General features: G+C 67.9%; 58 protein-coding genes (1 of these 58 only partly in view). 41 read left to right on the top strand and 17 right to left on the bottom strand.

All coding sequences use genetic code 11. The features are described from left to right. Window positions 1-350, top strand: partial view of a lysine--tRNA ligase gene (locus F6X38_RS21010; protein WP_150973272.1) — the 3' end only. Its footprint begins 1297 nt before the window's first position; only the last 350 of its 1647 coding nucleotides appear in the window; the start codon falls outside the window, past its left edge; the stop codon is at window positions 348-350. Between the two features lie 9 nt (window positions 351-359). Here F6X38_RS21010 and F6X38_RS21005 read toward each other — a convergent pair whose 3' ends face one another. Next, window positions 360-1121, bottom strand: a complete 762-nt coding sequence (locus F6X38_RS21005) for a thermonuclease family protein (RefSeq protein ID WP_150973270.1) — start codon at window positions 1119-1121, stop codon at window positions 360-362. 1 nt (window position 1122) lies between these two features. Next, window positions 1123-1791: a LexA family transcriptional regulator gene (locus tag F6X38_RS21000; protein ID WP_150973268.1), complete on the bottom strand. Its 669-nt coding sequence runs from the start codon at window positions 1789-1791 to the stop codon at window positions 1123-1125. Window positions 1792-1980: 189 nt separating this feature from the next. On the opposite strand from F6X38_RS21000, the gene F6X38_RS20995 reads away from it, so the two are divergent. Beyond that, window positions 1981-3030 carry a YihY/virulence factor BrkB family protein gene (locus F6X38_RS20995; RefSeq protein WP_150973265.1) on the top strand — a complete coding sequence of 350 codons (1050 nt, stop codon included), beginning with the start codon at window positions 1981-1983 and terminating at the stop codon, window positions 3028-3030. A gap of 2 nt (window positions 3031-3032) precedes the next feature. Here F6X38_RS20995 and F6X38_RS20990 read toward each other — a convergent pair whose 3' ends face one another. Then, the gene (locus tag F6X38_RS20990; protein WP_150973263.1) at window positions 3033-5231 is read right to left on the bottom strand and encodes an FAD-dependent oxidoreductase; all 2199 of its coding nucleotides are present in this window, start codon (window positions 5229-5231) and stop codon (window positions 3033-3035) included. 146 nt (window positions 5232-5377) lie between these two features. Here F6X38_RS20990 and F6X38_RS20985 point away from each other — a divergent pair, with 146 nt between their 5' ends. Next, window positions 5378-6163, top strand: coding sequence for an EAL domain-containing protein (locus F6X38_RS20985; RefSeq protein ID WP_484573198.1), 786 nt, complete (start codon window positions 5378-5380; stop codon window positions 6161-6163). Window positions 6164-6184: 21 nt separating this feature from the next. Here the strand turns inward: F6X38_RS20985 and F6X38_RS20980 are convergent, their stop codons facing one another. The 4 genes from F6X38_RS20980 to F6X38_RS20965 form a co-directional block, all read right to left on the bottom strand. Continuing rightward, complete coding sequence (locus tag F6X38_RS20980) at window positions 6185-7393, bottom strand: acetyl-CoA C-acetyltransferase (RefSeq protein WP_150973261.1); 1209 nt, start codon at window positions 7391-7393, stop codon at window positions 6185-6187. Beyond that, on the bottom strand, window positions 7390-7830 hold the full coding sequence (locus F6X38_RS20975) for a GFA family protein (protein ID WP_150973259.1): 441 nt from the start codon (window positions 7828-7830) through the stop codon (window positions 7390-7392). Before F6X38_RS20975 ends, F6X38_RS20980 begins: the two co-directional genes overlap by 4 nt. Before the next feature lie 3 nt (window positions 7831-7833). Then, window positions 7834-9630, bottom strand: coding sequence for an acyl-CoA dehydrogenase C-terminal domain-containing protein (locus F6X38_RS20970; RefSeq protein WP_150973257.1), 1797 nt, complete (start codon window positions 9628-9630; stop codon window positions 7834-7836). 160 nt (window positions 9631-9790) lie between these two features. Beyond that, window positions 9791-10267 (bottom strand): MerR family transcriptional regulator, encoded by a 477-nt coding sequence (locus F6X38_RS20965; protein ID WP_150973255.1) that lies wholly within the window; start codon window positions 10265-10267, stop codon window positions 9791-9793. A 325-nt stretch (window positions 10268-10592) separates the two neighbouring features. Here F6X38_RS20965 and F6X38_RS20960 point away from each other — a divergent pair, with 325 nt between their 5' ends. From F6X38_RS20960 to F6X38_RS20945, 4 genes are all read left to right on the top strand, one after another. Further along, on the top strand, window positions 10593-14258 hold the full coding sequence (locus F6X38_RS20960; protein ID WP_150973253.1) for a peptidoglycan-binding protein: 3666 nt from the start codon (window positions 10593-10595) through the stop codon (window positions 14256-14258). 100 nt (window positions 14259-14358) lie between these two features. Next, window positions 14359-15288, top strand: coding sequence for a sulfite exporter TauE/SafE family protein (locus tag F6X38_RS20955; RefSeq protein WP_150973250.1), 930 nt, complete (start codon window positions 14359-14361; stop codon window positions 15286-15288). A 2-nt stretch (window positions 15289-15290) separates the two neighbouring features. Further along, a complete protein-coding gene (locus tag F6X38_RS20950; RefSeq protein ID WP_246191468.1) occupies window positions 15291-16106 on the top strand; it encodes a TIGR02186 family protein in 816 nt (271 codons plus the stop codon). 708 nt (window positions 16107-16814) lie between these two features. After that, a complete protein-coding gene (locus F6X38_RS20945) occupies window positions 16815-18704 on the top strand; it encodes a methyl-accepting chemotaxis protein (RefSeq protein WP_246191467.1) in 1890 nt (629 codons plus the stop codon). A 311-nt stretch (window positions 18705-19015) separates the two neighbouring features. On the opposite strand, the gene F6X38_RS20940 is transcribed toward F6X38_RS20945, so the two are convergent. Then, the gene (locus F6X38_RS20940) at window positions 19016-19618 is read right to left on the bottom strand and encodes a superoxide dismutase (protein ID WP_150973245.1); all 603 of its coding nucleotides are present in this window, start codon (window positions 19616-19618) and stop codon (window positions 19016-19018) included. Between the two features lie 253 nt (window positions 19619-19871). On the opposite strand from F6X38_RS20940, the gene F6X38_RS20935 reads away from it, so the two are divergent. Together F6X38_RS20935 and F6X38_RS20930 are read left to right on the top strand one after the other, a co-directional pair. Next, window positions 19872-20639 (top strand): L,D-transpeptidase, encoded by a 768-nt coding sequence (locus tag F6X38_RS20935; RefSeq protein WP_150973243.1) that lies wholly within the window; start codon window positions 19872-19874, stop codon window positions 20637-20639. Window positions 20640-20724: 85 nt separating this feature from the next. Beyond that, window positions 20725-22287, top strand: coding sequence for an FAD-dependent oxidoreductase (locus tag F6X38_RS20930; protein WP_150973241.1), 1563 nt, complete (start codon window positions 20725-20727; stop codon window positions 22285-22287). Window positions 22288-22297: 10 nt separating this feature from the next. On the opposite strand, the gene F6X38_RS20925 is transcribed toward F6X38_RS20930, so the two are convergent. After that, entirely contained in the window at window positions 22298-22564 is a 267-nt protein-coding gene (locus F6X38_RS20925) for a TM2 domain-containing protein (RefSeq protein WP_150973239.1), read from the bottom strand. A gap of 47 nt (window positions 22565-22611) precedes the next feature. After that, window positions 22612-24312 (bottom strand): helicase HerA-like domain-containing protein, encoded by a 1701-nt coding sequence (locus F6X38_RS20920; RefSeq protein WP_150973237.1) that lies wholly within the window; start codon window positions 24310-24312, stop codon window positions 22612-22614. A 98-nt stretch (window positions 24313-24410) separates the two neighbouring features. Between F6X38_RS20920 and clpS the strand changes: the two genes are divergently transcribed. Beyond that, the gene (gene clpS, locus F6X38_RS20915) at window positions 24411-24755 is read left to right on the top strand and encodes an ATP-dependent Clp protease adapter ClpS (RefSeq protein WP_425482901.1); all 345 of its coding nucleotides are present in this window, start codon (window positions 24411-24413) and stop codon (window positions 24753-24755) included. A gap of 11 nt (window positions 24756-24766) precedes the next feature. Here clpS and F6X38_RS20910 read toward each other — a convergent pair whose 3' ends face one another. Continuing rightward, window positions 24767-25213 (bottom strand): hypothetical protein, encoded by a 447-nt coding sequence (locus tag F6X38_RS20910; protein ID WP_150973233.1) that lies wholly within the window; start codon window positions 25211-25213, stop codon window positions 24767-24769. A gap of 197 nt (window positions 25214-25410) precedes the next feature. On the opposite strand from F6X38_RS20910, the gene F6X38_RS20905 reads away from it, so the two are divergent. Continuing rightward, complete coding sequence (locus tag F6X38_RS20905) at window positions 25411-26787, top strand: NAD(P)-dependent oxidoreductase (protein ID WP_150973231.1); 1377 nt, start codon at window positions 25411-25413, stop codon at window positions 26785-26787. Between the two features lie 40 nt (window positions 26788-26827). Here the strand turns inward: F6X38_RS20905 and F6X38_RS20900 are convergent, their stop codons facing one another. Further along, complete coding sequence (locus F6X38_RS20900; RefSeq protein ID WP_150973229.1) at window positions 26828-27058, bottom strand: type II toxin-antitoxin system HicA family toxin; 231 nt, start codon at window positions 27056-27058, stop codon at window positions 26828-26830. Between the two features lie 3 nt (window positions 27059-27061). Then, complete coding sequence (locus F6X38_RS20895; RefSeq protein ID WP_150973227.1) at window positions 27062-27292, bottom strand: type II toxin-antitoxin system HicB family antitoxin; 231 nt, start codon at window positions 27290-27292, stop codon at window positions 27062-27064. A gap of 92 nt (window positions 27293-27384) precedes the next feature. Between F6X38_RS20895 and preA the strand changes: the two genes are divergently transcribed. Next, window positions 27385-28734 (top strand): NAD-dependent dihydropyrimidine dehydrogenase subunit PreA, encoded by a 1350-nt coding sequence (gene preA / locus F6X38_RS20890; protein WP_150973225.1) that lies wholly within the window; start codon window positions 27385-27387, stop codon window positions 28732-28734. A 71-nt stretch (window positions 28735-28805) separates the two neighbouring features. After that, window positions 28806-29372, top strand: coding sequence for an HPP family protein (locus F6X38_RS20885; protein ID WP_150973223.1), 567 nt, complete (start codon window positions 28806-28808; stop codon window positions 29370-29372). Here the strand turns inward: F6X38_RS20885 and F6X38_RS20880 are convergent. After that, on the bottom strand, window positions 29341-29991 hold the full coding sequence (locus tag F6X38_RS20880) for a TetR family transcriptional regulator C-terminal domain-containing protein (protein WP_150973221.1): 651 nt from the start codon (window positions 29989-29991) through the stop codon (window positions 29341-29343). The genes F6X38_RS20885 and F6X38_RS20880 overlap by 32 nt on opposite strands. A gap of 134 nt (window positions 29992-30125) precedes the next feature. On the opposite strand from F6X38_RS20880, the gene aptA reads away from it, so the two are divergent. From aptA to F6X38_RS20860, 4 genes are all read left to right on the top strand, one after another. Next, a complete protein-coding gene (gene aptA, locus F6X38_RS20875; protein WP_150973304.1) occupies window positions 30126-31460 on the top strand; it encodes an omega-aminotransferase AptA in 1335 nt (444 codons plus the stop codon). A gap of 5 nt (window positions 31461-31465) precedes the next feature. Further along, window positions 31466-32716, top strand: a complete 1251-nt coding sequence (locus F6X38_RS20870) for a Zn-dependent hydrolase (RefSeq protein ID WP_150973302.1) — start codon at window positions 31466-31468, stop codon at window positions 32714-32716. A 24-nt stretch (window positions 32717-32740) separates the two neighbouring features. Then, window positions 32741-32920 (top strand): hypothetical protein, encoded by a 180-nt coding sequence (locus tag F6X38_RS20865; protein ID WP_150973219.1) that lies wholly within the window; start codon window positions 32741-32743, stop codon window positions 32918-32920. 90 nt (window positions 32921-33010) lie between these two features. Continuing rightward, window positions 33011-33508 (top strand): hypothetical protein, encoded by a 498-nt coding sequence (locus tag F6X38_RS20860; protein ID WP_150973217.1) that lies wholly within the window; start codon window positions 33011-33013, stop codon window positions 33506-33508. A gap of 104 nt (window positions 33509-33612) precedes the next feature. On the opposite strand, the gene F6X38_RS24010 is transcribed toward F6X38_RS20860, so the two are convergent. Continuing rightward, on the bottom strand, window positions 33613-33909 hold the full coding sequence (locus F6X38_RS24010) for a class I SAM-dependent methyltransferase (protein ID WP_281353090.1): 297 nt from the start codon (window positions 33907-33909) through the stop codon (window positions 33613-33615). A gap of 265 nt (window positions 33910-34174) precedes the next feature. Between F6X38_RS24010 and hydA the strand changes: the two genes are divergently transcribed. The 6 genes from hydA (at window position 34175) to F6X38_RS20825 (ending at window position 39707) form a co-directional block, all read left to right on the top strand. Then, complete coding sequence (gene hydA / locus F6X38_RS20850) at window positions 34175-35623, top strand: dihydropyrimidinase (protein ID WP_150973213.1); 1449 nt, start codon at window positions 34175-34177, stop codon at window positions 35621-35623. Between the two features lie 5 nt (window positions 35624-35628). Then, on the top strand, window positions 35629-35991 hold the full coding sequence (locus F6X38_RS20845) for a hypothetical protein (protein ID WP_150973209.1): 363 nt from the start codon (window positions 35629-35631) through the stop codon (window positions 35989-35991). Continuing rightward, window positions 35988-36776 carry an ABC transporter ATP-binding protein gene (locus F6X38_RS20840; RefSeq protein WP_150973300.1) on the top strand — a complete coding sequence of 263 codons (789 nt, stop codon included), beginning with the start codon at window positions 35988-35990 and terminating at the stop codon, window positions 36774-36776. Before F6X38_RS20845 ends, F6X38_RS20840 begins: the two co-directional genes overlap by 4 nt. Before the next feature lie 87 nt (window positions 36777-36863). After that, window positions 36864-37727 (top strand): ABC transporter permease, encoded by an 864-nt coding sequence (locus tag F6X38_RS20835; RefSeq protein ID WP_246191472.1) that lies wholly within the window; start codon window positions 36864-36866, stop codon window positions 37725-37727. After that, a complete protein-coding gene (locus tag F6X38_RS20830; protein WP_150973194.1) occupies window positions 37724-38689 on the top strand; it encodes an ABC transporter permease in 966 nt (321 codons plus the stop codon). The genes F6X38_RS20835 and F6X38_RS20830 overlap by 4 nt, the downstream gene beginning before the upstream one ends. Window positions 38690-38720: 31 nt before the next feature. Next, window positions 38721-39707: an ABC transporter substrate-binding protein gene (locus tag F6X38_RS20825; RefSeq protein ID WP_150973191.1), complete on the top strand. Its 987-nt coding sequence runs from the start codon at window positions 38721-38723 to the stop codon at window positions 39705-39707. Between the two features lie 71 nt (window positions 39708-39778). Here F6X38_RS20825 and fliI read toward each other — a convergent pair whose 3' ends face one another. Both fliI and flgF read right to left on the bottom strand, forming a co-directional pair. Next, on the bottom strand, window positions 39779-41113 hold the full coding sequence (gene fliI / locus F6X38_RS20820; protein ID WP_150973189.1) for a flagellar protein export ATPase FliI: 1335 nt from the start codon (window positions 41111-41113) through the stop codon (window positions 39779-39781). A 6-nt stretch (window positions 41114-41119) separates the two neighbouring features. After that, window positions 41120-41845 (bottom strand): flagellar basal-body rod protein FlgF, encoded by a 726-nt coding sequence (gene flgF, locus F6X38_RS20815; RefSeq protein ID WP_150973187.1) that lies wholly within the window; start codon window positions 41843-41845, stop codon window positions 41120-41122. Between the two features lie 239 nt (window positions 41846-42084). Between flgF and motA the strand changes: the two genes are divergently transcribed. From motA to F6X38_RS20725, 18 genes are all read left to right on the top strand, one after another. Further along, on the top strand, window positions 42085-42954 hold the full coding sequence (motA, locus tag F6X38_RS20810) for a flagellar motor stator protein MotA (RefSeq protein ID WP_150973185.1): 870 nt from the start codon (window positions 42085-42087) through the stop codon (window positions 42952-42954). Between the two features lie 19 nt (window positions 42955-42973). Then, a complete protein-coding gene (locus F6X38_RS20805; protein ID WP_150973184.1) occupies window positions 42974-43918 on the top strand; it encodes a FliM/FliN family flagellar motor switch protein in 945 nt (314 codons plus the stop codon). Then, the gene (locus tag F6X38_RS20800) at window positions 43899-44297 is read left to right on the top strand and encodes a hypothetical protein (RefSeq protein WP_150973183.1); all 399 of its coding nucleotides are present in this window, start codon (window positions 43899-43901) and stop codon (window positions 44295-44297) included. The genes F6X38_RS20805 and F6X38_RS20800 overlap by 20 nt, the downstream gene beginning before the upstream one ends. Before the next feature lie 219 nt (window positions 44298-44516). After that, complete coding sequence (gene fliN, locus F6X38_RS20795) at window positions 44517-44849, top strand: flagellar motor switch protein FliN (protein ID WP_425482900.1); 333 nt, start codon at window positions 44517-44519, stop codon at window positions 44847-44849. A 22-nt stretch (window positions 44850-44871) separates the two neighbouring features. Then, window positions 44872-45912, top strand: a complete 1041-nt coding sequence (locus tag F6X38_RS20790; protein ID WP_150973180.1) for a FliG C-terminal domain-containing protein — start codon at window positions 44872-44874, stop codon at window positions 45910-45912. A 55-nt stretch (window positions 45913-45967) separates the two neighbouring features. After that, on the top strand, window positions 45968-47050 hold the full coding sequence (gene flhB / locus F6X38_RS20785; RefSeq protein WP_150973178.1) for a flagellar biosynthesis protein FlhB: 1083 nt from the start codon (window positions 45968-45970) through the stop codon (window positions 47048-47050). A gap of 162 nt (window positions 47051-47212) precedes the next feature. Beyond that, a complete protein-coding gene (locus F6X38_RS20780) occupies window positions 47213-47662 on the top strand; it encodes a hypothetical protein (protein WP_150973176.1) in 450 nt (149 codons plus the stop codon). A gap of 184 nt (window positions 47663-47846) precedes the next feature. Continuing rightward, entirely contained in the window at window positions 47847-48218 is a 372-nt protein-coding gene (locus F6X38_RS20775; protein WP_246191470.1) for a flagellar basal body protein, read from the top strand. Between the two features lie 5 nt (window positions 48219-48223). Beyond that, window positions 48224-48646: a flagellar basal body rod protein FlgC gene (gene flgC / locus F6X38_RS20770; RefSeq protein ID WP_150973172.1), complete on the top strand. Its 423-nt coding sequence runs from the start codon at window positions 48224-48226 to the stop codon at window positions 48644-48646. Further along, on the top strand, window positions 48643-48960 hold the full coding sequence (gene fliE / locus F6X38_RS20765) for a flagellar hook-basal body complex protein FliE (protein WP_150973170.1): 318 nt from the start codon (window positions 48643-48645) through the stop codon (window positions 48958-48960). The genes flgC and fliE overlap by 4 nt, the downstream gene beginning before the upstream one ends. Before the next feature lie 32 nt (window positions 48961-48992). After that, window positions 48993-49778 carry a flagellar basal-body rod protein FlgG gene (gene flgG / locus F6X38_RS20760; RefSeq protein ID WP_150973168.1) on the top strand — a complete coding sequence of 262 codons (786 nt, stop codon included), beginning with the start codon at window positions 48993-48995 and terminating at the stop codon, window positions 49776-49778. A 68-nt stretch (window positions 49779-49846) separates the two neighbouring features. After that, the gene (flgA, locus tag F6X38_RS20755) at window positions 49847-50344 is read left to right on the top strand and encodes a flagellar basal body P-ring formation chaperone FlgA (protein WP_150973166.1); all 498 of its coding nucleotides are present in this window, start codon (window positions 49847-49849) and stop codon (window positions 50342-50344) included. Continuing rightward, window positions 50341-51558, top strand: coding sequence for a flagellar basal body P-ring protein FlgI (gene flgI, locus F6X38_RS20750; protein ID WP_246191465.1), 1218 nt, complete (start codon window positions 50341-50343; stop codon window positions 51556-51558). The genes flgA and flgI overlap by 4 nt, the downstream gene beginning before the upstream one ends. A gap of 1 nt (window position 51559) precedes the next feature. Next, on the top strand, window positions 51560-52156 hold the full coding sequence (locus F6X38_RS20745; RefSeq protein ID WP_150973165.1) for a MotE family protein: 597 nt from the start codon (window positions 51560-51562) through the stop codon (window positions 52154-52156). A gap of 5 nt (window positions 52157-52161) precedes the next feature. Continuing rightward, window positions 52162-52872 carry a flagellar basal body L-ring protein FlgH gene (gene flgH / locus F6X38_RS20740; protein ID WP_150973163.1) on the top strand — a complete coding sequence of 237 codons (711 nt, stop codon included), beginning with the start codon at window positions 52162-52164 and terminating at the stop codon, window positions 52870-52872. A 131-nt stretch (window positions 52873-53003) separates the two neighbouring features. Then, window positions 53004-53546 (top strand): flagellar basal body-associated FliL family protein, encoded by a 543-nt coding sequence (locus F6X38_RS20735; RefSeq protein WP_150973162.1) that lies wholly within the window; start codon window positions 53004-53006, stop codon window positions 53544-53546. Next, on the top strand, window positions 53543-54331 hold the full coding sequence (gene fliP / locus F6X38_RS20730; protein WP_150973160.1) for a flagellar type III secretion system pore protein FliP: 789 nt from the start codon (window positions 53543-53545) through the stop codon (window positions 54329-54331). Before F6X38_RS20735 ends, fliP begins: the two co-directional genes overlap by 4 nt. 182 nt (window positions 54332-54513) lie before the next feature. Then, a partial coding sequence (locus tag F6X38_RS20725) for a flagellin N-terminal helical domain-containing protein (RefSeq protein ID WP_150973159.1) occupies window positions 54514-56337 on the top strand: 1824 nt, incomplete at its 3' end.

Genomic DNA, 56337 nt, shown 5'->3' with positions numbered 1-56337 from the left:
ATTTCGTGGAGCCTTCCAAGCGCTTCCGCGCGCCGGATGATGTGGAGCGCGAAGCGCTTCACGAACTGGATGAGAAGCTGGCGGGACTGCCGGCGGGGGCGGACGCCGAGGCGATCCAGGACGCGATCCTCGACGTGGCGCGGCCGATCGAGCGGTATCAGGATCGCTCGAAGACCGGCCCGAACGGCGGTCCGGGTGTCTCCGGCACCTGGTTCCAGGCGCTGTACCAAACGTTGATCGGGCAGGAGCGGGGACCGCGCTTCGGCTCCTTCGTCTCGCTCTACGGCATCGACGAGACGCGCTCGCTGATCCGTAAGGCGCTGGCGGGGGAACTCGCGCAGGCCGCCTGAAGGCGGGCTTCAGTCCTCCATGCGGTGCTCGGCCCAGATGCCGAGCTTGGCGGCCTTCGCCTTCGCTTCCGCCTGCACGTAGTCGCTGCCGGGCGCGGCTTCGGCGAAGCCGTTCTCGACCAGCCAGCCGCCGATATCCGTGCCGGACAGATCGCACCGGGCCTCGACCTCGCCGGCGTCGTCGCCGAAGCCCTTCGGCACGTTGCAGGAGATCGAGCGCGCGCGCAGCCAGGAGCGGAAACGCGTGCGCGCCTCGACGCCGCAGAACCAGCCGCGCGGTCCCGCCTCGCCGCAGCGCCGCGACAGCGGCGCGGCCTCGATGCCTTCCAGATGCACCTTGCCGCGCCGGATCAGGATCGTCGCGGTGTCGAGCACGACCGGCCGCGCCAGCAGTTCCGCTTCGGCTCCGGCGGGAGGCGTGGCCGCCGGCAGCGGCGCGGGCGCGGCAGGTGGCGCCGCTGGCGCAACAGCGGCGGTCTGGGCGACGTCCGGGGAGCCGCCAGTTTCAGCAGGGGCGGGATTGTCGACCGGGGCGGCGGGCGTTTCGACCGCAGCTTCTGCCGGCGACCGGCCTTCTGCTGCCTCCCGCGCTTCCGCCGCCGTGCGCATCCGCTCCCAGCGCGCGTTCATGGCGGAGGCGATGTCGGCTTGCCGCGGCACGAGATAGACGAACACGAGCGCGATCGCGACGAGGCCGAGCACTGTCGCCGCCGTTCCCTGCAGGCGCTCGCGCGCCGCTTCGAGCCGCGTTCCAACCGGCAGGCCGCCCACCCTACTGGCTGGCCCAGAGGATTCGCGCGATCCATTCGATCTCCTCGATCCGGAAATGCCGGTCCGGGAAATCCTTGTTGATCGAGGCGAGCTCGACCGTCTTCGAGGTCTGCCGCTGCAGAATCTTCGCCATCACTTCCCCATCGCGCGTCTTCACCACGACGCGGTCGCCGCGGCGCACCGTCTCGCCGCGCGACACGATGATGACGTCGCCGTCGCGGTAGAGGGGGAGCATCGAATCGCCGGAAACCTCCAGCGCGTAGGTCGATCCGTCGGCGGCGGGCTGGGGCGGTGCGATCTCGTCCCAGCCCTGGCCGGCCGGAAAGCCGGCATCGTCGAAATAGCCGCCGCCGCCGGCCTGCGCGAAGCCGATCAGCGGGATGGAAATGCTCGGCACGAGGCGTCCGGGAAAGGCGGCGCGCAGCGCCCCGCCGCGCATCAGCGACATGAAGTCGTCGAAGCTCGAATTGGTGGCGTCGATGATCTTCGCGATCGATTCGGTCGAGGGCCAGCGCGGCCGCCCGTCGCCCGCCCGCCGCTTCGACTTGTTGAAGGTCGTCGGGTCGAGCCCCGCGCGCCGCGCCAGGCCGGAAGCCGTCAGCTTGTTGCGTTCGGCCAAGCCGTCGATCGCGGCCCAGATCTGTTCATGCGAGAACGTATCTGCCGCCATGAGTCCGAGCGTCCGAAAAGGAATAAAGTCCTCTTATTCCCTTACGACCGCGGGCTTCGTTTGTCCAGCAAAACGCGCCGTCCGCAAGGGGCCAGCGCTTTCCGGGGGATAGACGCCGCAGGCCGGGAACCGGTGCGCGAAATATGGCATTATCGTGGGGGCCGGCTGCGGGCGACCGGAGGATGTTGCATGAGCTTGCGTTTTGGCGAGAGCACGGCCGACGAGATGCGTCGGCGCGCGAGCGAGCCGGGACGGGGGAGGGATGCGAGCGGGCCGTTCGGCATCCCGTTGAAAGGCTGGCGCGACATCGGGCTCAGGCTCTACCGGTCGTTCTTCGAGGACCGGGTGATGCTGATCGCGGCTGGCGCGACCTTCTACCTCCTCCTGGCGCTGTTCCCGGCCTTCGCCGTCTTCGTCTCGTTCTACGGTTTCGTCGCCGATCCCCACTCCATCGCCGAGCACATCGCCTTCATCGGCCAGTTCCTGCCGCAGGCGGGCACGGAACTCTTGCAGGGGCAGTTGGAGCGGCTGGTCGCGCAGGACACGGGCACGCTCTCGACGACTTTCGTGATCGGCCTGCTCATCGCGCTCTGGAGTGCCAACAACGGCATCAAGACGCTGTTCGAGGCGATGAACATCGCCTATGGCGAGTTCGAGAAGCGCAACTTCTTCGTGCTGAACCTCGTCGCCTTCGGTTTCACCCTCGGCGCGGTGGTGATCGCCATCCTCCTGATCGTGTCGGTGGGCGTGGTGCCGGCCGTGATGGCCGTTCTCGGCCTGTCGAGCGTTTCCGACGGTATCATCGCCGCGATGCGCTGGCCGGTGATGTTCGCGCTCGTCGTCGGCGCGATCGCGATGATCTACCGCTTCGGCCCGAGCCGGAACCCGGCGCGCTGGAGCTGGGTGCTGTTCGGCGCGGTACTGACCTCGGTGGTCTGGATCGTCACCTCGATCGCCTTTTCCTGGTACCTGCAGAACCTCGCCAACTACAACGCCACCTACGGCACGGTCGGCGGCGTGATCGGCTTCATGATCTGGGTGTGGATCTCCTCGATCATCTTCATCATCGGTGCCGAGATCAACGCCGAGATGGAGCACCAGACGGCGCTCGACACGACCGACGAGCCGGCAAAGCCGCTCGGCTCGCGCGGCGCGCGCGTCGCCGACACGATCGGCAAATCCAGCGCCGCCGCCACCGCGAAGGCGAAGGCCACCTTCGCGAAGTTCCGGCACGGGTAGGGTCAGGCGGCCGTCGCTGGCGCGAAGCGACGATAGAACGTGTCGCCCGTCTCCGCCATCTCGCGGAGAAGCGGCGTCGGCTGAAAGCGTTCGCCGTGTTTCGCCGCCAGACCCTCGCAGAGGGTGACGAAGCGCTTCGCGCCCATGCCGTCGATGTAGGAGATGGTGCCGCCGGTATAGGGCGCGTAGCCAAAGCCGAGGATCGAGCCGACATCCGCCTCGCGCGGATCGGTGACGACGCCTTCCTCCATGGTCCGCGCCGCTTCCAGCGCCATGGTCGCGAGGAAGCGGTGCTTCAGCTCGGCGAAATCCACATCGTTGGCCGGCTTCTGCGGGAACAGCGCCTTCAGATCCGGCCACAGATGCTTCTTCGCGGGCTTCGGCGGATAGTCGTAGAAGCCCTTGCCGCTCTTGCGACCGAGCCGCCCGAACTCCTCCACCATCCGGTCGACCAGTTGGAGATGCTTCGGATCGACCGAGCCTTCGCCGGCATCGCGGACGGTCGCCCGCATGATGCGCTGCGACAGGTCGATCGCCACCTCGTCGTTGAGCGCCAACGGCCCGACCGGCATGCCGGCCGCCTTCGCGGCGTTCTCGATCATCGCCGGCGGCACGCCCTCCGCCAGCATTTCGTAGGCCTCGTTGATGTAGCGAAAGACGCAGCGGTTGGCGAAGAAGCCGCGCGTGTCGTTGACGACGATCGGCGTCTTCCGGATCGCCTTGACGAAGTCGAGCGCCGTCGCCAGCGCCCGTTCGCCCGTCCGCTTGCCGAGGATCACTTCGGTCAGCATCATCCGGTCGACCGGCGAGAAGAAATGGATGCCGACGAAGCGCTCGGGGTCCGGGAACGCCTCCGCCAGATCGGTGATCGGGATGGTGGAGGTGTTCGAGGCGAAGATCGCGTCCGGCCGCATCGCGCCGGCGGCCTTGCGCGTCGCCTCCGCCTTCACGTCGCGGTCCTCGAACACCGCCTCGATGACGAGATCGGCATCAGCGAGGCCATCGAACTCGGGCGTGGCCGTGATCAGCGCCAGCAGCGCCTCCGTCTCGTCCGGCTTGGCGCGGCCCTTCGCGACCAGGCCCTCCATCACCTGCCGGCTGTGCGCCTTGCCCTTGTCGGCGGCGGCCTGATCGCGGTCGATCAGCACGACTTCCAGCCCGGCTTTCGCCGCGACGTAGGCGATACCGGCGCCCATGAAGCCCGCGCCGATGACGCCGATCTTGCGGATGCTCGTTGCAGGAACGCTCTGCGGGCGGCGCGCACCCTTGTTCAGGTCCTGCATCGAGACGAACAGCGACCGGATCATCATCGCCGCTTCGGTGGTCTGCAGCACGTTCGCGAACCAGCGCTGCTCGACCTTGAGCCCAAGGTCGATCGGCAGTTGCAGCCCTTCGTAGACGCACTTCACGATGGCGCGCGCGCCGGGATAGTTGTCGTAGGTCTCCTTGCGATAGAGCGAGGCGACCGCCGGCCACACCTGCGCGCCGGCCGCCGAATAGACCGGGCCGAACGGCAGCCTGAAGCCCTTCTGGTCCCACTGTTTCACCGGCGACAGGCCGGCGCGCAGCATCGCCTTCGCTCGTCCGACCAGTTCGTCCGGCTCCACGACCTCGTCGACGAGCTTCATCGCCTTGGCCTTCGCTGGCGACAGCGTCTCGCCCTTCAGCAGCATCTGGAGCGCGCTTTGCGTATCGGTCATGCGCGGCACGCGCTGCGTGCCGCCGGCGCCGGGAAAGATTCCGACCTTCACCTCCGGTAGCGCCAGTTTGGCGGCGGTGGAGACGACGCGGCCGTGGCAGGCGAGCGCGAGTTCGAAGGCGCCGCCCATGCAGACGCCGTTGACCGCCGCGACGAACGGCTTCCCGCAGGTCTCCAGCTTCCGGTAGAGCCAGGACATCCGTCCCGCCCGCTCGAACAGTTCGGCGACCGCGCCCTCGCGGTCCGTAGCGAGCCTCGCCTCGTAGGCGTCGAACAGGCCGCGGATCATCTTCAGGTCCGCGCCGCCCGAAAAGCCGCTCGCCTTGCCGGACGCGATCACCGCGCCCTTGATCGCCGCATCGGCCACCACGGCGTCGACGATCGCGTCGATCTCGTCCATCACCTCCATGGTGAAGACGTTCATCGAGCGTCCCGGCATGTCCCAGGTGACGAGGGCTATGCCGTCGGCGTCGGTTTCGAGAACGAAGTTCACGTATCCCATCACGACCTTCCGGGTTCGAAGCCAGCAAACGAGAAAGCCCGGACGCCCCACACCTTTCCGGCGCGAACGGGGCGGCGGCCTTCAGTGTTTCGAAAAGGTTTCCAGCCACACTCCCGGTAGTTGTTTCTCGTCCGGGAGCGTGAAGAGTGGGGACGCCGTGCGAAGGGTGCCGATCCGGCACCGAACTCGCCTTCGACTTCTCGATGGCGTTCCAGCCGATCGTCGACGTCGCCAGCGGCAAGCCGTGGGGCTACGAGGCCCTGGTTCGCGGGCTGAACGGCGAGGGCGCGGGCGCGATCCTGTCGCAGGTGACGCCCGAGCAGAAGTACCGTTTCGACCAGGCCTGCCGGGTGAAGGCGATCGAGCTCGCTTCCCGGCTCTTCCCGGCGGAGGAGATGCGGCGGCTGTCGATCAACTTCCTGCCGAACGCGGTCTACGAGCCGGCGGCCTGCCTCAGGGCGACGCTGGCCGCGGCCAGGACCCATCGCTTTCCGCTGACCTCGGTCATGTTCGAGTTCACGGAGAACGAGGAGATCGTCGATACCGGGCACCTGAAGAAGATCATTACCGAATACCGCCGCCACGGCTTCGTCACCGCGCTCGACGATTTCGGCGCGGGCTATGCCGGTCTCGCTCTCCTCGCCGATTTCCAGCCCGACCTGATCAAGCTGGATATGCACCTGATCCGCGGCATCGAAGGGAGCCGGCCGCGCCAGATCATCGTCGCCTCGATCGCCGCCGCCGCGCGCGAGATGGGCATCATGGTGCTGGCCGAGGGCGTCGAGACCTGGAACGAGCTGCATGTCCTCCGGGCGGCCGGCATCGCGCTGATGCAGGGCTACTACTTCGCCCGTCCCGAATTCGAGCGCCTGCCGGCGCTGGTCGGCTCGATCGACCTGCCGCAGCCGACCCACCAAGCGGCCTTCGCCTGAGGTTGAGGGCCGCACGGCCGCTCAGACCCGCTCGATCACCGTCGCCGTGCCCATGCCGGCGCCGATGCAGAGCGTGACGAGCGCGACCGTCTTGTCCTGCCGCTCCAGCTCGTCGAGCACGGTGCCGAGGATCATCGCGCCGGTCGCCCCCAGCGGATGGCCCATCGCGATCGCCCCGCCGTTGACGTTGATCCGGTCGGCCGGGATGTCGAACGCCTGCCGGTAGCGCAGCACCACGGCCGCGAAGGCCTCGTTCAGCTCGAAGAGGTCGATGTCGGCGAGGCGCATGCCGGCACGTTCGAGGAGCTTCTTCGTCACGTCCACCGGGCCGGTCAGCATCAGCGCGGGGTCCGAGCCGACGTTGGCGAAGGCGCGGATGCGCGCGCGGGGCTTCCTACCCAGCGTCTCGCCGCCCCGCTTCGAGCCGACCAGCACCGCGCCCGCGCCGTCAACGATGCCGGAGGAGTTGCCGGCGTGGTGGACATGGGCGACCGCCTCGATCTCCGGATGCGCCTGGATCGCCACCGCATCGTAGCCGCCCATCTCGCCGTGCATGGCGAAGGACGGGTTCAGCGCGCCCAGCGCCTGCATGTCCGTTCCGGGCCGCATGTGCTCGTCGCGGTCGAGGATCACGAGGCCGTTCTGGTCGCGCACCGGCACGACGGATTTGGCGAAGCGCCCTTCGCTCCACGCCGCGGCGGCGCGCTGCTGCGATTCCACCGCATAGGCGTCGACGTCGTCGCGCGAGAAACCGTACTTCGTCGCGATGAGATCGGCGGAAACGCCCTGCGGCATGAAGTAGGACGGGATGCCGACCGACGGGTCCATGAACCAGGCGCCGCCGGCCGTTCCCATGCCGACGCGCGACATGGATTCGACCCCGCCCGCGATCACGATGTCGTCGCTGCCATGCGCCACCTTCGCTGCCGCGAGGTTCACCGCGTCGAGGCCGGAGGCACAGAAGCGCGAGATCTGCAGGCCCGGGGCGGCGAAGTCGTAGCCGGCCTCGAAGGCGCTCGCCCGCGGGATCACCGCGCCGGCCTCGCCGACCGGATCGACGCAGCCGAAGATGATGTCGTCGACCTTGGCCGTCGGGATGCCGTTCCGCTCGCGCAGCGCCTCCAGCATGCGCGCGCCGAGCCTGACGGCCGGCACCTCGTGCAGCGCGCCGTCCTGCTTGCCGCGCCCGCGAGGCGTGCGGACGTGGTCGTAGATATATGCCTCGGTCATGGCGTTCCCCCGGGCAGGCGATGCTGGAAATTCTCGGCGCCGTCCGGCATCGGCTCGGACGCTTCGCCCGGCGACGCGACGGCGTCCGCGAACCACGACGCGCGTCCCTCGATGCCGTTGTGGTGGATCGGCCGAATCGCGTCCGGGTCGTCGAGGCTGGCGAGAGTGACGCTGACCGTACTCTTCGGCAGGTGGCGATAGGTGAGGGTGGTTCCGCAATCCGGACAGAAGTCCCGCTCGGCGACGCTCGACGAGCGGAACGGCTTCGGCTGCGCGCCGAGCCAGCGCACCTTGCCCGCGTCGAACTGCGCGAAGCCGGAGACGAGGCCGCCGGATGCCCGCTGGCACATCCGGCATTCGCAGATGTCCGACTGGTTCGGCTCGCCGCTCGCCTCGTAGCGTACCCGGCCGCACTGGCACCCGCCCGTATAGGTCATCGCTCAGAACGCCTCCGCCGGCAGCGCCATCAGCGAATCCGCGCCCGCCGATATGCGGGCGAGATGCGCCGCCGTTTCCGGCATCATCCTGTCCATGTAGAAGCGCGCGGTCGCAAGCTTCGCCTCCATGAATGCCGGATCGCCGTCCGCGCCGTCCGCCAGCTTCTCGTGCGCCGCCTTCGCCATCTGCCCCCACATAGCGCCGATCGCGACGAGGCCGAAGAGATGCATGTAGTCGGTGGAGGCCGCGCCGGCGTTGTCGGGCTTGGCGAGCGCGTTGTTCATCAGCCAAAGAGTGGCTTGCTGAAGATCGTTCAAACCCTTCTTCAACGCCTTCGTGCAGAAGGTCAGCGCTTCGTTGGTGCGGTTCTCCTCGCAGAACGCGCCCACATCGGCGAAGAAGGCCTGCACGGCGCGGCCGCCGTTGAGGGCCAGCTTGCGTCCCACGAGATCCAGCGCCTGGATGCCGTTCGCACCCTCGTAGATCTGCGTGATGCGGGCGTCGCGGACGAACTGCTCCATGCCCCACTCGACGATGTAGCCGTGGCCGCCGAAGACCTGCTGCGCCATGACGGCGTTCTCGAAGCCCTTGTCGGTGAGGACGCCCTTCACCACCGGCGTCATCAGGCCCATCCAGTCGTCCGCCGCCTGCCGCTGGAGTTCGTCCTCGGCCACCTGCGAAAGGTCCCCCATCAGCGCCGTCCGCAGCGCCAGCGCCCGGCCGCCTTCGTTCAGCGCGCGGATCGTCATGAGCATCCGGCGGACGTCGGGATGCACGACGATCGGGTCGGCCGGCCGATCCGGCGCCTTCGCGCCCGACAGCGAGCGGCCCTGCAGGCGGTCGCGGGCGTAGGCGGCGGCGTTCTGGTAGGCGATCTCGGACACCGCGAGTCCCTGGACGCCGACGAAAAGCCGCGCCTCATTCATCATCGTGAACATGGCGCGCAGACCCTTGTCGCGCTCGCCGACGAGCCAGCCGGTCGCGCCGTCGTAGTTCATCACGCAGGTGGCGCTGCCGTGGATGCCCATCTTTTCCTCGATCGCGCCGCAGGACAGGCCGTTGCGCGCGCCGACGCGCCCTTCCGCGTCCGGCAGGAACTTCGGCACGACGAAGAGCGAGATGCCCTTCGTGCCGGCCGCCGCGCCGTCGATGCGCGCCAGCACGAGATGGACGATGTTCTCCGCGAGGTCGTGCTCGCCGGCGGAGATGAAGATCTTCTGGCCGGTGATCCGATACGTGCCGTCCTCATGCGGAGCGGCCCTGGTGCGCAGGAGCCCGAGATCGGTGCCGCAATGCGGCTCCGTCAGGTTCATCGTGCCGGTCCAGCGGCCCTCGATCAGCTTCGGCAGGTAGGTCGCCTTCTGCGCGTCGCTCCCGTGCTGGCGGATCGCCGCGATCGCGCCGGCCGTCAGCGACGGATACATCGCGAGCGACATGTTGGCCGAGGACATGAATTCGCTGACCGCAGCCGACAGGAGATGCGGCAGACCCTGGCCGCCGAAGGCCGGATCGCCCGACAGGCTTCCCCAGCCGCCGTCGCGATAGGCCGCGTAGGCCTCGCGGAACCCGTCCGGCGCCCTCACCGAACCGTCCTCCAGCCGCCGGCAGCCCTGCCGGTCGCCGCTTTGGTTCAAGGGGAGCAGGACTTCTTCCGCGAGCCGTCCGGCTTCCTCGAGAATCGCCCGGACGACATCCGGGCTCGCCTCGGCGAAGACCGGCAGGTTCGCATGGCGCCCGATGTCCAGAACGTTGTTCAGGACGAAGAGCGTATCCTCGACCGGTGCGCGATAAACCGGCATGCCCGACCTCCTGCCGCGAACGGATCGCTTTGACGTTTACGTCAATAGCACATCACTTGGCGCTTCGCGCCGGGAACCGCGATCGGGAAAGCCGGCGGACGTTCGGATGGTAAAGGAGGCGTGGCGCTCGTCGTCGCGCGTCGGCGACCGCCCGGACCTGCTAGACGCTGGGAAGATACTTGCGCAGGAAATCGATCGAAAGGTCCATCGCCTCGAGCGACCTGTCCACTTCGCGCCGCTGCCCGAGCAGCACCTCGCGCTGCTGCGCGAAACGCTCCAGCGCCACCTCGACCTGCCGCCGCTTGCCGTTCGGCTGGCTGTAGATGTCGATCATCTGCCGCGCCTCGGTCAGCGAGAAGCCGAGCGCCTTGCCGAGCAGCACGAGGCGAAGGCGCTTGCGGTCGCGCCGGGAATACAACCTTGTCGTGCCCCGCCTCTGCGGGCTCAGGAGGCCGCGATCCTCGTAGAAACGCAGGGTGCGGAGCGTGACGCCGAATTCCTTCGCGAGATCGCCGATGCGGTAAACGTCCTTGCCGTCGCCGTCGACCGTCTCGATACCGAGCAGATATTCGACCGCAGGTTGCGAGCCACCCTCGTTCTCGGCTTCTTCGAGGTAAGCCACCTTTGCATTGGGCATTTTCTATTTCTCGTTGTCATTCCAAAGCTTAGACGAGTTATGGTCTCGTCCGAACCACCGCAAGGGTATGGCAGAAATTGCGAAGCCGAAAGAACGCGGATTTCGCGAGTCCAGCTTCGGTCAATTCAACCTTTCTATACCATGAACGAACGGTCGTGGGTTTAAATCGGGTTAACCCATCGGCCTGAGGCGAGCGAATGTTCGACCTCCGGAAATCGTCGGCGAAGGGCTCGGTCCCGCCGGCGAAAAGCGGTGAGAGGGTGGGGAGATGGCTGTGTCGGAAGCGCATGCGCGCACTCGGTTCGATGAACAGGACGAGTCGCCGTTGGCTTCGCTGAGCCGCACGCTGGAATCCCTGGAGGCGCGCCTCGCGCGTCTGCCGACCCGTACCGAGCGGAGCACCGCGGCCCCACGCGACGTTCGCCGCGCGCCGGAGCCCGCCAAGCAGCGCGCGGGAGCGCTGGCGGACGCCGTTTCCGAGATCGCGATGCGCCGCCGCATCCTCGATGCCGCGCCGATCGAGCCCGCTCCCTCAGCGCCGGCCGCCGTCGTGTCCGAGCGGCTGGAGCGACGCATCGAGACCATCGCCTCGCAGGCCGAGACGCTGAGCGGCGACGACGCGAGCCTGCGGCTGATGACCGAGGTCGCCTCCGAACTCCAGCGCCTGCGCGGCGAGATGCGCGACGGCGCGAAGCAGGCCTCGTTCGAAGCCCGCTTCGACGAGCTGCGCGCCGCCTTCGAGCAGCTCCGCCAGATGATCGGCGACCGCGCCGGGGCGGAAGCGATCGGCGAGGAACTGCGGCAGATCTCGGCCTCGCTCGCCCGGCTGACCGAAGCCGGCGCCGACCGGGCCATGCTGAACTCCATGCGCTCCGAGCTCGAGGAACTGCGGCACCTCTTCGAGGAAACGGCGCGCGAGACGACGGTGCGCGCGGTGGACGAGCGCTGGCAGAGCTTCGAGGATCGTTACGCGGCTCGGTCGGAAGACGACCAGACGGCGAAGGCGGAACTGAAGCGCGAGCTGGAGCGCCTGCGCGAATCGCTTCGCTCGCTCGCCCGCGAGGAGCAGGTTCAGGCGGTCGAGGATCGCTGGAGCGCGTTCGAGCAGCGTTACCGCGAGCCGCCGAGCCGCGAGGCCATTTCCGGCGTCCTGCGCGAAGAGCTCGACGGCATGCGCGCCAAGCTGGAGTCGGCGGTCGCCGATCCGTCGCGCATGCAGGCGATGGAAGCGCGCTGGGACGAACTCGAGAAGCGGCTCGAACTGCAGCGGAACGACGAGGGCGTCCGCCTCCTCGCGGAGCGGATGAGCGAGATCGAGGAGCGGCTGTCCCGCCTGCCGGGCAGCGTCGACGTCTCGTCGTTGGAGCAGCGCATCCATGCGCTGGCCGAGAACATGGACGGCCTCGCCCGGCGCAGCGAACAGGCCGACATGGAGAATTTCCTGTCGCTGGAGGAGCGGCTTGACGAGATTTCCCGCGCCATCGTCGCGGTCGCCGCCCCGCCTGCCATGGACATGGCGCCGATCGAGCGGATCGAGGCCCGGATCGCGGCGCTGAGCGGCCGCGTCGACCAGATGGGCAACGACGGCAAGGTCGAGCGGCTGTCGAAGCGCATCGCGGACCTGTCGGCGCGGGTCGAGGAACTGGCGGCCGAGGCCATCGGTCCGGCGGTGATGCAGCGGATCGACCAGTTGACCGAGCGCTTCGAGACCGCGTTTGCCGAGTTCGAGCCGCCGCAGATCGACACGAGCGCCATCGAGAAGCGCATCGACCTCATCGCGGAGCGCTTCGAGCTCGCGGTCGCCGACCTCCACGCGACGAAGATCGATCCGGACGCCTTCGAGCAGCGCCTGTCGGCGCTGGCGGCGAAGCTCGAAAGCCTCTCGTCCGAGCCGCGGATCGACGTTCAGGCGGTGCGCTCGCTCGAAGAGCAGATCGAGCGGCTGTCGGAGCGCGTCGTCCATTCCGGCTCGCTGCACGACGATTTCGAGACGGAGATCACCAGCCGGCTCGGCGCGATCGAGCAGCGGCTCGACAGCCACCGCGATGCGCTGATCCAGGCCGCGCGCGAAGTGGCCGAAGAGACCGCGCGCCGGATGCAGATCGTCGGCGACGAGCGCCAGGCCGAGCATGTCGCGCAACTCTCGGAGAGCCTCCAGACGCTGGAAGGCCTCGCGCGCTCGAACGACAGCCGTTCGGGCCAGGTGTTCCAGGCGGTCCACGACACGCTCCTGAAGATCGTCGATCGCCTCGAACAGATCGAGGTCGAGATCGCGGCGGGCGACCGCGGACATGTCGTCGCCTCGTCCTTCGGCCTCCATGCCGACCGGAGCTTCGAAGCCGCGACATCGCCGGCTTTCGCGATGCCGGCCGCCGAGCCGCCCGCAGCCCGCATACGCGAGCAGGTGGCGTCGCCCGCGCTCGACGCGGCCGACGTGATCGACCGCGAGGAGATCAACCGGCCGCTGGAGCCGGGCTCCGGCATGCCCGACATCGGCGCGTTGCTGGAGCGCGTCCGCGCCGCGCAGCGCAGCCGGACCGAGGACATCGCCGAGCCGGGCAGCGAGGCGGAAACCCGCGCCGCCGCGCGCAGCGCCGCCCGCGCCGCCAGCCTCGAAGCGGAGAAGCTGACCGCCGGCGCGCCCCCGGTCGGCGAGAAGGGCCTGCGCGGTCTCCTGTCCCGCCGGCGCAAGGCGATCCTGACCGGCGTCGTCGCGGTGATCGTCGCGCTGTCGGCGCTGCCGATCGGCAAGTCGTTCATCGGCGGCGAGGAGCGGACGCCGGCGACCGTCGCCGCGCTGGCTCCGCCGCCCGCGGCGAGCGAGCCGGCACCGGTGACCGCCGAAGTACCGACCCCGGCCCCGCAGCAGGCGGCGGCGCCGGTCGAGGCTCCCGCCGCGCCTGCGATAGAGGCCGGCAAGTCGTCCGACGTCGCCTCCGCCCTGTCAGCCGCAACGCCGCTGCCGGCAACCACCGACCGGTCGCAGCCGGAGACGCCGGCCGCCCCCGCGGACGTCGCCGAGACCGCCGCGCCCGACGATCAGGCGGACGCTTCGGGCCCGGCGGTCGACGCGATCGCCGCCTTGAAGCCCAAGTTGCCGGCTTCCGCGACCGTCATGCCGCCGGTGCCGGACGGCATCGGCCCGGCGGCGCTGAAGGCGGCGGCGCTGGCCGGCGATCCGAAGGCGGCGTTCGAGATCGGCCTTCGCCTGATGGAGGGCCGTCCCGGCCAGCCGGAGCCGGAAAAGGCGCTCGACTGGTTCGCGCAGGCGGCGGTGAAGGGCTTCGCGCCGGCGCAGTATTCGATCGGCACGCTCTACGAGAAGGGCAACGGCATCGCCCGCGACACGCAGGCCGCCCGAGACTGGTACACGCTGGCTGCGACGAGCGGCAACGTGCGCGCCATGCACAACCTCGCCGTCCTCTACGCCACCGGCATCGACGGGCGCTCGCAGCCGGAAGCGGCAGCGCGATGGTTCACGCAGGCTGCCGAGCACGGCATGCGCGACAGCCAGTACAACCTCGGCATCCTCTACGCCCGCGGTTCCGGCGTGCCGCAGGACCTCGGGCAGTCCTACAAGTGGTTCGCGATCGTCGCGGATGCCGGCGACAGCGACGCCGCCACGAAGCGCGACGAGATCGCGAAATCGATGAAGCCCGACCAGCTCCAGGCGGCGCAGGAGACGGTGCGGTCCTTCCAGCCGGCGCCGCGCATCGAGCTCGCCAACACGGTGGACACGCCGGCCGAATGGCAGGACGCCAACGAGCGGACGACCTCGTCGATCGACATGACGAAGGCGGTGCGCAACATCCAGGCCATCCTCGGCAAGCTCGGCTACGACGCCGGCGTGCCGGACGGCCGGGTGGGCGACAAGACCAAGGTCGCGATCGAGGCCTTCCAGCGCGACAACGGCCTGAAGGCGACCGGCGAGATCGACGGACCGCTGATCCGTGCGCTACTCCGCAAGAAGGACGCGAAGGCGGGAGTCTGACGGGAGGGGCGTCGGAAGACGCCCGGTCTTCCGTCGTAAAGGGGCGGTCCGCAGCGGCCGCCCTTCGCCTATGGTGGGGACAGTCGTCCGGACGGTTCGCGTGAGTCTTTACCTTCCCATCGCCGAGATACCCGTCAACGTCCTGGTGATCGTCTGCATGGGCGCGGCGGTCGGCTTCCTGTCGGGGATGTTCGGCGTCGGCGGCGGCTTCCTGATCACGCCGCTGCTGATCTTCTACAACATCCCGCCCGCCGTCGCCGTCGCGACCGGCGGCAATCAGGTGATCGCCTCGTCCTTCGCGGGCGCGCTGTTCCATTACCGGCGCGGCACGCTCGACGTGAAGCTCGGCACGGTGCTCCTGGCGGGCGGGGCGCTCGGCTCCGTCGCCGGCGTCTTCGTCTTCACGCTGCTGCGACGGCTCGGCCAGCTCGATCTGGCGGTATCGCTCCTCTACGTGGCCTTCCTCGGCTCGATCGGTGGGCTGATGCTGACCGAGAGCGTCCGGGCGATGCGCCGCTCCGGCAACGGCCAGCCGGCCGATCCGCGCAAGCCCGGCCACCACAACTGGATCCACCGGCTGCCGCTGAAGATGCGCTTCCAGCGCTCCAAGCTCTACGTCTCGGTGATCCCGGTGCTGGTGCTCGGCTTCCTGATCGGCGTGCTCGCGGCGGTGATGGGCGTCGGCGGCGGCTTCATCATGGTGCCGGCGATGATCTATCTCCTGCGCGTGCCGACCAACGTCGTGGTCGGCACGTCGCTGTTCCAGATCATCTTCACCGCGGCGGTGACGACGGTGCTGCAGGCTGCGACGAACACCACGGTGGACGTCGTGCTCGCCTTCCTTTTGATGACCGGCGGGGTGATCGGCGCGCAGTTCGGGGCGCGGGCCGGGCAGCGGCTGCGCGGCGAGCAGCTCCGCGCGCTCCTGGCGCTGCTCGTCCTGTCGGTCTGCGTGCGCCTCGCCGTCGAGCTCGTCGTCTATCCGGGTGACATCTATTCGATCAACCTGCCGAGCGGCGAAACGGGCTGACGGTGGCACGGCGCTCCGTTCTCCTCGCCGTCTGGTTCGTCGCGTTGCTGCTGGCGCTGACCGGCGCCGGTTTCGCCCAGAGCCAGGCGGAGGGGACGACCGGCCTGCCGGAGGCTTTCGAGATCGGACTTTCCACCGAGGAGATCGTGATCTCGTCCGACTTCTCCGGCGCGCGGCTTGTCGTGTTCGGGGCGCTCGACAACGCCGACGCGAAGGTGCTGCGGCAGGGCGGCTACGACATCGTCGTGGCGTTGGAGGGACCGGTGGTGCCGATCGTGGTGCGCGAGAAGGAGCGTACCGTCGGCCTGTGGATCAACCAGGGCTCGGAGCGGTTCGACACGGTGCCCGCCTCCTATTCGCTCGCCGCGACGCGCCGGCTGACCGACATCACCTCGCCTCAGGTCCTGTCGCAGCTTTCGATCGGCATCGACCACCTGCAGATGAGCCGGCGGGCGGCCGGCCGGACCTCTGCGCCGAACCGCGACCGGTACGCGACGGCGGTCCGCCGCATCCGCTCCGAGCGCGGCCTGTTCCGCGAGAGCTTCGGCACGGTGGAGTTCGTCAGCGCAACGCTGTTCCGCGCCGAACTCCGGCTGCCGGCCGACCTGCCGGTCGGCAAGCACGTCGCGCGGGCCTTCCTGTTCCGCAAGGGCGTGTTCCTCAGGGAGCGCACCGACACGCTCTGGGTGGTGAAGTCCGGCTTCGAAAGCACGGTGTCCGACCTCGCGCACCGCTACGGCCCGTGGTACGGCAGCTTCGCCGTGGCGCTGGCCATCGTGACGGGGTGGCTCGGGCGGCTGATCTTCCGCCGGGATTAAGCGGACGCGGTTTCGCGTTCCCGCGCCGTGGTGGCCGGGGTTTGCGGGTGGTGGATGCCGCCTGGAAGCGGCGGGCGCCGAAGGCAGAACCTTCCGACGTATGCTACTCGTCAAAGCGGCCTGCCTTTGGCGCCCGCGCGGGTGTCTCGCAACGCTTGCCACCGGCTGCCTCGCCGGCGTCCCCATGACCTTCAGCGAGGTGGCTCACCTCGCCTCAAGGGCGTGATCCGAACATTGTCCTCGGCTACACAGCCGTTCGGGTTCCTCGGCCTGCTCCCGGACCCCATTGCTGAAGACCGGCCACGGTTCACGCTGCCCGGACCCGCCGTCGCTCCGGAAGCAACAGCCGATCCGGACCCGCCCGCCACCCCACCGAACGATCCCGGTGATCATTCGCGCTCCCTCGACGGGGCGACGGTGAGCGAAGGTTACGCGAGACGGCGAGAACGGGGATAAGTTTTCGCCACCGAATAGGATTGGGTCGCTAGCGTCGGGGGCGCTGCCCGCATTCGGTAAGCGTCTGTCTTCGCGCGACTGACGCATCACGCTGGGCTCGCGTTCCGTGGGCGACGACCAACAGCCAGCGCGCACTTTATCTGTTCAGAAAGCATTTCAAGATACCGATAAATATGAAATTTCGGGTCGTGAAGGCGCATCATAATGATGAATAGAATCAAAATCGGAACCAAGATCGCAGGCATTGCCGCCGTGATAAGCCTGATCGGCGTCGCGGCGTCGCTCTATGCCGCGAGCGTGATCCGCTCGGCCGACGACGACTATTCCGCAATGATCACCAATCTCGATCAAGCGACGCTTTATCTCGCCCGGGCGAACCGCACCATGAACGCGATGGGCTACTCCGTGTACCGCGCCATCGCCTACGACGGCCCGCAAGCCGAGCAGGCCGCCAAGGACGCGAAGGATGCCGTCGTCAAGGGGCGCCAGTATCTGGACCAGGTCGCGACGCGCCTGGACGAGCGCAAGGAGCAGGTCGATGCCATTCGAGCCGGCTTCGATCAGGTGACGGCTCTGGTCGCCAAGGCCGCGGATGCGGGAGTGGCGAACGCCAACGACCAGGTCACCGCCATCATGGCGACCGCCGATCCGCTGATCGCCGATACATCCGCCAAAATGACCGCGCTCAACGACGAGACGATCGCCCGGGTCAATCAGCGGTCGGAAGAACTGAGCGCAGCGTCCCACACCAACGCCTATCTGCTCGTCGGCGGAACCCTGTTCAGCGGCGTGCTGGGCCTGATCGGCGCGCTCGTGATCGCCGCTAAAGGGATCACCGGTCCGCTGAACCTGCTCGGGCAGCGGATGAAGGAGCTCGCCTCCGGTCAGCTCGACGTTCCTGTCGAGGGTACCGACCGCGGCGACGAGGTGGGTGTGATGGCGAAAGCCGTGCAGGTATTCAAGGACGCGGCGAACCAGAACAAGCGGCTGGAGGCGGAGGCGGCGGAAGCGCAGCAGGCGCAGGCGCTGAGCCGCGACCGGCAGGCGGCGATCGACACGGCGAAGGCCGAGGACTTGCGGGTGTTCGTGCATGCCGTCGAGGCCGGCTTCGACCGGTTGGCCGCGGGCGACCTGACGGCGCGGATGACGGGATCGGTGGCGCCGGAGTTCGAACCGATCCGCACGAAGTTCAACGACGCGGTCGGCTCGCTGGAGGACGCTATCGGCTCGGTGGTCGCGGCGGTCGGCTCCATGCGAGTTGGATTGAACCAGATCACCGTGGCGGCGGGCGACCTGTCGCAGCGCACCGAGCAGCAGGCGGCGTCGCTGGAGGAAACGGTGGCGGCGCTCAGCGAGGTGACGCGCGGCATCAACGACACGGCCGGGACCGCCATCCAGGCGCAGGCGACGGCGCAGTCGACGCAGAAGACGGCCGAGAAGGGCGGTGCGATCGTCGGGCAGGCGGTGGCGGCGATGACCGCGATCGAGCGCTCCTCGGCCGAGATCGGCAAGATCATCGGGGTGATCGACGAGATCGCCTTCCAGACCAACCTTCTCGCCCTCAATGCCGGCGTCGAGGCGGCGCGAGCCGGCGAGGCGGGGCGTGGGTTCGCGGTGGTGGCGCAGGAGGTGCGGGGTCTGGCGCAGCGCTCGGCGGAAGCGGCGAAGGAGATCAAGGACCTGATCCATGTCTCGTCGCAGCAGGTCGGGCAGGGCGTCGAACTGGTGACGGCGTCCGGTCAGAGCCTGGACGAGATCGTCGCGGGCGTCGGCAGCCTCGCCGGCGTCGTCTCCAGCATCGCCCATTCGGCGAAGGAGCAGGCGGTGAGCTTGAAGGAAGTCTCCACCGCGGCGGACCAGATGGACAAGGTCACGCAGCAGAACGCGGCGATGGTGGAGGAGACGACGGCGGCGGCGCAGAGCCTCGCCAGCGAAACCGAGGAACTGGCCGGACTGACCGGGCGCTTCAAGACCAAGAACGGTGGTGCTTCCGCACCCCTCGCGGTTGCGGCGCGCCGTCCGGCCGCTGCTCCCCGCCCCGCTCCGGCACCTGTCGCGCACCGGCCGGTCGCGCAGATGAAGCACACCGGCACCGGTGGGGTTGCCCCGCAGGCGCAGAAGGATGATTGGGAAGAATTCTGAAGCATTGGCCGCCTGGCCGCCGTCGATCCCTCCGGCGGTCGGAACCTCGCCGGGGCCGGCTATCTCGACAATCCATGAAATGAAGGGGCGCTGCCGAGATCCGGCAGCGCCCCTTTTCGTTACGGGCGCGAAGTCGAGGGAAATTCGCGGGCGGAAGGGAGGGGTACCCGAAGGGGAGCCCGGTGCGACGCGGTGCTCCTGCGGCTTCAGCGCGTTCGGTTCCTGCCCGTGCGCGTACCATGACCACGACGCAGTGCCCCGGCCGGGCGGCCGGGGCCTTTACGGCTAAGCCTTACGGAGCGGAAGAGGCGTCAGCCGCCGGCCTTGTCGTACATTTCGAGGACGTGGTCCCAGTTGATCAGGCTGTCGACGAAGGCTTCGAGGTACTTCGGGCGGGCGTTGCGGTAGTCGATGTAGTAGGAGTGCTCCCAGACGTCGACGCCGAGGATCGGCGACGCGCCGTGGACCACCGGATTCTCGCCGTTCGGCGTCTTCATGATCTGCAGCTTGCCGTCCTTCAGCGCGACCCAGGCCCAGCCCGAACCGAACTGCGTTACGCCGGCCTGCACGAAATCGGTCTTGAACTTGTCGTAGCCGCCGAGATCGGAATCGAAGGCCGTCTGCAGCTTGCCCGGGAGCGACTTGCCGCCGCCACCCTTCTTCATCCACTGCCAGAAGTGGATGTGATTGTAGTGCTGGCCGGCATTGTTGAAGAGCGGCTGGTTCTTGCCGTAGGCCTCCTTCATCACGTCCTCGACGGACTTGTCGCCGAGGCCCGCTTCCGCCGCCAGCTTGTTGCCCGTCTCGACATAGGCGTTGTGGTGCTTGTCGTGGTGGAACTCCAGCGTCTCCTTCGACATGAACGGCTGCAGCGCTTCGTAGTCGTAGGGCAGGGGCGGCAGGGTGAATGCCATCGTCTCGTCTCCTTCTCGGGTGGGCGGCCCTCGATACGTCATGCGAGGCCGCTTGAAACCGGCCAGCAAGATAGAGCAAGCCGGGCGCGCGTCGACCGGCCGCATGTCCGCGGCCGCGGGAGGCCGGGAGCGAACACGCTTGCGTCATCCTTCCACCACGATGGAACCTTGCGGCTTCGTGCAAGGTTTCGGCGTCAAAGAACAAGTGTATCGCTGCGGGAAGCCTCGCGGCCTGCGTAAAGGACGGCTGGAGATGTCCGATCAAGCTTCGCGAGTCCCGTCGCGTCGCGCGTTCCTGACCACGTTCGGGCTCGGCGCGGTAGCGCTGGCCAGCGGCTGCGCCAGCAATCCGCGCGCGCGCATCGCCGATACCGCCGTCGGACCCGCCTACTATGCGCCGGGCTTCGGCGGCGGCGATGGCTATCTCGCTGGCGGCGCTGGCGTTTCCGGCGCGCCGTCCGAATATGCATCGATGTACGGGCCGATCGAGGACGGCGGCTTCCTGATTCCGCCCGTCGACCTCAGCCGCGTCAACCCGCGCTTTTACCGCCAGATGGTGCAGGATCCGACGGGCGAGGCGCCCGGCACGATCACCATCGATACGGCGTCGCGCTTCGCCTACCTGTCGCACGGCGACGGCTCGGCCATGCGCTACGGCGTCGGCATCGGCCGCGAGGGCTTCGCCTGGGCCGGCGATGCGAAGGTGCAGTGGAAGCAGAAGTGGCCGAAGTGGACGCCGCCCGACGAGATGATCGTGCGCCAGCCGGAACTCTCCATCTACAGCGCCGACAACGGCGGCAAGCCGGGCGGGCTCGACAACCCGCTCGGCGCGCGGGCGCTCTACCTGTTCCAGAACGGGCAGGACACGTTCTATCGCCTGCACGGGACCCCGCAGTACTGGACGATCGGCACCGCCGCCTCGTCCGGCTGCATCCGGTTCATGAACCAGGACATCATCGACCTCTACGACCGCGCCCCGGTGGGCTCGAAGGTGGTGGTGCGGCAGGCCGGCATCGTCTGAACCGCCTGCGTCGCGGCCCGGCCGGAGGAACGCGCGCCGCGGAGCCGGCGTTGCCCTTCGCCTGAAGGCGGAGGAGCGACCGGCGATGAAGCACGATGTCTGCGCGCTGGCCGAACTCGACGACGGCCGGCTGGTGGAGGCGGAAGCCGGAGGCGTGAAGCTGCTCCTGTCGCGCGACGGCGACGCGGTGAACGCAGTCGGCGCGTCGTGCCCGCACAAGGGCGCGGCGCTGAAGGACGGCGTGCGCGTCGGCAACCGGGTGATCTGCCCGTGGCACCACGCGATGTTCGACCTCGCTTCCGGCGACCATCTGGAGCCGCCGGGCCACAAATGCCTGGCGCGGTTCGCGGCGAGCGCCGAGAACGGGCGCGTCACGGTCGAAGTGCCGGAGGGCGTTGGCGAGCATCGGCCGGAGGTCGAGCCGGATGCGCGGCGGCGCGGCGGGGACGCGGTCTTCCTGATCGTCGGAGCGGGCGCTGCCGGCTTCGCCTGCGCCGAGGAACTGGCGAAAGGCGGCTTCGACGGGCGGATCGTGCTGATCTCGCCGGAGGCCGAGCCACCCTACGACCGCACCGACCTGTCGAAGACCTATCTCAACGGCAAATGGCCGGACGATAAGCTGCCGATGGCGTCGCCGGGCGAACTCGAAGCGCTCGGCATCGAGACGGTCGTCGGCGTGGTGGAGCGGGTCGATGCGGATCGGCGGGAAGTGCGCTTTGCGGATGGGCGGACGATGGGCTTCGCGAAGTGCTTCGTCGCACCCGGCAGCGACGCCGCGCGGCTGAAGCTTCCGAACGCCGACCTGCCGAACGTCCTGACCCTGCGCTCGCACGCCGACGGCCGGCGCGTGAAGGCGGCGGTCGACGCGGCGAACCATGTCGTGGTGATCGGGGCGGGCTTCATCGGTCTGGAGGCGGCGAGCCAACTCGCTGGCATGGGCAAGCGCGTTTCGGTGGTCGCGAAGGACAGGCTGCCCTTCGCCAGGCAATTTGGCGAGGCGGTGGCCGGCCAGATCGCCCGGCGGCACGCGGACGAGGGCGTCGCCCTCCACTGCCGGGCGGAGGTCGAGAGCCTGAAGGCGGAGGGCGGCCGCGTCGTCGCGGTGAAGCTGAAGTCGGGTCAGGAGATCGAGACCGATCTCGTGCTGGTCTCGATCGGGGCCGCGCCGCGCACCGAGCTGGTCGATCCGGACGCGGGCAAGGGGCTCGAGGTCGACGCGCTGCTCGCCTTCCGGCCGGACGTCCATCTCGGCGGCGACATCGCGGCGGTGCCGGTGCCGGGGCAGCCGAAACCGCTCCGGATCGAGCACTGGCGGGTTGCCGAGCAGCACGGCCGGCAGGCGGCGCGCGCGATGCTGGGACAGGCTGAGCCGTTCCGCAGCGTGCCGTTCTTCTGGAGCGGCCAGTACGATCGCATCAGCTATGTCGGCCACGCGACGAGCACGGACGAGGTGCATATCGCCGGCGACCTCGACGGCGGTTCCTACACCGCCTTCTACGTCGAACGCGGGCGGGTGACGGCGGCGCTCGGGCGCGGCGAGGACGACCGGACGCCGGCGCTCCACGCCGTCATGCTCGCCGACCCGACGCCGGCCCGCGAGCGGCTGGAGAGCGTCGGTTGGGATCCGGCGAGGCTGATCGACCGATAGGGAAGAATGCTCAGGCGGAGCGCAGATGCCGCTCCGCATAGAGCGCGTCGAGCCGGCGCTCGTTGTTCTCGGCGCGCACCATGCCGCGCAGGAGGAACAGATCGATCACCTGGCCGACGCCGAGCAGGCCGAAGGTGACGAGCCAGAGCAGGCCAGTCCACGGGCGGCCGAGATAGAAGCGGTGCAGGCCGCAGACGCCGCCGAAGCAGACCAGCCAGAGGACGAACGCGGCAAGGCCGGACTTCTGCGAGGAAAGGGGAAAGGACGTGCTGCTCATGACAGGCATATGACAATGCCTGCCCGGAAATTCGAGAGGCAGGAGAATTATCTTCCGCGCTTCATGCCGCCGAGGATGCCGCGCAGGACCGCGGACGTGATGGTCGACGCCGCGGTGCGGCCGACCTGCTTCAGGATCGTCTCCGTCATCGTCTGGCGCTGATAGCCGCCGCTGCCGGACGAGCGCCGGGCCGCCGCGCGGCGGGACGGACGTCGCTCCTCGTCGTCGTCGTAATCCCGCGCGTCGTCGCGGCCGCCGCCGCCGAGGCCGAAATCGGGGAGCTGGAAGCCGGTGCGGGTGCGCCGAACCTCGCCGCCGCCCCACGGGCCGCCGTCGGCTTCCTCACCGGAAGCGCGGGCTCGGGCGCGTTCGGCGCGGCGGGCGGTCTCGTCGGTGCGGGCACGGGCTTCCGCCTCGCGCGCCGCGCTTTCCGCCTTCGCGTCCGCTTCGGCGCGGCCGGTGAGGATCTCGTAGGCCGATTCCGGATCGATCGGGTTGTCGTACTGGCCGGCAAGGGGGCTGGCTGCGATCACCGCCTCGCGTTCGGCCGGCGTGATCGCGCCGACCTGGCCCGCCGGCGGGCGGATGAGGGTGCGCTCGACCATCGAGGGCACGCCGCCCTTTTCCAGCATCGAGACGAGCGCCTCGCCGACACCGAGCTCGGTGATCGCGGTGAAGCAGTCGAAGGCGGGGTTCGGCCGGAAGGTCTCGGCGGCGGTGCGCACCGCCTTCTGTTCGCGCGGCGTATAGGCGCGCAGCGCATGCTGCACGCGGTTGCCGAGCTGGGCGAGAACGGATTCCGGCAGGTCCAGCGGGTTCTGCGTAACGAAATAGACGCCGACGCCCTTGGAACGGATCAGCTTCACCACCTGCTCGACGCGGTCGACGAGGATCTTCGGCGCGCCGTCGAACAGGAGGTGCGCCTCGTCGAAGAAGAAGACGAGCTTCGGCTTGTCGAGGTCGCCGACCTCCGGAAGCTCCTCGAACAGCTCGGACAGGAGCCAGAGGAGGAAGGTGGCGTAAAGGCGCGGGTTCATCATCAGCCGGTCGGCGGCGAGCACGTTCACCGTGCCGCGCCCGTCGCGGTCGGTGGAGAGGAGATCGGTGATCTTCAGCGCCGGCTCGCCGAAGAAATTCGCCGCGCCCTGCTGTTCGAGCACCAGGAGTGCGCGCTGGATCGAGCCGACCGTCTGCTTGGCGACGTTGCCGTAGTGCTTCGAAATCTCGTCGGCGTTCTCGGCGACGTGCGCCAGCATCGCCTGCAGGTCCTTCAGGTCGAGCAGCAGGAGGCCGTCCTCGTCGGCCATCTTGAAGGCGATGTTGAGCACCCCCTCCTGCGCCTCGGTGAGGTTCATCAGGCGCGACAGGAGGAGGGGGCCCATCTCGGCGACGGTCGCGCGGACCGGATGGCCCTTCTCGCCGAAGATGTCCCAGAACACCGTCGGATAACTGTCGTTGTAGTAGGGCTCGAGGCCGATCTCCGCCGCCAGCTTGACGAGGAAGTCCTTCGGCTCGCCGCGCTTCGAGATGCCGGAAAGGTCGCCCTTGATGTCGGCGCAGAAGACCGGCACGCCGGCCTCCGACAGGCCTTCGGCGAGGACCTGCAGCGTCACCGTCTTGCCGGTGCCGGTCGCGCCGGTCACGAGGCCGTGGCGGTTGGCAAGTTTCAGGTCGAGATATTCGCCTAGCGCCGGTTTGCCGTCCGGCTGCATGCTTGAGCCTATGTAGACCCTGCCTTCCTCGAGCACTGCCGGAACTCCCGCTTCGCGTTTCGAACCGTTATAAGCGGCGCGCGTTGGGTGGCAATCGAGCCGATCCGACCGGAACGACAGACCTCGCGAGAGAAATCGCGCGGGGCCGAAGCGCAGCATGCAGGGGGCGCCCCATGAGCGACATCGATTTCGAGACGCGAACGAAAACGGTGCCGAAGGTGGAGCGGCCGAAGCTCCATAAGGTGATCCTCGTCAACGACGACTACACGCCGCGCGAGTTCGTGACCTCGGTCCTCAAGGCCGAGTTCCGGATGACGGAAGATCAGGCGCATCGCGTGATGATCACGGCTCACCAGAAGGGCTCCTGCGTCGTCGCGGTGTTCACCAGGGACGTGGCGGAAACGAAGGCGACCCGCGCCACCGACGCGGGCCGCCGCAAGGGTTATCCGTTGCTGTTCACGACGGAGCCCGAGGAGTAGGCGCGCAGCGCCTACTTGCAGGTGCCGCCAGACTGCGTGCCGTTCGGACAGTCGGTGTTCTGGTTCACCGTTTCGCCGCTGTCGTCCTGGCTGGTACTGTTGACGCGGCCCTGCCGTGCCGCGCCCTGGCCGTTCGCGTCCGAGCTGCCGTTGGGGCTCGCGATGCCGGCGTTCGAGGCGCCGGCCGAGGACGAGCCGCCGGGGCTGATGGTTCCCGAATCGTTGATGCCGCCGCCGCTCGCTCCCGCGCCGGACGAGCCGGAATTGCCGCCCATCCCGCCGGACGATCCGCCGCCCATCGAGCCGGAGCCGGACGAGCCCGAACCGGCGCTGCCGCCGCTCGAACTGCCGCCGCCCGCGCCGCCGGACCCGCCGCCGCCGCCGCTCTGCGCATAAGCGCCTGCCGCCGAGCCTGCCGCCAGCATGGCGGCGAGCGCCAAGGTGCTGAGAATTCTCATGTCGATACCTCCGTAACCCGGATCGTCGCCGGTATCCGGCACGCCCGTTGCAGGGAGAAGAAGGTCGGCCGCGATCCGTTCCGGGCGGAAAGTTTGACCGCCTGATCAAAAATTTGACGGACCCGGAAAATTCGGATCATTCTAAACTGCGACTGCGAACGGGATGATCCGCTGGCGGCCGGTTGCGAGGTTCGACCATGAGCGAGACCATCCCGTTCACTCCCGACATCGCGGCCGGGCGGCTCGGTTCCGACGCGCTGTCCCGCAACTTCGACGACCTGCATCCGCCGCTGGAGCGGCACGAGGCGCTGGTGGAAAGCGACCGCTGCTACTTCTGCCACGACGCGCCCTGCATGGATGCGTGCCCGACCTCGATCGACGTGCCGCTGTTCATCCGCCAGATCGGGGCCGGCAACCCGACCGGCGCGGCGAAGACGATCCTCGCCGCCAACATCTTCGGCGGCATGTGCGCGCGGGTCTGCCCGACCGAGACGCTCTGCGAGGAGGCCTGCGTGCGCGAGGCGGCGGAAGGCAAGCCGGTGAAGATCGGCATGCTGCAGCGCTACGCCACCGACCATCTGCTGGAGGGCGGCGCGCACCCGTTCATCCGCGCGCCGGAGACGGGCCGGCGCGTCGCCGTCGTCGGGGCGGGGCCGGCCGGCCTGTCCTGCGCCCATCGGCTCGCCATGCTCGGCCATTCGGTGACGGTGTTCGACGCGAAGCCGAAGGCCGGCGGCCTCAACGAGTACGGCATCGCCGCCTATAAGGCGACGCGCAACTTCGCGCAGGGCGAAGTGGACTTCATCCTCGGCATCGGCGGGATCGAGCTGCGGCAGGGTCAGGCGCTCGGGCGCGACTTGCATCTCGGCGATCTGGCGCGCGACTACGACGCGGTGTTCCTCGGCCTCGGGCTCGCGGGCGTCAACGCGCTCGGGGGCGAGGGCGAGGGGCACGGCGGCAACCACGATGCCGTCGCTTGGATCGCGGAACTCAGGCAGACCGCGGAACTCGGCTCGCTGCCGGTCGGCCGGCGCGTCGTCGTGATCGGCGGCGGCATGACGGCGGTGGACGCCGCGGTGCAGGCGAAAGGGCTCGGCGCGGAGGAGGTGACGATCGCCTATCGGCGCGGGCAGGAGGCGATGAACGCCTCGCGCTATGAACAGGAGCTGGCGCAGAAGAAGGGCGTCGCCATCCGCTGCAACCTCCAGCCGAAGCGCATCCTCGCGAGCGGCGGCCACGTGACCGGCATCGAGCTGGAGCGGACGCGGATCGAGGACGGCCGGCTCGTCGGCACCGGCGAGACGGTCACGATCGAGGCGGATCAGGTGTTCAAGGCGATCGGCCAGAGCTTCGCGCCGGACGGCGTCTCGGCGGAGGCCGCGGCGCTGGAACTGGAGCGCGGCCGCATCCGGGTCGACGCGAGGCGCCGCACCTCGATGGCCGGCGTCTGGGCGGGCGGCGACTGCATCTCGGACGGCGACGACCTGACGGTGGTGGCCGTCGAGGACGGCAAGGTCGCGGCGAAGGACATTCACGCGGTGCTGACGGGCGCGACCCGGCTGGCGGCGGAGTAGGGGCATGCGGCGGGCACAGGCGAAACCGCCCTTCGACGGTTCAAAGCAGGCCGATGAACTCGTCGACGGAAAGCCCGGCCTGTTTGATGATGGACGAAAGCGTCGCACGCTTCAGGTCGGCATTGCGGTGGACGGGGACGGTGACGGAGCGGGATGGCGGACCGGTGTGTCGCATGATGTGATGGCTGCCCACGATGCGGACGAGTTCGAACCCGGCACGTTCCAGTGCCCGACGCGCCTGTCTTCCCGTGCAGTTCGGGAGTGCGGGCACGCCCTAGGCGGCGATCGTCAGGTGTTCGATCTCCGTCGGAACGTCTTCCGGAATGTCCCTGCCTTCCTCCGCGTAGATCGCGAGGATGCCCTCGATGGCCTCGCGTGCATGGGACAGGGCTTCTTCCCGCGTGTCGCCCTCGGTGACCACTTCCGGCAGGGCCGGCACCAGAACGGTGAAACCGCCTTCCGGCTGAGGGTGAAGGTTGATCGTGAACCGATGCGTAGTCGCCATGCCTCGAACTCCCGGCTCGCGCTCCACGCCAATCATAGCATCGATCCAGGCCGAAGCCGACATCCGGTTTCCTGCGACAAGGGGATGAATTGATGGCCGATCTTTCCGTCGATTTCCTCGGCATCCGTTCGCCGAACCCGTTCTGGCTGGCTTCGGCGCCGCCGACCGACAAGGAATACAACGTCAACCGCGCCTTCGAGGCCGGCTGGGGCGGGGTGGTGTGGAAGACGTTGGGGTCGGCCGGACCGGCCGTCGTCAACGTCAACGGGCCGCGCTACGGCGCGATCCACGGGCCGGACCGGCGGCTGCTCGGCCTGAACAATATCGAGCTGATCACCGACCGCGACCTCGACACCAATCTCGAAGAGATGGCGCGGGTAAAGCGCAACTGGCCGGACCGGGCGCTGATCGCCTCGCTGATGGTGCCCTGCGACGAGGAAAGCTGGCAGGCGATCCTGTCGCGGGTCGACCGGACTGTCTGCGACGGGATGGAGCTGAACTTCGGCTGTCCGCACGGCATGTCGGAGCGCGGCATGGGCTCGGCGGTGGGGCAGGTTCCCGAATACATCGAAATGGTGGCGCGCTGGTGCAAGCAGCACTCCGACCTGCCCGTCATCGTGAAGCTGACGCCGAACATCACCGACATCCGCTACCCGGCGCGGGCGGCGAGGAAGGGCGGCGCGGACGCGGTGTCGCTGATCAACACGATCTCATCCATCGTCTCGATCGACCTCGACCATTTCGCGCCGACGCCGACCATCGACGGCAAGGGCTCGCATGGCGGCTATTGCGGCCCGGCGGTGAAGCCGATCGCGCTCAACATGGTCGCCGAGATCGCCCGCGACCGCGAGACCTACGGCGTGCCGATCTCCGGCATCGGCGGCATCACCAACTGGCGCGACGCGGCGGAGTTCATCTCGCTCGGCTGCGGCACGGTGCAGGTCTGCACGGCGGCGATGACCTATGGGTTCAAGGTGGTGCAGGAGATGGCGACCGGCCTGTCCGAATGGATGGACGGGAAGGGCTACGCGACCATCGAGGACTTCCGGGGCAAGGCGACGCGCAACGTCACCGACTGGCAGTACCTCAATCTCTCCTACGTCACCAAGGCGCGGATCGACCAGGACCTCTGCATCAAGTGCGGCCGCTGCTACATCGCCTGCGAGGACACCTCGCACCAGGCGATCACCTCGATGCTGGACGGCCGGCGGCACTTCGAGGTGATCGACGAGGAATGCGTCGGTTGCAACCTCTGCGTCAACGTCTGCCCCGTGGAGGACTGCATCACGATGGAGCGGATCGAAGGCTTCGATCCGCGCACGGGAGCGCCGATCCCGGCGGAATACACGAACTGGACGGCGCATCCGAACAATCCGATGCGGAAGGAAGCGATGCAGTTCGCGCCGGAACCGATGGTGCTGGAGAACGAGCCGGCGGAATAGGGAACGCCTTTGCTTGCGGACGACGTGTGCGCGGCCAATAAGCGGACTTTCCTTACCGGAATCGGTCGATCATGCTGCGCCACGCCCGAGACTTCATCGCCCGGCACGAGCCGGAGACGCTTCATCTCGCCGTCAGCCTGAAAGCCGGTGTCGGCGGTCTCGTCGGGATCGGCATCGCCGGCGGGATCGCGAGCGCGACGGGGATGCCGTTCCTCTTGGCGCCGTTCGGGGCGACGGCGGTGCTCTTGTTCGCGCAACCGCAGAGCCCGCTGGCGCAGCCGGCGAACGTCGTCGGCGGCTACTTCGTCGCCGTCCTGATCTCGCTCGTCCTGATGACGTTCTTTCCGGCGGGCTGGGTGACGGCGGCGGTCGGCGTCGGCATCGCGATTGCCGTCATGGCGGAACTGCGCCTGACGCACCCGCCGGCGGGCGCAATCCCGATCGTCGCGATCACCGGCGCGATGGCGCCGCAGGTCCTCATCGAAACGGTGATGCTCGGCGCGCTGCTGCTCGTCGCAGTCGCGGTGCTCCACCATCGCATTCCGCCGCGGCACACCTATCCGAAGCCGGCATCGCAGCCGCGGACGGTTCCCGGAGAGAAGGGCGCTATCCGCGCGGCCTCACGCCGTCGAGTATGATCGTCAGCACGGCCTTCGCCGCCTCGTCGCGGAAGCCGACATCGTCGACCTCCGACGAGCCGAGCAAGGCGCGGATCTGCGCGTCGAAGTCGGCGTAGTGCTGGGTCGTCGCCCAGATCGCGAAGACGAGATGCACGGGATCGACGGGCGCGAGCCGGCCGGCCGCGATCCAGCCTCGGATCACCGCCGCTTTGCTGTCGACGAGCGCCCGCAGCCGGGTTTGCAGGAACGGGCCGATCACCGGCGCGCCGGTCAGCACCTCGCCCATGAAAAGGCGCGACGCTTCCGGCCGCTCGGCCGACATGGCAAGCTTCGCGGAGATGTAGCGGCGGAGTTCTTCCACCGGTTCGCCGGTGGGGTCGAGCGCTTCGAGCGGCGCCAGCCACGCGTCCAACGTCGTCTCCAAGACGGCCTCGTAGATGTCCTGCTTGCGGCGGAAATAGTAGAGGACGTTCGGCTTCGACATGCCGGCCTCAGCCGCGATCCGGTCGATCGTCGCGCCGCGAAAGCCGTGCGCGGCGAAGACGGCGAGCGCCGCGTCGAGGATCAGCGCGCGGTTGCGGCCTTGAATGCGCGTCGAGGCGAAGGGCGGAATGCCGCCGCCGACTTTCGCGTCCATACCCCTTGCCCTTCAGTCCGCTTGACCGGTTTCCGGCACCCTTCTAGCCTCAGATTTGACCGGCCAGTCAAGAAATCGGTGCAGGCCGCCGATCTCGGCGCGGGTTCCCTTCGGAGGCAGCCTTGATGAACGACATGACGCCACTCCAAACGGGTCACGCCCAGACGAACAATCTCGACGCCTTCTGGATGCCGTTCACCGCGAACCGGCAGTTCAAGCAGGCGCCGCGGATGTTCGTCGGCGCGAAGGACATGCACTACACCACCAGCGACGGCCGGCAGGTGCTGGACGGCACCGCGGGCCTCTGGTGCGTGAACGCCGGTCATTGCCGACCGAAGATCACCGAGGCGATCCAGCGGCAGGCGGCCGAACTCGACTACGCGCCGGCCTTCCAGATGGGGCACCCGAAGGCGTTCGAACTGGCCTCGAAGCTGGTCTCGATCGCGCCGACCGGGCTCGACCACGTCTTCTATACCAATTCCGGCTCGGAATCGGTCGACACCGCGCTGAAGATCGCGCTCGCCTACCAGCGGGCGATCGGGCAGGGGGCAAGGCAGCGGCTGATCGGGCGCGAGCGCGGCTACCACGGCGTCAACTTCGGCGGCATCTCGGTGGGCGGCATCGTCAACAACCGCAAGTTCTTCGGCGGCCTGCTCGGCGGCGTCGACCACATGCGGCACACGCACGACCCGGAGCGCAACCCCTATCCAAAGGGCGAGACCGAGCACGGCGCCGAGCTCGCCGACGATCTCCTGCGCATCGCGACGCTGCACGACCCGTCGACCATCGCGGCGGTGATCGTCGAGCCCGTCGCCGGCTCGACCGGCGTTCTGCCGCCGCCGAAGGGCTATCTCAAGCGGCTGCGCGAGATCTGCGACCAGCACGGCATTCTGCTCATCTTCGACGAGGTGATCACCGGCTACGGGCGGCTCGGCCAGCCGTTCGCGGCGGATTATTTCGAGGTGACGCCGGACATCATCGTGACCGCGAAAGGGCTGACCAACGGCGTGATCCCGATGGGCGCGGTCTTCGTGAGGAACGAGATCCACGACGCCTTCATGGGCGGGCCCGAGCATATGATCGAGTTCTTCCGAGGCTACACCTATTCCGGCAACCCGATCGCCGCTGCCGCGGCGCTGGCGACGCTGGAGACCTACAAGGAGGAGGGGCTGTTCGAGCGCGCGAAGGCGCTGGAGCCGGTCTGGGCCGACGCGATCCATTCGCTGCGCGGCACGCGGCACGTGATCGACATCCGCACCATCGGCCTCATCGGCGCGATCGAGCTCGAACCGATCGCTGGACAGCCGACGAAGCGTGCCTTCGCGGCCTTCGTCGAGGCCTACGAGAAGGGCCTCCTGATCCGCACCACCGGCGACATCATCGCGCTGTCGCCGCCGCTGATCATCGAGGAACGGCAGATCGGCGAGATCGTCGAAACGCTTCGTCCCATCCTCGAAGCGCTGAATTGAGCGGCATGGCGGCGCTCGGCTCGAACCTACAGATCGACGGCGACCGGCTTTGGGATTCGCTGATGGAGATGGCGAAGATCGGCCCCGGCATCTCCGGCGGCAACAACCGCCAGACGCTGACGGACGCGGATGGCGAGGGGCGGCACCTCTTCAAGCGCTGGTGCGAGGCGGCGGGACTCACGATGGGCCTCGACACGATGGGCAACATGTTCGCCCGCCGCGAGGGGACCGATCCGTCGCTGCCGCCGGTCTATGTCGGCTCGCATCTCGATACGCAGCCGACCGGCGGCAAGTACGACGGCGTGCTCGGCGTCCTCGCCGGGCTGGAAGTGATCCGGACGCTGAACGACCTCGACATCCGGACGCGGCACCCGATCGTGGTGGTAAACTGGACCAACGAGGAGGGGACGCGCTTCGCCCCTGCGATGCTGGCATCCGGGGTTTTCGCCGGCATCCACGAGGATGGCTGGGCGAAGGACCGGATGGACGCCTCCGGCAAGCGCTTCGGCGACGAGCTGAGGCGGATCGGCTGGGAGGGCGACGAGCCTGTCGGCGGGCGGCCGATCAAGGCGCTGTTCGAGTACCATATCGAGCAGGGGCCGATCCTCGAGGACGAGGGCATCGACATCGGCGTCGTCACGCAGGGCCAAGGGCTCTGGTGGCTAGAGGTGACGCTGACCGGCCGGGAATCGCATACCGGCTCGACGCCGATGCCGAAGCGCCGCAACGCCGGACTCGGGATGGCGCGGGTGACGGAACTCGTCCACGAGGTGGCGATGGACTACCAGCCGAACGCCGTCGGCGCGATCGGCCACGTCGAGGTTTATCCGAACTCGCGCAACATCATTCCGGGGCGGGTGGTCTTCACGATCGACATCCGCTCGCCGGACAAGGAAACGCTCGACGTGATGCGCGGGCGGATCGAGAAGGGGATCGCGACGATCTGCGAAGCGCTCGACATCGGGTTCGAGATCGAGGCGGTCGGGCATTTCGACCCGGTGACGTTCGACGAGGGATGCGTTGCGGCGATCCGCGCGGCGGCGGAACGGCTCGGTCTGTCGCACCGGAACATCGTGTCGGGCGCCGGACACGACGCCTGTTGGATCAACCGCGTCGCGCCAACCGCGATGATCATGTGCCCTTGCGTCGACGGCCTGTCGCACAACGAGGCCGAAGAGATCACGAAGGACTGGGCGAAGAAGGGTGCGGACGTGTTGTTCCACGCCGTCGTGGAAACGGCGGTGATCGTGGCTTAGGTTAGCTATGAGGAGGGAAAGCCGATGGAAGAGCCTGCCGATCTGACCGAAGCAGAGCGCCGGCAGCTTCGAAGGCTTGGATTCGAACCTAAAGAAGTATGGGTAAAGAAAGAAAATCATGCACGCGCGCGAGCATCGACGCTGGATAGCGCGCGAGAGATCATTGCTCGTTTCGGTGGTACTTCCAGATCAGCCCATGAGTAGTCAGCCGCGGCATAGATTTATTTCTTATCCCAAGCGGCCATTTCGCGTTGGATGCTGTTCACATCATAGAGTTTTCTAAAGCTTAGCTAAATGTCGCGACTTATCGTCCTCTTCTCCATGGTTGTGCTCTTGGCTTCAAACGTTGCCGATGGGGCGAACGGAAGTGGTCGTTCCAAGGATCGGGATACGGCAGCCGATGCGAGTCGGGAGATGGAAACATCTACAAACTACTTTTGTAGTGCGGCCGAGTTGCAAGACATCAACGGCGAAAAGAATCACTTTGAGACGTTTTATATATCGCAAGGATTGGTCGACAAACCCGCTGACGATTTGCCTAATCTGAAACTTACGGTCATCGGGGTCGATGGAGGCGTCAAGGTCACCTTTCACGCAATAAGGCGTATGTCGAATTTCGACGTCTATGGCCCAGCGCTCGCGATGTTCTACCACGCAGTGCGCCAGTGCGCGGATATCGATCCGCTGTGGGCGACGAAGTTTGAGTTGCGCAAGATGAAAAGCGTCGCGTTTGCAGGGATCGATATCGTGAAAGGAGTTGATGGTCCGCAATTCAGGGCTATCGCCAAATAGATGCAAGGTTTGATATCGCGATAGATCGCGTTTCCTGCCCTAAATGCCTGGAGACAAAGCCGAGTTCTACTCGATCTCAGGCCTATAAGGCGGGATAGATTGACTTATCCTTGTGTCGCCACCCGATCGTGCCGGCCGTCCGAAGTTAACCCCATCCGTTCGGCGATCTCCAACCGTGACAGCACGATCTTCTCGCGCTGTTTGATCGCAAATAGGTTGTGTTCCTCGGCGATCTCCTTGGCGGCCTCGGTCACGCCCGGGAAGCGGCCGAGGTCGTCGCAGATCATCACGCCGTCCGGTGCGAGTAGTTCGAGATAGCGTTCCATGCCGCGTTTCGCCGGCGCGTAGTGGTGGTCGGCGTCGATGTGGATCAGGTCGGCCTTCGCCCCGAGGAGCCGCAGTATCGTGTGGCCGCCTTCGGAGGGGCGGGCAGGGCGCCAATTATGTGCTCGACGCCCGTATCGAGGGCGTTCCGCGTTTCGGCAAGCTCCGAGGCTGCGTATCGCGAGGGAAGCGGCGAGCTATCGCGCCGGCCATTTCCCGCAACTGCGACAGCAACGCCTGCCCGCTTTCCGCCCATGCTCTTTCCGGCAGCAACGCCGGTTGACGGCGCTCCGGCGAAACCCTTGAATGGTTCCAACCAAGCCGATTCCGGGGAGGAGCTTCATGGCCATCGCGATCAAGGGCGGCACCATCGTCACCGCCGACCTTTCCTATCAGGCGGACGTGCTCGTGGACGGCGGCCGGATCGTCGAGATCGGGTCGGACCTTTCCGGCGACGAGACGATCGACGCGTCCGGCGCCTACGTCATGCCCGGCGGGATCGACCCGCACACCCATCTCGAGATGCCCTTCATGGGCACCTTCTCGTCGGACGATTTCGATACCGGCACCGCGGCGGCGCTGGCCGGCGGCACGACGATGGTGGTCGACTTCTGTCTGCCGGCGCCGAACCAGAGCCTCGTCGAGGCGCTACAGGAATGGCACCAGAAGGCCGGCAAGGCGCGCGCCGACTACTCGTTCCACATGGCTATCACCTGGTGGGGCCGCCAAGTGTTCGACGAGATGCCGGAGGTGGTGCGCCGCGGCATCAACACCTTCAAGCATTTCATGGCCTACAAGGGCGCGCTGATGGTGAACGACGACGAGATGTTCGCCTCGTTCCAGCGCTGTGCCGAGCTCGGTGCGATGCCGCTCGTCCACGCCGAGAACGGCGACGTGGTGGCGAGCCTGCAACAGAAGCTGCTGGCGGAAGGCAATCGCGGACCGGAGGCGCACGGCTATTCGCGCCCCACCCAGGTAGAGGGCGAGGCGACGAACCGCGCCATCATGATCGCCGACCAGGCCGGCGTACCGCTCTACGTCGTCCATGTCTCGTGCGAGGAGAGCCACGAGGCGATCCGCCGGGCGAGGCAGGCGGGCATGCGCGTCTTCGGCGAGCCGCTGATCCAGCACCTGACGCTGGACGAAGGCGAGTATCTCAACGCCGACTGGGACTACGCCGCGCGGCGCGTGATGAGCCCGCCCTTCCGCAACCGGAAACATCAGGATTCGCTCTGGGCCGGGCTGGCGAGCGGCTCGCTGCAGGTGGTGGCGACCGATCACTGCGCCTTCACCACCGAGCAGAAGCGGTTCGGGCTCGGCGATTTCACCAAGATCCCGAACGGCACCGGCGGGCTGGAGGACCGGCTCGCGGTGCTTTGGACGAAGGGGGTGAATACCGGGCGCCTGACGAAGAACGAGTTCGTCGCCGTGACCTCCACCAACATCGCGAAGATCCTGAACGTCTATCCGCGGAAAGGAGCGATCCTGCCGGGTGCCGACGCCGACATCGTGGTGTTCGATCCGGCCGCCACGAAGACGATCCGCGCGGCGTCGCAGAAGTCCGCGATCGACTACAACGTCTTCGAGGGGTTCGAAGCGAAGGGCCTGCCGAAGATCGTCCTTTCCGGGGGCAAGGTGGCGTATCGCGACGGCGACGTGCGGGCCGAAACGGGCTCCGGCCGCTTCGTGGAGCGCCCGGCGAACGCGCCGGTGAACAAGGCGCTCTCCACCTGGAAGGAACTCGTCGCGCCGCGCCCCGTCGAGCGCTCCGGCATTCCGGCGGGCGTGTGAGACGCTTGCGCGGAATATCCGCTCTCTTCGTCCTTCTCGGGCTCGCCACAGCCGCCGGTGCCGCCGAGCCGTTTCCGGGCGGCACGTTCGGCGAGAAGGACGGGTGCCGTTACGCGAGGACGGGTGAATCCAGCGGCGCCGACGACTTCCTCTTCCTGAACGCGGAGGGCATCACGTCGTCCACGGCGTTCTGCGCCTTGAAGAAGGCGACGGCGAAGGGGAAGGGTGCCTTTGCGCTGGTCCTCGCCTGCGAGACCGAGGGCGAAAGCGGCGGCGACGAAACGGGCAGCGCGACGCTGAAGAACGACGCCTGGACGGTGACGCTCGAAGACGGCACGCATTGGGGGCCGATCAAGCGATGCAGATGACGACGGCGGGCCAATCCGTCATCGAAGCGAAGGGGCTCGGGCTGACGTTCCGGACGGCCGACGGTCCGGTGCATGCGCTGAAGGACGTCGACCTCTCGGTTCGCGAAGGCGAGTTCATCTCGTTCATCGGGCCGAGCGGCTGCGGGAAGACGACACTGCTGCGCGTCATCGCCGATCTGGAGCGGCCGACGGCGGGGGCGATCAGCGTCAACGGCATGACGCCGGAGGCGGCCCGGCAGGCGCGGGCCTATGGTTACGTCTTCCAGGCGGCGGCGCTCTATCCGTGGCGCACGATCGAGCGGAACGTAAGCCTTCCTTTGGAGATCATGGGGCATGACAAGGCCGAGCGGAAGCGCCGCGTCGAGGCCGGGCTCGAACTCGTCGGCCTCGCGGGCTTCGGGCGGAAGTTTCCCTGGCAGCTTTCCGGCGGCATGCAGCAGCGCGCCTCGATCGCGCGGGCGCTTGCCTTCGATCCTCAACTTCTACTGATGGATGAACCGTTCGGCGCGCTGGACGAGATCGTGCGCGACAGGCTTAACGAGGAGTTGCTGAAGCTCTGGTGGAAGACGAGGAAGACCGTGATCTTCGTCACCCACTCGATTCCCGAAGCCGTGTTCCTTTCCACCCGCATCGTCGTGATGAGCCCGCGTCCCGGCCGCATTCACGAGATCGTCGACTGCAACCTGGGGACCGAACGCCCGCTCGAAATCCGCGAAACCCCCCGTTTCCTCGAAATCGCCCACCGCGTGCGGGAAGGGCTGCGGGCGGGGCACAGCTATGATTGAGGGCGGCGCATGACCGCCGCGCCGGGGATCGCGGAGGCGGGGGCGGGGGTCGGCAGGAGTGCCGGGCCGGGGTTCGTCGGGCGGGCGATGGGGGGCAAGGCCTTGCCGGTGCTGATCGTCGTCGCGGCGATCATCGGGCTCTGGTATCTCGGGGCGGTCTGGCTGAACTGGCAGACCGTCGCCGACAAGCTGGCGCGAGGCGGGACGGAGCCGGGTTTCGGTGAGATCGTGCGCGGCACGATGCTGTCGGATCGGCCGATCCTGCCGGCGCCGCACCAGATCGTCGCGGAACTCTGGAAGACAGTGGTGCAGACGCGGATCACCTCGCCGCGCTCGCTCGTCTACCATACTTACGTGACGCTCGCCTCGACGCTGCTCGGCTTCGCGATCGGGACGACGCTCGGCATCCTCCTTGCGGTCGGCATCATCCAGTCGCGCACCCTCGACCGGAGCCTGATGCCCTGGATCATCACATCGCAGACGATCCCGATCCTCGCGATCGCGCCGATGATCATCGTGGTGCTGGCCTCGATCGGCGTGACGGGCCTGCTGCCGAAGGCGGTGATCTCGACCTACCTGTCGTTCTTTCCGGTGACGGTCGGCATGGTAAAGGGCCTGCGCTCGCCGGACACGATGCTGCTCGACCTGATGCGCACCTACAATGCGAGCCGGGGACAGGTGCTGACGAAGCTGCGGCTGCCGGCCTCGCTGCCGTTCCTGTTCGCGTCTGCCAAGATCGCCGTCGCGGCGGCGCTGGTGGGCGCGATCGTCGGCGAATTGCCGACCGGCGCGCAGGCCGGGCTCGGGGCGCGGCTGCTGGCGGGCTCGTATTACGGGCAGACGGTGCAGATCTGGGCGGCGCTGATCGCGGCCTCCGTGCTGGCCGGCCTGCTGGTCGCGGCGGTCGGCGTCGCGGAGCGGATCGCGCTGAAGCGGGCGGGGGCGGCATGAGCGCCGTCGCGAAACGGCTGAAGGACGGCGTGCTCGTTCCCGCCGTGCTCTCCGCCGCGGGCGTCTGGGCGTTGGCGGCCTCGCTCCGGCACGGGCCGGCGGACGGGTTCTTCTGGCTGCTTCTCCTCGCCTTCTGGCTCGTCGCCTGGCAGTTGACGGCGCGGCTCGCGGCGCTTTCGCCGCACCGGCCGCTCGCCGCGCGGCTGGTCGGCGTCGCGGTGCCGGCACTGTTCGGCGCGACGCTGCTGATCCTGTGGGAATTCGTGGTGCGCGGGCTCGAAGTGCCGAGCGTGCTGCTACCGCCGCCGTCCGCCATCGGGGCGCGGATTGCGAACTCTCTGCCGGTGCTCTGGGCCGACTTCCGGCAGACCTACCTGAAGGCGGTCGTCGCCGGCTATCTGATCGGCTGCGGCTCGGGCTTCCTCGCGGCGATCCTCGTCGACCGCTCGCCGTTCCTCCGGCGCGGCTTCCTGCCGGTCGGCAACCTCGTCTCGGCGCTGCCGATCATCGGCATCGCGCCGGTGATGGTGATGTGGTTCGGCTTCGACTGGCCGTCGAAGGCGGCGGTGGTCGTGGTGATGACCTTCTTCCCGATGCTGGTGAACACGCTGGCCGGCCTCGCCGTCGCCGGGCCGATGGAGCGCGACCTGATGCGCACCTATGCCGCGAGCGATGCGCAGTCGCTGCTGAAGCTCAGGTTGCCGGCGGCCTTGCCGTTCGTCTTCAACGCCTTGAAGATCAATTCGACGCTGGCGCTGATCGGCGCGATCGTCGCGGAATTCTTCGGCACGCCCATCGTCGGCATGGGCTTCCGCATCTCGGCCGAGATCGGCCGGATGAACACCGACATGGTCTGGGCCGAGATCGCGGTCGCGGCGCTCGCCGGGTCGGTGAGCTACGGCATCCTATCCGTCGTCGAGCGGCTCTCGACGTTCTGGCATCCGTCCTACCGCGCGCGGTAGGCGAGCCTTCGCTTGAGGAGACATGGGTCCGATGAAGTCGCTGAAAGCCGCCGGCCTCGCGCTGGCCCTCGTCTCCTCCGCCGCGGTGCCGGCGCTCGCCGCCGACCCGCTGGTGCTGCAGCTCAAATGGGTCGCGCAGGCGCAGTTCGCCGGCTACTACGTCGCGCAGGAGAAGGGCTACTACAAGGATGCCGACCTCGACGTCACGATCAAGCCGGGCGGCCCGGACGTCGCGCCCGAGCAGGTGATCGCCGGCGGCGGCGCCGACGTGATCGTCGACTGGCTGCCGGCGGCGCTGGCGGCGCGCGAGAAGGGCCTGCCGCTCGTCAACATCGCGCAGCCCTTCGCGAAATCGGGCCTGATGCTGACCTGCCGCAAGGAGACCGGCATCACCTCGCCGAGCGACTTCAAGGGCAAGACGCTGGGCGTCTGGTTCTCCGGCAACGAATACCCGTTCCTCGCCTGGATGGCGAAGCTCGGCCTCAAGACCGATGGCGGGCCGGACGGGGTGACGGTGGTGAAGCAGGGCTTCAACGTCGACCCGCTGATTCAGAAGCAGGCCGACTGCATCTCCACCATGACCTACAACGAGTACGGGCAGGTGCTGGACGCCGGGCTGAAGCCGGAGGACCTCGTCGTGTTCAAGTACGAGGACCAGGGCGTCTCGACGCTGGAGGACGGGCTCTACACGACGGAGAAGGAACTCGCCGACCCGAAGAAGGCGGACGCGCTGGCACGTTTCGTCTCGGCCTCGATGAAGGGTTGGGCCTACGCCAAGGAGAACCCGGACGAGGCGGCGGGGATCGTCCTCGACAACGACACGACCGGCGCGCAGACCGAAGAGCACCAGAAGTTCATGATGGGCGAGATCGCGAAGCTCCTGGGGGATTCGCCGAAGCTGGATGAGGCCGCCGCCGAGAACACAGTGAAGGTGCTGATGTCCGGCGGATCGGATCCGGTGATCTCGAAGGAGCCGACCGGGGCGTGGACGAGCAAGATCACGGACGCGGCGAAGTAGACCTCGTCAGCGAGTAAGCGCCCTTCTTCTCCCCACAGGGGGAGAAGAAAGCTTTCCTCGGCCGCCGTACCTTACCCCTGCGCGGCGACGAGGCCTTGTTTGAGGCGGCGGGAAAGGTCGTCGAAGGCCTTGTCGACGAGGGGGTCGCCCGGCTTCTGACCGATCGCCTCGTAGATGATCGGCACGAGATCGACGGCCTGATCGAGCGTCGTGTCGCCGCCGCGGGCGTAGCCGCCGAGCAGGCGTAGGTCGCGGGTGTCCTCGAAGCGCGCGATCATGGCGCGCAGGCGCATCACCAGTTCGCGCTCCTGTGTGTCCCAGCAGAGGTCGGCGAGGCGGGAGATGGATTTGAGCACGTCCACCGCCGGGAAACGGCCTTCCTCCGCGATCGAGCGCGACAGCACGATGTGGCCGTCGAGCGTGCCGCGGATGGCGTCCGCGACCGGCTCGTTGTGGTCGTCGCCGTCGACGAGGACCGCGAAGAGGCCGGTGATCGTGCCCTTGCCTTCGGGACCGGGGCCAGCGCGCTCCAGGAGGCGCGGCAGTTCGGAGAAGACGCTCGGCGGATAGCCGCGCGCCACCGGCGGCTCGCCGGCGGCGAGCGCGACGTCGCGGGCGGCGTGCGCGAGGCGCGTGACGGAGTCGACGATCAGCAGCACGTCGTCGCCCTCGTCGCGGAAGAACTCGGCGATCGACATCGCTGTCTTCGGCGCCATGCGGCGCATCATCGGGCTCTCGTCGCCGGTGGCGACCACGGTGACGAGGCGGGACAGGTCGCCGCCCATCGTGACTTCAAGGAACTCGCGCACCTCGCGGCCGCGCTCGCCGACGAGCGCCACGACGATCGTGTCGAAGCCCTTGGCGCGCGCCAGCATGCCCATCAGCGTCGACTTGCCGACGCCGGAGCCGGCGAAGATGCCCATGCGCTGGCCCTTCACCAGCGGCGTGAAGATGTCGATCGCCTTGACGTCGGTCTTCGCCGGCTTGTCGACACGGCCGCGGCCCATCGCCGTGTCCGGCATCGCGTCGGCGGCGAAGGCGCGCGGACCCTTCTCCAGGTTCCCGAGGTTGTCGCAGGGGCGACCGAAGGCGTCGACCGTGCGGCCCTTCCAGCTCTTCGCCGGCGAGACGGTGATCGGCCCGGTGCGCCACGCGACCGAGCGGACGCCGGAGCGGAAGTTCGCGGCGAAGGGCTTCACCGTCGCCGACTTCTCCTCGACGCGCACGACCTCGCCGATCTCGGTCTCACCGTCCGGCGAGCGCGTCGCGACGCAGTCGCCGAGGCGCACGAAGGGCGACAGCCCGGCGACGCGGAAAGCCTGCGCGGACACGTCGATGACGTGGCCGGAGATGCGGATCAGGGGATCGTTCAGACTGCCTTTTTCGGGACGCTGGTACGGCTTCACGAGGGGTTACGCCTTCTGCCCGAGCATGCTCACCGCGTCGTCGAGCGACTTCTCGGAGGTCTGCAGCAGGTTGGCGGCGCTCTCGAAGGCGCGCTGCACGTCGATGAGGCGGGTCATCTCCAGAACGGGATTGACGTTCGCGCCTTCGACGAAACCCTGCATCACGCCGATGCCGTTGAAGTCGACGACCGGCAGGGCGGCCTGGTCGGGACGTACGCCGGAAGTGCCGACGCGGGCGAGCTTGGCGTTCGCCGGCATCTGGAACAGGCCGACGGCGCCGACCTGCGCGCCGTTCTGGGTGATCATGCCGTCGCGCGCGATGTTGATCGGTCCGCCGTTCGGGTTGAGCTGCAGCGGCGCGCCGCCGACATCCAGGATCGGCTCGTTGTTCATCGACAGGAGCTCGCCCGCGTCGTTCATCTGCATGCGGCCGTCGCGCGTGTAGATCGTGCCGGTCTTGCCCTGGATGGCGAACCAGGCGTCGCCGTTCACCGCCATGTCGAGGCCGTTGCCGGTCTGGGTCATCTCGCCGGTGCGGGTGGAGATGTAATGCTCGCCGGTGGAGGCGAAGGCGACCGGCTCCTTCGCGGCGGTCGAAAGGAAGGATTCGAACTTCACTTCCTCGGCGCGGAAACCGACGGTGCGCGAATTCGCGATGTTGTCGGCGATGGTGTCGAGGCGCTTTTCCATGGCGATCTGCGCCGAGAGCGCGACGGGAAGAGACGTCTGCATCGAGGGATTCGATCCGTGGAAGGGCGTCGCCGCGCGGCGTTTCGGTGGGGCGCGGCGGTGGCCACAAGATCGGAACGCTCGCTTGCGCGGGCCTGTCTGTAGGGAGGCGCCGCCCGTCAGGCTCGCACAAGTCCTTCTCCTTACTCCGGTTGGGGTACGAGGCAGTCCCCCGAGTTCCGCCGGCCCGATCCTCGCCCGGCACGTCGCGGACCGCCCCAAGCATCCAGAAGGGTTCCGTCATGGCCATCCTGCTCGGCCTCGTGGTCATCATCGCCTGCGTGCTCGGCGGCTACATCGCCGGCGGCGGCCACCTCTACGTGCTCTGGCAGCCCTACGAGCTCCTGATCATCCTCGGCGCGTCCTTCGGCACCTTCCTGATCGCCAACCCGATGAAGGTGGTGAAGGACACCGGCAAGGCGCTAGGCGAGGCGTTCAAGAACGCCGTGCCGAAGCAGACGGAATACCTCGCCCTGCTCAGCCTCCTCCATTCGCTGATGCGCGAGATGCGCTCCAAGCCCCGCTCGGAGGTCGAGGAGCACGTCGACAACCCGGAGGCTTCCGCGATCTTCTCGGCCTATCCGGCGATCCTCAAGGACAAGCCGATCCTCAACTTCATCTGCGACTATTGCCGGCTGATCATCATCGGCAACGTCAAGGGCTACGAGGTCGAGTCGCTGATGGACGAGGAGATCCAGACGATCTCCCGCGACACGCTGAAGCCGAAGCAGGCGCTGCAGGACATCGCCGACGGCCTGCCGGCGCTCGGCATCGTCGCCGCCGTTCTCGGCGTGGTGCATGCCATGGGCGCGCTCGACCAGTCGCCGGAAATCCTCGGCCACCTGATCGGCGCGGCGCTCGTCGGCACCTTCGCGGGCATCTTCTTCTCCTACGGCGTGTTCACGCCGATCGCCCACAAGGTGAAGGTGGTGCGCGAGAAGAAGCTCAGGCGCTACGTGATCGTGAAGCAGACGCTGATCGCCTACATCAACGGCGCCATGCCGCAGGTGGCGCTGGAATACGGCCGCAAGACGATCTCCGCCTACGAGCGCCCGACCATCGACCAGGTCGAGTCCGAGACGATCGGCGGCGGCTCGGCCGCGGCGGCCTGAACGTCGGAGCCGGAACGCGATGAGCATGACCGCCGAACGCACCATCGAAGCGCAGATCCGCTCGGCCTCCCGCATCGAGGCGGACAAGTTGCCTCGCCTGAAGCTGCTTGGCGAGGCCTGGGCGGAAGCCGGCGCGAACGCCCTCGGCGAGTTCTGCGCGAGTTCGGTCCTGATCGAATGCACCGGCGTCTCCGGCATGACGCTCGGGGCCGGCGCGGCGGCAGCGAAGGACGCCGGCATCTGCGTCCTGGCGAAGTCGCCGAAGTGGCGCGAGATCGGCTTCGCGCTCGGCGACGCGGCCTCGTTCGATCTCTTCGCCGAGGCGATCTTCGGCGGCAACGGCAAGGCCGCGAAGGCTCAAGGAGGCCCGCGTCGCCCGGCGACCGCGCTCGATCGCCGGTTGGCCGAGCGCTGCCTCGCCGCCTTCGTGGAGGCGGCGAACCCGGTCTTCGCCGACGTCGCGCCGCTCGACATGCATCCGGATCGCTGCCTTACCGTCTCGATCGCCGAGGAGCTCGACGACCTCCTGCCGGCCGACGGCCGCGCCTTCCTCGCGCTCGCCTTCCGCGTGACGCTCGGCGAGGCCGCCGCGACGCTGCGGGTGGCGATCCCGGAGAAGGCCTTCGCCACGCATCGCCGCAAGCTCTCCACCGTGCCGGAAAAGGCCGAGCCGCCGGCGGACGAGACCTGGGCGAAGAACATCCAGGAAGGCATCCAGCTCGCCGATCTCGAAGTGCGCGCGCTGCTCGACGAGCGGCAGATCACGCTCGGCGAGGTCGCCCGCTTCGCGGTCGGCCAGACGATCGTGCTGGACGCCACGATGGACAGCCTGATCGTGGTCGAGTGCGAGGAGCAGCGGCTCTTCCGCGGCCACATGGGAATGACCCGCGACGCCTACGTGGTCCGGATCGAGGAGAAGATCGATCCGACCGAGGAGTTCATCGATGATATCCTCGCTGATTGACGCCCTGCTTTTCGGCGCGCTCGCCTTCACCGGCTGGAAGGCGACCGCGATGGCGCGCGAGCTCCGCCGCCTCCGGACCGGCGAGACGGCGCTTTCGAAGGCGCTCGCCGATGCCGACGCTTCCATCAACCGCGCCGCGCATGCGGTGGTGATGCTGCGCAGCGAAGGCATCGACACGATCCGCGCGCTGGACGAGCGCATCGCGGAAGCGCGCGAGGTCGTGACCGAGCTGGAGGACCGCATCCGCGTCGCCGACCGGCGGCTCAGCGCGGCGAACGATCCGGCGGCGGGCGCACGCGCGAGCGGTGCGACGCAGCAGGACACCTGGCTCAGCCTCATCGAGTCCCGCCTCGGGTCAGGTTCGGCGACTAATCGTTAACGCAGCGGATCGGCCGATGGCCGGCACCACCGGACGGAGCGGCGGCGAGCGCCGCAGCTCCGGAAGGGAAGGGCGCCTGCGCCCCGCGAGGAACACGAAGGAACAGCGGCGATGATCGACGACGAAGACGAGACCGAGGGCGAGTTCAACGTCGACACCGATCTCGGCGAGATGGACTTCGGCGGCACCGAGATGCCGGACTTCGCCATGCCGGCCGGCATGGGTATGGGCGACTCGGACGACGTGGCGGCGGGGCCCGCCCCGGACGCGAAGCCCGACCTCAACCTCATCATGGACATCCCCGTGACGATGCAGGTGGTGCTGGGCTCGGCGGTGATGCCGGTCGCCAACCTCGTCAAGCTCGGTCGCGGCGCGGTGGTGAAGCTCGACACCTCGATCGGCGATCCCGTCGACCTCATCGTCAACGGCCGCATCGTGGCGCGCGGCGAGGTCGTGGTGCTCGAAACCGAGGAATCGCGCTTCGGCATCACCCTGACCGAGATCGTCTCGCCGGGCTCGCGCCCCGCCCGCGCGAAATCCCTGAACGCCTGACCCCGTAACCGGACGGCGCGCGATGAGCCTTGCATCCTATTCCGAATTTTCCAGCAGCGACGTCGCGCTCCCCGGTCCGGCGAAGGCGGCGGTGCTGCTCCTCGCGATGGGAACCAACGGCGCATCCCGCCTGATGAAGCATTTCAGCCCCGAAGACCTCAGGGCGATGAAGGAAAGCGTCGCGGAGTACCGGGACGTTTCCGCCGAACAGGTCGACCAGCTCGTCAGCGACTTCCAGGAGGAGTTCAAGACCGGCGCGGGCCTCAGCGATCTCGACGACGGGATGAACCGCCTGCTCAGGAGCGTCCTGTCGGCCGACGAGATGACCAACATCTTCGGCGCGGACGATTTCATCGACCAGAGCCTGTTCACCGGCCCGACCCTGACGGTCTGGGAGGAGATGGAGAAGCTCGGCGCCCCGGTGCTGCGGCAGATCATGTCGGCCGAGCACCCGCAGGTCGCGGCGACGCTCCTGGCGAAGCTCGAGCCGGAGATCGCCGCCGCGGTGGTCGCGGGCCTCGAAGGCGACTTCCGCGTCGACGTGATGCGCCGCATGCTGGAAGCCAAGGAGCTCGGCAGTGCGACCGAGATGCTGGTCGAGGAGAAGCTGCGCGAGATTTTCGTGGCCGGCTCCTCGTCCGCCGAGCGCAAGGCGCGGCGCGCGGCGCTGGCCGAGATCGCCAATCGCATGGAGAAGGCGCAGACCGACGAGCTGCTTGCTTCCATCGAGGAGGACGAGCCGGACGAGGCGACCGCGATCCGCAGCCTCCTGTTCGCCTTCGAGGACCTGCCGAACGTGCCGAAGAAGGCGCGCCTCATTCTCTTCGACTCGATCCCGACCGAGAACGTCACGCTGGCACTGCGCGGCGCCTCGCCGGAAGTCACCGAGTCCGTCACCTCGGCGCTGGCCGCCAGAGCCCGGCGCATGGTGGAGGCCGAGCTCGCCCAGAACGCCGACGTGTCGGTCAAGGACGTCACCGCCGCGCGGCGGGCGATCGCGACGCTGGCGCTGCGGCTCGCCGCGGAAGGGCGGATCGTGCTGACGGCGGCGAAGGAAGGCTGAACTCCTTTAAGGGGTTCCGCAACGTCGTCTTAACACCGGTTGAGGCAGGATCGCCGTGGCCGAAGGCGCCGAGAAGGACTCCAGAACAGAGGAAGCCACCGAGAAGCGCATTCGCGACACGGTGGAGAAGGGCAACCTGCCGTTCTCCCGCGAAGCGCCCATCCTCGGCTCGCTCCTCGCCTCGATGGCCTTCACCGCCTTCGCCGCGAGGGACGTGGCGGGCTCGCTGGTGGCGAACCTGCGCAGCACCTTCGAGAACCCGGTGCAATGGGACATCGAGAACGGTGCCGACGCCCTCCACTTCCTCAACGCGATGGCGCTGCAGGCCGGCCGGTTCGTCCTGCCGGCCGCCGGCTTCTTCTTCGTCGCCGGTGTGCTCGCCTCGGTCCTCCAGAACCCGCCGCAGCTCAACATGGAGCGGATCCGGCCGAAATGGTCGAACCTCTCGCCGGCCAGCGGCTGGAGCCGGCTGTTCGGCGTCAAGGGTTTCACCGAGTTCGGCAAGTCGCTGTTCAAGTTCGGCGCGGTCTCGCTCATCGTCGGCTGGATGCTCCATCGCGAGCTTCCGACCACGATGAAGACGATGTTCACCGATCCGCTGACGCTGCCGGAAACGCTGCTGTCGCTCGCCATGCAGCTTCTCTCGATCGTGGCGATCGCGACGATCGTGCTGGTCGCGGCCGACCTCCTGTTCTCGCGCCTCAACTGGAAGCGCGACCTGCGCATGTCGAAGCAGGAAGTGAAGGAGGAGATGAAGGAGCAGGAAGGCGATCCGATGATCAAGGCGCGCCAGCGCCAGATCGCCCGCGAGCGCACCCGCAAGCGCATGATGGCGGCGGTGCCGAAGGCGACGCTCGTGATCGCCAACCCGACGCACTACGCGATCGCGCTCCGCTACACCCGCGAGGACGGCGGCGCGCCGGTGGTCGTTGCCAAGGGAACCGACCTCATCGCCCTCAAGATCCGCGAGATCGCCGAGGCGAACGACGTGCCGGTCTTCGAGGACAAGCTCTTGGCAAGGTCGATGTACGACCATGTGGAAATCGACCAGATGATTCCGCAGCAGTTCTACAAGGCGGTCGCGGAACTCATCTACTTCCTCCAGTCGAAGATGCCCGCGAGGGCGGGCGCGGCCTGAGGCAGCGATAGGCGAAGCATGTTTCCGGCGGCCGGTCCGCCGGGAGAAAAAGGGCGAAGCTTCGGCTTTCGTCCCATAGGCCGGCCGGCACGTCGCCGCGCGCGCGAAAGGGTCCGCTGTCCGCAGCGATCCTCGCGTCATGTATCCGACGGATGGAGTTCGATGGGTTCCCATTTCATGCCGGACTTCCGCAACAAGCATGTGGGCGAACGCGAGCGCATCATCGGCGACGGCATCCGCGAGGTCGTCGCGGAGTTGCGGCTCGTCGAGGTCGTGGACTACATCGCGTTCCTGCGCATGGACCGGCTCGGCAACATCGCCGATGTCGTGAACTCGTCGAGCCAGCTCTACATGAAGGCCGGCACGCTGCGCTTCTCGGGGGAGGGCGACATCCACCTGACGTGGAACACGCCGCCCACCATCGATCTCGGCATGGAGTTCCGGCACGCGGGCGTGTCGGCGCACTTCAAGCTGGGCCTTGCCGCCGCCGCGGCCTCGGTGACGCTGACCTATCTCGCCTTCGAGGACCCCGACCTTTCCGCCGACGAGCAGACCGAGCGGCTTGCCGCCGCGATTGCCGGCGCCCGCCTGGAATGGCGCGCCGCGGACTGAGCGATCCCTTTTCGTTAAGTATTCGTTAACTATTTCGACGGCGGCTGCGGCCGCCGTTTTCGCGTTTGCTTTCCTCGCCATCGGCGGCACGGCGAAGAAAGCGGTCCGACAGCTTCGGACAAGTGCGCCTCTTTAAGAATTCGTTGAGCAAAACGACGGGTTCGGGGGCCGATCCTTGAGCGACATGTACCTCTTCGGGCTTTCGTCCCGCCGCGCCGAATGGCTGTCCCAGCGCCAGTCGATCGTCGCGGAGAACGTCGCGAACGCCAATACGCCCGGCTACATCGGCAAGGACGTGAAGGGCTTCACGGAAGCGATGGAATCGACGCAGCTCGCGATGGCCGGCTCGAACCCGCTGCACCTCGCCGCCGTCGACGGGCGCTCGGTGGACGTCGAGTCCGGCAGCGAGACGGCCTGGGAAGTCACGCACAGCGGCAACTCGGTGAGCCTCGAGCAGGAGATGCTGAAGTCGGGCGAGGTGCAGAGCGGCTTCTCGCTGAACACCTCGATCGCGAAGGCCTTCCAGCGGTTCTACCTCATGGGCGTGAAGGGCTGAGCGCGATGTCGGATCCGATCGTCTCCTCGCTCAAGATCGCCGCGAGCGGCCTCGAAGCCCAGTCGAACCGGCTGCGCATCGTTTCCGAGAACGTCGCGAACGTCCGCTCCACCGGCCAGACGCCGGGCTCCGACCCCTACCGGCGCAAGACCGTCAGCTTCGAGAGCGAGGTCGACCGCCTGACCGGGGCGGAGATGGTGCGCGTCGCCAACTACGGCGTCGACAAAAGCGACTTCGTCACCGAGCACGATCCCGGCAATCCGGCGGCCGACTCGAACGGCTATGTGAAGATGCCGAACGTCAACATGCTGACCGAGATGGCCGACATGCGCGAGGCCAACCGGTCCTACGAAGCGAACCTGCAGGTGATCAAGCAGTCGCGCGAACTGATCACCATGACCATCGATCTCCTGAGGAACGGCTCATGATCCCGGCCATCAGCTCCGGCTTTCCCGCGCTCGACACGAAGCGGGTCGAATCCCTCGGCACCGCGACGGCCGGCGCCTCCGCCCCGGCCGCGGGCGGCGCGGATTTCGGCTCCGTGCTCGCCAAGATGACCACCGACGCCGTCGGAGCGGTGAAGGGCGCGGAATCGACCTCGATCGCCGGCATCCAGGGCAACGCCTCGACGCAGGCCGTGGTGGACGCCGTGATGGGCGCGGAGCGCGCGCTGCAGACCGCCGTGGTGATCCGCGACAAGGTCGTGGCCGCCTACCAGGAAATCTCCCGCATGGCGATCTGACGCCGGCTGCGGGACGAGGGGACCAGAAAACCATGAGAGCGCTTGCGATCGCCGCCACCGGCATGAACGCGCAGCAGACCAATGTCGAGGTGATCGCGAACAACATCGCGAACATCAACACCACCGGCTACAAGCGCGCCCGCGCCGAGTTCACCGACCTCCTCTACCAGGTCGAGCGGATGCAGGGCGTGCCAGCGCGCGGCGGCGAGGAAGTGGTGCCGGAAGGCGCGCAGCTCGGCCTTGGCGTCAGGACCGCCGCGATCCGCACCACGCATCTCCAGGGCACGCTGGACCAGACCGGCAACACCTTCGATCTCGCGATCAACGGCAACGGCTACTTCCAGATCCAGGGACCGGGCGGTGAGACGCTCTATACCCGCGACGGCGCGTTCAACAAGAACGGGCAGGGCCAGCTCGTGACGCTCGACGGCTTCCTCGTCGACCCGCAGATCACCGTGCCGCAGGAAGCGATCAAGGTCACCGTTTCCGCCTCCGGCGAAGTCTACGCGCATCTCGCGACCGGCGATCCGCAGCTTCTCGGCCAGTTGACGCTGGTGAACTTCGTCAACGAGCCGGGCCTCGAAGCCGAGGGCGGCAACCTGTTCAAGGAAACGCTGGCTTCCGGCGCGCCGATCGCCGGCGTTCCGGGCGATTCCGGTTTCGGCGCGATCAACCAGGGCTACCTCGAAAGCTCGAACGTCGATCCGGTGAAGGAAATCTCCGAGCTCATCTCGGCGCAGCGCGCCTACGAGATGAACTCGAAGGTCATCCAGGCCGCCGACGACATGTCGAAGGTCGTTTCCACCGGCCTGCGCTGACGGCCGCGCCGGACGCCCGAACGCGGCGTCCGGTCCGAGCCCGCCAACCTTTCGGGAGTTGCCGCAACATGGAATGGGTTTCGAAGCGCGAGCGCCTCGCGGTCGGCCTCTATGCCACCGCCGTGTTCGTTCTCGCGCTGCTGCTCCTGGCGGTGCCGATCCGCGCCTTCGCCGCGGATATCGAGCTGCCGGTGCCCATGGCCGTCGTCTATCCGGGCCAGCCGGTGGCGGACAAGGGCGTCTCGCTGGCGAAGTTCCGCGTGCCGGCGGCCAAGCTCGCCGATTATGCGGTCGAGGAGTCGATGCTGTCCGGCCGCGTCGCCAAGCGCACGCTGCTGCCGAACCGCCCCATCCTCCTCAGCGACCTGAAGTCGCCCGACGTGGTGCGCGCCGGCGTGCCGGTGCCGATCGTCTACCGCGAGGCTGGCGTCTTCATCTCCGGTCTCGGCACGCCGCTCGCCTCCGCCGGCCCCGGCGACGCGATCCGCGTCCGCAACACCGACAGCGGCATCACGGTCAGCGGCATCGTGCAGGCCGACGGTTCGATCGAGGTCGCCGCGCAATGAACCGCCTCCGCACCAGCCTGCTCCTGACCCTCTTCCTCGCTGGTCAGGGCGCCGCGATGGCGGCGGACGTGCTCGAAGCGCCGCCGGCCGCCGACGCCTACGAGGCCGGGATCGGCGCGCGGGAAAGCTTCGATACCGTTCGTCCGGGCCAGAACGCGCTGCGCTCCGAAGGCGTCCGGATTAAGGACGTCACCACGATCAAGGGCGTGCGCGAGAACCAGCTCGTCGGCTACGGCCTGGTGATCGGTCTGCAGGGCACGGGCGATTCCCTGCGCAACTCGCCCTTCACCGAGCAGTCGCTGCAGTCGATGCTCGACCGGATGGGCGTCAACGTCCGGGCCGGCAATCCGCGCACGAAGAACGTCGCCGCCGTCGTGGTGACGGCCGACCTGCCGCCGTTCATCGGCGCCGGCCAGCGCATCGACGTGTCGGTCGCCTCGCTCGGCGACGCGCAGTCGCTGATGGGCGGCACGCTGGTGATGACGCCGCTCTACGGCGCCGACGGCGAGGTTTATGCGGTGGCGCAGGGCTCGATGGCGGTCTCCGGATTCACCTCCGAAGGCGAGAGCGAGAAGCTGACGCAGGGCGTTCCGACCTCCGGCCGCATCGCCAGCGGCGCGCTGATCGAGCGCGAGGTGCCGCGCGCCGAGGTCGAGACCGACCAGATCACCATGGAACTGCGCAACCCCGACTACCGCACGACGATCCGCGTCGTCGACGCGATCAACGCCTTCGCGATCAAGAAATGGGGCCGGACCGTCGCGCGCGAGCAGGACCTTCGCACCGTGTCGCTGACCCGGCCGGGGCGCATCTCCTCGACGCGCTTCATCGCCGACATCGGCGACCTGCCGGTCGAGCCGGATACGGCGGCGCGCGTCGTGATCGACGAGAAGACCGGCACGGTGGTGATCGGCAAGGACGTGCAGATCTCGACGGTCGCCGTCACGCACGGCAACCTGACGGTGCGCATCACCGAGACGCCGAACGTCTCGCAGCCGGCGCCCTTCTCGCGCAACGGCCAGACCGTCGTGACCTCGGACACCACGGTCGACGCCCGGCAGGAAGGCGGCAACTTCGCCTATGTCCAGGGCGCGAACCTCGAAACCGTGGTGCGCGGCCTGAACCGGCTCGGGCTGAAGCCGACCGGCATCATCGCCATCCTCCAGTCGATCAAGACCGCCGGGGCTCTCCAGGCGGATCTCGTGGTGCAGTGACATGACGCTTCGCTCGGCTCGAACCCTGTTCTGCGCGGCGGCGCTTCTCGCAGCCGCCGCCCTGCCGGCGCGCGCCGAGAGCGAATCGGCCGAAGGCGCGAAGGCTCCGCCGCCGCCCGACCAGACGGTCGTGCGCGTCATCGGCCCGGACGGCAAGCCCGCCGCGCCGGACGTGCCGACCAGCGATGTCGGCCGCTACTGTTCGGCGATCGCCGACCCGGCGCGCGAAGCCCGTATCGCGGCGCAGACGAAGAAGCTGAAGGACCTCGAGACGCAGGTGAACGCGCGGATCGACGAGCTGGAGCAGAAGCGCGCCGACTACCAGTCGTGGCTGAAGGAACGGCAGGCCTTCCTCGATTCCACCTCCGACATCATGACCGACATCTACGCCAAGATGAAGCCGGATGCCGCGGCGCAGCAGCTCGCCGCCGTCGACCGGCCGACCGCCGCCGCCGTGCTGGCGAAGCTGAAGCCGCGGGCGTCCGGCGCGATCCTTTCCGAGATGCCGGCGGCGGTTGCCGCCGAGCTCGGCACGCTCATCGTGGCCAAGACCGGCCGCACGCCGGACGGCGCGACCGCCGCTTCCGGCAAAGGGTGAATTCCGTGAAGCGACTCTGCCTTCTTCTCCTCCTGACGGTCGGCGGCTGCGCCTCGCAGCAGCGTCAGGACTTCATGGCGGCGCCCGTGATGACCCCGCCCGGCGCCGGCTTCGTGCAGAACCCCGCCCAGATCGAGCCCGCCGCCTTTCCGGCGGAGGTCGTGCCGATCCGCAAGAACTCGCTGTGGACCGACGGCAACGCCAACCTGTTCCGCGACGCACGCGCGCTGCATCTCGGCGACATCGTCACGGTGCGGATCGAGATCAAGGACAAGGCCGAGGTCGACAACAACACCAAGCGTTCGCGCGACTCCGGCGTCGATATCGGCGCCGACGTCAACCCGACCTGGAACAAGGAGTCGATCATCGGCGCGCTCGGCGGCAAGATCGGCCTTTCCAGCGGCACGAACTCGACCGGCAAGGGCAACGTCAAGCGCTCGGAGAAGATCGACTTGTCGGTCGCCGCGGTGGTGACGCAGATCCTGCCGAACGGCAATCTCTACATCACCGGCCAGCAGGAGGTGCGCGTCAACTTCGAGGTGCGCGTCCTGTCGATCGCCGGCGTGATCCGGCCCGGCGACATCCTGCCGAACAACACGATCCCCTACGATCGGATCGCCGAAGCGCGCATCTCCTACGGCGGACGCGGGCGGCTCACCGAGGTGCAGCAGCCGGGCTGGGGCCAGCAGGCGCTGGACATCGCCGCACCCTGGTGAGGCAAGTATCGGCTGAACGATAGCCGCAAGGCTCGTGACAGGGTGACGGCTTAGAGCCTGATGTCGGGAAGCGTCATGACGACGCTTCGGGGAGGCGATGCCTCCGCGGTTCCTGATGAAGGGAAACTCCGATGTCGGACATCAGCGGCGATGCGCTGATCGCCCAGGCCCTCGCGAATGCCGGCGCGGGCGACAAGCCGGCGAAGAAGGGCGGCCTTCTCGCGACGGCGATGCCGATCGCGATCCTCACCCTCGTCGCCATCGGCGGCGGCGCGGGCGTCGGCTGGTTGGTCGGCTCGTCCAGCATGGAACGGGCCGAGGATGCGCTGAAGCCGCGGGAAGAGGCGGTCGAGAAGGCTGCCGCGCAGGAAAAGGGCGAGAGCCCCGACGAGGTCGTCAAGCTCCAGTCGATCATCACCAATATCGCGACGCCGCCGCAGACCGTCGTTCGCCTCGAGGCGAGTCTGGTGGTGCACAAGAAGGAAGTCGAGAACGCCGAGGTTCTGGCCGGCCAGGTGCAGAACGACACGGTCGCCTTCCTGCGCACGATCGACCTCGCGCAGATCGAGGGCGCCCGGGGCCTCCTGCATCTGAAAGAGGACCTGACCGAGCGCGCCAAGCTCCGCTCGCCCGCGGTCAGCGACTACCTCATCCAGTCGCTGGTCGCCCAATGAAGCGCCTCGCTCTCGCCACGGCCGTCGCGCTTGCCGCCGCCGCGACGCCGGCCCTCGCGCAGCAGGATGCCGCGGTCGGCGTCGCGCAGGGGCTCGCCGGTCTCATCCCGGCGGGCGACGCGTCCGCCTCGGGCCGGATCATCCAGCTTTTCGGCATCGTCACGGTTCTGTCGGTGGCGCCGGGCCTGCTCGTGATGGTGACGAGCTTCACGCGCATCGTGGTGGCGCTGTCGATCCTGCGCTCCGGGCTCGGGCTCCAGTCGACGCCGGCGAACCTGATCCTGATCTCGCTGTCGCTGTTCATGACGTTCTTCGTCATGTCGCCGACCTTCGACCAGGCGTGGCGGGAAGGATTGAAGCCGCTGCTCGACAACCAGATCACCGAGCAGGAAGCCTTCACGAAGATTTCCGATCCGTTCCGCGACTTCATGCTGACGCAGGTGCGGGCCGAGGATCTGAAGCTGTTCGGGGATATCGCCGAGACGTCCAGCCGCGACCGCGTTCAGGCGGGGGAGGGGCAGGGGACGGGCGACGGGCAGATCGCGGACCTTCGCATCGTGATCCCGGCCTTCATGATCTCCGAGCTCCGGCGCGGTTTCGAGATCGGCTTCCTGATCGTCCTGCCGTTCCTGGTGATCGACCTGATCGTCGCGACGCTGACCATGTCGATGGGCATGATGATGCTGCCGCCGACGGTGATTTCCCTTCCGTTCAAGATCCTGTTCTTCGTCCTGATCGACGGCTGGAACATGCTGACCGGCTCGCTGGTACGCTCGTTCTTCTAGCGGATATTCCGCAAAGGAACGGTGCGGTTTAAGTGCTCATTAACCTTATCGCTTCATAACCATAAATTGAAAGGCGGATTGACGCGTCCCGAGGGGGAGCCGGTCAAAGGCATGATGCCGATCCGCAAAGCTGGCCAGACCAGCATGTCCTGCGAGCAGTTCTTTCCGGGGCACGGAACACAATGGCAAGCGTGAACACCAATGCGGCGGCGATCACCGCGCTGCGCACCCTTCAGCAGACGAACGCGACGCTCGACAAGACGCAGAACCGCATCTCGACCGGCTACAAGATCGGCGAAGCGAAGGACAACGCGGCGTACTGGTCGATCTCGGTGATGCTGAAGTCCGACAACAAGTCGCTGTCGACCGTGAAGGATTCGCTGAACCTCGGCGCGGCGACGGTCGACACGATGTACCAGGGCCTGAACAAGGCCAAGGACGTGCTGGACGAGATCAAGGCCAAGCTGACCTCCGCCACCCAGGCTGGCGTCGATCGCAAGGCCGTGCAGGAAGACATCGACGCGCTGCAGGACCAGCTGAAGTCGATCGCCACCTCCTCGAACTTCTCCGGCGAGAACTGGCTCTCCGTCAATTCCGGCCTCACCGGGTTCGATCCGGGCAAATCGGTCGTCGCCTCCTTCTCCCGCAACTCCAACAACGCCATCTCGATCGGCACGATCAAGATCGACACCTCCGACATCGCGCTGTTCGACACGAAGGCGGGCTCGTCGATGGGCATCGTTAGCACGCAGTCGACGCTGTCGTCGGACGGCGTGGACCTCGACTTCGGCGGCAACGCGGCCACCGGTGCGGCGCCGGCGCTGCAGGGCCTCGACACCGCGGTTGCCAAGGCTGGCCTCGACGTCGGCGCGCTGGCGGCCGCCAAGGTGACGCTCGGCGCCTACACCGCGGCCGGCATCGACAAGGCCGACAAGCTGAGCTTCGACCTGTCGCTCAACGGCAGCGCCACCAAGACGATCACGGTCGCGCTCGCCTCGGTCGGCAGCGCCGCCAACCTGGCGACCGCGCTGCAGACCGCGATCAACGACACGACCGCCTTCGGCACCGGCGCCGTCGCGGTCGCGGCCGACGGCTCGGGCGTCATCACCATCACCTCCGGTGCCAGCGGCTCGGCCTCGTCCGTGTCGTTCAGCAACCTCAAGGCGGTCGACGGCGACGGCACCGTCACGACCTTCGCGGGCTATACCGCCCTCAACGGCGTCGCGAAGTTCGGCGCGGGCTCGGCGAACAAGGTCGCCGTCACCTTCAACGCCGGCGGTGTCGCACCCGCAGTCCTGCAGGACGGCGAGAAGCTGCAGTTCCGCTTCGCCTACAACGGCGATCTCTACGAGACGTCCGTGAAGGACATCGTTGCCGCGACCGACTCGGCCGACGCAGCGAAGTACGCCACGACCCTCCAGGCGATGATCGACGGCGCCAAGCGCATCAGCGACGGTGCGGTTCTCGGCTCCGGCAAGGTCGGCGCGACCCGGACCAGCGCGACGAACATCGACATCGCGACCGTCGGCGCCGGCCCGTCGCAGGCCGTAAGCATCACGAAGGTCACGGTCGACGGCGTTGCCGCCACCGGTACGGATGCCAACGGTCTGGTCGTTGCCACCGGCAGCTACGGCACCGCCAACGACGTGGCGAAGACCGGCGCGATCGCGGCTCCCGGCTCCAGCGGCGACACGATCTCGTTCGACCTGACCGTCTACGGCGACAACGCCACGGCGACCGGCTCGACCGCGACCAAGAAGACCGTCTCCTTCGTGTCGAACTCCACCCAGGCCAACAACGCCGCCAACCTGCAGGCCGCCCTCGACAAGGCTTTCGGCGTCGGTATCCTGTCGGTGAATACCGGTACCGGCGAGATCAGCACCATCAAGACGGGCCCGAACGTTGGCCTGCTGATGGGGAATCTCGTTGTCACCGACGGCGACGGGGTGTTGTCTTCCAGCATCGGCCTGACCACGGCCACGGTATCCGGTGTCGGCCGTGACCTG

This window comes from Plantimonas leprariae (assembly GCF_008802405.1).
Lineage (GTDB): Bacteria > Pseudomonadota > Alphaproteobacteria > Rhizobiales > Rhizobiaceae > Plantimonas > Plantimonas leprariae.
Note: the sequence above shows the minus strand (reverse complement) of the source record. Positions and strands in the feature narration are given on the sequence as shown.

Coding starts and splice junctions, on each gene's coding strand:
- F6X38_RS21000 (WP_150973268.1), bottom strand. CDS start 1,791: ATGGCGGCAGATACGTTCTCGCATGAACAGATCTGGGCCGCGATCGAC.
- F6X38_RS20995 (WP_150973265.1), top strand. CDS start 1,981: ATGAGCTTGCGTTTTGGCGAGAGCACGGCCGACGAGATGCGTCGGCGC.
- F6X38_RS20990 (WP_150973263.1), bottom strand. CDS start 5,231: ATGGGATACGTGAACTTCGTTCTCGAAACCGACGCCGACGGCATAGCC.
- F6X38_RS20980 (WP_150973261.1), bottom strand. CDS start 7,393: ATGACCGAGGCATATATCTACGACCACGTCCGCACGCCTCGCGGGCGC.
- F6X38_RS20975 (WP_150973259.1), bottom strand. CDS start 7,830: ATGACCTATACGGGCGGGTGCCAGTGCGGCCGGGTACGCTACGAGGCG.
- F6X38_RS20970 (WP_150973257.1), bottom strand. CDS start 9,630: ATGCCGGTTTATCGCGCACCGGTCGAGGATACGCTCTTCGTCCTGAAC.
- F6X38_RS20965 (WP_150973255.1), bottom strand. CDS start 10,267: ATGCCCAATGCAAAGGTGGCTTACCTCGAAGAAGCCGAGAACGAGGGT.
- F6X38_RS20940 (WP_150973245.1), bottom strand. CDS start 19,618: ATGGCATTCACCCTGCCGCCCCTGCCCTACGACTACGAAGCGCTGCAG.
- F6X38_RS20935 (WP_150973243.1), top strand. CDS start 19,872: ATGTCCGATCAAGCTTCGCGAGTCCCGTCGCGTCGCGCGTTCCTGACC.
- F6X38_RS20930 (WP_150973241.1), top strand. CDS start 20,725: ATGAAGCACGATGTCTGCGCGCTGGCCGAACTCGACGACGGCCGGCTG.
- F6X38_RS20925 (WP_150973239.1), bottom strand. CDS start 22,564: ATGAGCAGCACGTCCTTTCCCCTTTCCTCGCAGAAGTCCGGCCTTGCC.
- F6X38_RS20910 (WP_150973233.1), bottom strand. CDS start 25,213: ATGAGAATTCTCAGCACCTTGGCGCTCGCCGCCATGCTGGCGGCAGGC.
- F6X38_RS20905 (WP_150973231.1), top strand. CDS start 25,411: ATGAGCGAGACCATCCCGTTCACTCCCGACATCGCGGCCGGGCGGCTC.
- F6X38_RS20895 (WP_150973227.1), bottom strand. CDS start 27,292: ATGGCGACTACGCATCGGTTCACGATCAACCTTCACCCTCAGCCGGAA.
- preA (WP_150973225.1), top strand. CDS start 27,385: ATGGCCGATCTTTCCGTCGATTTCCTCGGCATCCGTTCGCCGAACCCG.
- F6X38_RS20885 (WP_150973223.1), top strand. CDS start 28,806: ATGCTGCGCCACGCCCGAGACTTCATCGCCCGGCACGAGCCGGAGACG.
- F6X38_RS20880 (WP_150973221.1), bottom strand. CDS start 29,991: ATGGACGCGAAAGTCGGCGGCGGCATTCCGCCCTTCGCCTCGACGCGC.
- aptA (WP_150973304.1), top strand. CDS start 30,126: ATGACGCCACTCCAAACGGGTCACGCCCAGACGAACAATCTCGACGCC.
- F6X38_RS20870 (WP_150973302.1), top strand. CDS start 31,466: ATGGCGGCGCTCGGCTCGAACCTACAGATCGACGGCGACCGGCTTTGG.
- F6X38_RS20865 (WP_150973219.1), top strand. CDS start 32,741: ATGGAAGAGCCTGCCGATCTGACCGAAGCAGAGCGCCGGCAGCTTCGA.
- F6X38_RS20860 (WP_150973217.1), top strand. CDS start 33,011: ATGTCGCGACTTATCGTCCTCTTCTCCATGGTTGTGCTCTTGGCTTCA.
- hydA (WP_150973213.1), top strand. CDS start 34,175: ATGGCCATCGCGATCAAGGGCGGCACCATCGTCACCGCCGACCTTTCC.
- F6X38_RS20840 (WP_150973300.1), top strand. CDS start 35,988: ATGACGACGGCGGGCCAATCCGTCATCGAAGCGAAGGGGCTCGGGCTG.
- F6X38_RS20835 (WP_246191472.1), top strand. CDS start 36,864: ATGGGGGGCAAGGCCTTGCCGGTGCTGATCGTCGTCGCGGCGATCATC.
- F6X38_RS20830 (WP_150973194.1), top strand. CDS start 37,724: ATGAGCGCCGTCGCGAAACGGCTGAAGGACGGCGTGCTCGTTCCCGCC.
- F6X38_RS20825 (WP_150973191.1), top strand. CDS start 38,721: ATGAAGTCGCTGAAAGCCGCCGGCCTCGCGCTGGCCCTCGTCTCCTCC.
- flgF (WP_150973187.1), bottom strand. CDS start 41,845: ATGCAGACGTCTCTTCCCGTCGCGCTCTCGGCGCAGATCGCCATGGAA.
- motA (WP_150973185.1), top strand. CDS start 42,085: ATGGCCATCCTGCTCGGCCTCGTGGTCATCATCGCCTGCGTGCTCGGC.
- F6X38_RS20805 (WP_150973184.1), top strand. CDS start 42,974: ATGAGCATGACCGCCGAACGCACCATCGAAGCGCAGATCCGCTCGGCC.
- F6X38_RS20800 (WP_150973183.1), top strand. CDS start 43,899: ATGATATCCTCGCTGATTGACGCCCTGCTTTTCGGCGCGCTCGCCTTC.
- fliN (WP_425482900.1), top strand. CDS start 44,517: ATGGGTATGGGCGACTCGGACGACGTGGCGGCGGGGCCCGCCCCGGAC.
- F6X38_RS20790 (WP_150973180.1), top strand. CDS start 44,872: ATGAGCCTTGCATCCTATTCCGAATTTTCCAGCAGCGACGTCGCGCTC.
- F6X38_RS20780 (WP_150973176.1), top strand. CDS start 47,213: ATGGGTTCCCATTTCATGCCGGACTTCCGCAACAAGCATGTGGGCGAA.
- F6X38_RS20775 (WP_246191470.1), top strand. CDS start 47,847: ATGTACCTCTTCGGGCTTTCGTCCCGCCGCGCCGAATGGCTGTCCCAG.
- flgC (WP_150973172.1), top strand. CDS start 48,224: ATGTCGGATCCGATCGTCTCCTCGCTCAAGATCGCCGCGAGCGGCCTC.
- fliE (WP_150973170.1), top strand. CDS start 48,643: ATGATCCCGGCCATCAGCTCCGGCTTTCCCGCGCTCGACACGAAGCGG.
- flgG (WP_150973168.1), top strand. CDS start 48,993: ATGAGAGCGCTTGCGATCGCCGCCACCGGCATGAACGCGCAGCAGACC.
- flgA (WP_150973166.1), top strand. CDS start 49,847: ATGGAATGGGTTTCGAAGCGCGAGCGCCTCGCGGTCGGCCTCTATGCC.
- flgI (WP_246191465.1), top strand. CDS start 50,341: ATGAACCGCCTCCGCACCAGCCTGCTCCTGACCCTCTTCCTCGCTGGT.
- F6X38_RS20745 (WP_150973165.1), top strand. CDS start 51,560: ATGACGCTTCGCTCGGCTCGAACCCTGTTCTGCGCGGCGGCGCTTCTC.
- F6X38_RS20735 (WP_150973162.1), top strand. CDS start 53,004: ATGTCGGACATCAGCGGCGATGCGCTGATCGCCCAGGCCCTCGCGAAT.
- fliP (WP_150973160.1), top strand. CDS start 53,543: ATGAAGCGCCTCGCTCTCGCCACGGCCGTCGCGCTTGCCGCCGCCGCG.